Genomic DNA, 47,793 nt, shown 5'->3' with positions numbered 1-47,793 from the left:
ACTTCACATAGCACTAACGTGCTTGTAATGTTGTTATGATAATATGTTAATGGAATCGCTACTGACTCCCCTACAGCTTTAAATCCTGCAAAGTGAATAACTGCTTCAATTGCATTTTCTTCAAAAATTGCGTCAAGCGCTTCGCGATTTAAAACATCTTCTTTATAAAACTTAAATTGTTTTCCTGTTATTTCTTTCACTCGATTTATAGATTCTACCGAGCTATTCGAAAGATTATCCACTACTATAACTTCGTAACCGCTATTTAGTAATTCTACACATGTATGACTACCAATATATCCTGCTCCACCTGTTACAAGTATTGCCATAATTATAGTCCTCCATATTTCATTCATTATAAACTTCTCAAAGTATATCACATATTTCTTATCCTATGTTTAACATGCGAACACAGAAACTTACATTTTATCCCATAATAAATTTATAACATATACGATTCTAATCAGGTAATAAAAAAACGCCACATAATTTTTATTATGTGGCGTTTTTTTATTAAATTACATAACAATATACACTTAGAAAATGCGCAAGACTACCTAATAATACAAAAACATGAAAAATTTCATGATGCCCCATATATTTAAACTCTAACCATTTTGGCTTTGTTCCATAAATAAATCCACCAATTGTATAAAAAATGCCCCCAAGTACTAAGAAAATAATGCCTCCTGTACTTAAATTCTCAGCTAACGGTGCAAAGAATAACACAATTAACCAACCCATCGTAATATAAATTGCTGTCGATAACCATCTTGGACAATTAAACCAAAACATTTTAAATACAATGCCACAAATCGCAGTTGCATAGACTAAACAAAATAATAGTAAACCACTTGCTGAATTTAATGTAATTAAGCAAAAGGGTGCATATGTACCTGCAATTAATATAAAAATCATAGAATGATCTAGCTTCCTAAAGAAGTAAATAACACGTTCATTGGCCACAACACTATGATACACAGCTGACGCCGTATAAAGGACCATCATTCCAATACCAAACAAAATAACAGCTGTAATTGCAGCAAATGATGGCATCTTGATAGAAACTTTCACAAGCATAGCTAATAAGGCAATAAATGATAATATTGCTCCACCTAAGTGAGTAAATGCATTAACCGGTTCCCTTACATAAGCATTCATAATAACACTCCTCATATAATTACATGTAGTTTTGATAACTACATGTAATTATATACACATTTCTTTTTAAGGTCAACATTTACAATTCATTTGTTTCGTAATACCATATTTAAAGATATATTAAACATTAAGTTCCACTAAGTTATAAAAGTGAGGGATTCTACGTGGAAAATATAAATGAATTACTTGAGACATTGCATTTAGAAAAAAACATTAAACTTGAGGATATTCCAAATGTTGACTTATATGTAGATCAAGTTGTTCAACTATTTGAGAATACTTATGCAGATACAACGAGAACTGATGATGAAAAAGTATTAACCAAAACCATGATTAATAATTACGCAAAAGGAAAACTATTCATCCCCATCAAAAATAAAAAGTATTCAAAAGAGCATATGATTTTAATTAGCCTAATTTATCAATTAAAGGGAGCTCTCTCCATTAACGACATAAAAAGTTCATTAGAAACTATAAATGACTCCTTATTAAATGATGATTCATTCGAATTAAATACGTTATACAAAAATTATCTTGCTCTTACTGAAAGCAATGTCGAAAGCTTTAAACAAGACGTAAATAACCGTGTTACAGAAGTAAATGAGATTTCTTCCTTAGAAGATACAAAGCTAGAAAAATTTCTACTACTAACATCCTTCGTGACTATGAGTAATATGTATAGACGTTTAGCGGAGCAACTAGTGGATGATTTAAAAGAATCATAAATAAAAAACTATCCACCTATTAAAGTGGATAGTTTTTTATTTACTTAATTGCTTCATGAACTTTTAGTTGTTTCCCTTTAATCGTTGTAGTCTTCATGACTTTCAAGACGAGTGGTCCTTTTCCATTTAATATTTCAACATAAGAAACATTATCTTGTATCGTAATAATACCTATATCTTCTGCTGTAACACCTTTAATTTTAGCAATTGTACCGACGAAATCTACCGCCCTAATTTTCTTTTTCTTCCCGCCATTAAAGTACAGCTTCATAATGCCTTTGTTGATGTCTGCATTTTTATCTTTCTTTATAATTGGTTTAGCATGTATCTTTTCTTCAAATGCAGCTTTCTCTTTCATAACTTCTTCTTTTGAAGGTCCAATTGCCTTTGGAATTTCAAATCCAATATACTCCTCAATCTCTTCTAAAAATCTATTTTCATATGGTGTTATAAATGTAATAGCTTTTCCACTATTTCCAGCTCGTCCCGTTCTTCCAGTACGATGTACATAGCTTTCTTTTTCAAGTGGAATATCATAATTAATAACATGTGTAATATTATCAATATCAATTCCTCTCGCAGCTACATCTGTTGCTACTAAATAGCGGAATTTTCCTTTTCTAAAATCATCCATGACTTCAAAACGATCTTCTTGTACCATACCACCATGTATTTTGTCACAGGGATAGTTAGCTCGTTTTAATTGTCTATATACATGATCTACATTTTCTTGTGTACGGCAAAAAATAATACAGCTATCAGGATTCTCAATCGTTGTTACATCTTTAAGTAGTGAAAGCTTCTCGTCTTCTATCACCTCAAAAAGAGTATGTTCAATTTTATCCGTCGTAATCCCAGCCGCTTTAATTTCAATATGAGTTGGTGAATTCATATATGTACGAGACAATTTCTCAACATCTTCTGGAAGTGTTGCTGAAAATAACATCGTCATTCTTTTTGTAGGTAATTCATCAATAATTGCCTCTACTTGATCGATAAAGCCCATATTTAGCATCTCATCTGCTTCATCAATAACTAAATACTTCAAACACTCTAAAGAAAGGGTACCCTTCTCAATATGATCCAACACACGACCAGGAGTCCCAACTACAATATGTGTCTTTTGCTTTAATTCTAATTTTTGACGTGCAAATGGAGATTTCCCATAAACTGCCGCAGCCTTAATCCTTTTGAATCGACCTATATTTGTAATATCTTCTTTTACCTGTACCGCAAGCTCTCTCGTTGGTGTTAAAACTAATGCTTGTGGTTTATTCTCTTCCCACTCCACCATTTCACAAAGTGGAATACCAAATGAAGCTGTTTTTCCACTTCCAGTCTGGGACTTCACAACAAGATCCTTCTTTTGTAATGCAACTGGAATAACCTCACCTTGTACTTCTGTTGGATGATCATACCCTAACCCAGTAAGTGCCCTTACAATTTCCTTACTTAATTTATAATCAGAAAAACTTTTTTTGCTCATATATTAACCTCATTTTATTCTGTATTATTTTCTTTTTTATCTTTTGTATACGTTACTATCACCCTACTTATTATACTTGAAACCTCACATAAAAGGTGAATCATGCCAGATTCATCTTTTTATATAGAAATAAACCTTTTCATTTCATATATTGTTCAACTACTTGATAACATCTTTTGCTCGTATTGTTAGCATTAACCTTTTTATAGTATCCTACATCCAATCAAAAAAATAAAAAGAATACATACAACCTTCTATAATTATCTTAATTTTTCAACCCTTCCTATAAACGAACAATATAATTTAAAAAACGTTTTAAATTCGTTTTTAACGTTGTTTTTCAGGTATAAAATCTATTTTTTCAAAAAATGTTAAGAAATCCTTTGACTTCTTAATAAAAATAATGTAAATTATCCTATGGACGAACATTTTTGATTAATAAAAATAAAATATTCGTATTTTAGGGGTGTAAATGATGGAAAACGTATTCGACTATGAAGATATTCAATTAATTCCTGCAAAATGTATTGTAAATAGCCGCTCTGAATGTGATACAACTGTCACTTTAGGAAAACATAAATTTAAATTACCTGTCGTGCCTGCAAATATGCAAACGATTATTGATGAAAGAATTGCAACTTATTTAGCTGAGAACAACTACTTTTATATCATGCATCGTTTCCAACCAGAGAAACGAATCTCATTCATTAGAGATATGCAATCACGTGGATTAATCGCTTCTATCAGCGTTGGTGTAAAAGAGGACGAATATGAATTCGTACAACAATTAGCTGCTGAGCAACTTACACCTGAATATATCACGATTGATATCGCACACGGTCATTCTAATGCTGTGATTAACATGATTCAACATATTAAAAAACATTTACCAGAGAGCTTCGTTATTGCTGGAAACGTTGGAACTCCAGAAGCGGTAAGAGAATTAGAAAATGCTGGTGCCGATGCAACAAAAGTTGGTATTGGACCTGGTAAAGTTTGTATTACTAAAATTAAAACAGGCTTCGGAACTGGTGGTTGGCAGCTAGCTGCACTTCGCTGGTGTGCAAAAGCTGCAAGTAAGCCAATTATCGCTGATGGTGGTATTCGTACACACGGCGACGTAGCTAAATCTATTCGCTTTGGGGCAACTATGGTCATGATCGGTTCTCTATTCGCTGGTCACGAAGAGTCTCCAGGGGAAACAATTGAAAGAGATGGAAAACTTTATAAAGAATACTTCGGTTCTGCTTCTGAATTCCAAAAGGGTGAGAAGAAAAACGTTGAAGGTAAGAAAATGTTCGTTGAGCATAAAGGTTCTTTAGAAGATACGTTAATCGAAATGGAACAAGATCTTCAATCTTCTATCTCTTACGCTGGCGGAACAAAATTAGACGCTATTCGTACTGTAGATTATGTTGTCGTGAAAAACTCGATTTTCAATGGTGACAAAGTATATTAATTCTTAAATTAACTCGAAGGACAAGCATTTTCATGCTTGTCCTTCTTTTTTGTATATGAAAATGTAAAACATTTTAATTTAACTGAATTTTCTAGTATTATGTGTTTAGATAGTCTTAATAAGGGGGAGATACGACTTGAAAAATGTAATAGAAAATCGCCTTAATCGCGCAGAGGTACCCGCTGAACTAACATGGGATTTATCCGATTTGTATAATTCTGATGTCGAATGGCATACTGCATTAAACGCATTGGAAAATGATATACAGAAACTTGATTCATTTAAAGGGCATTTACATACTAGCTCCCACACTTTATTAAATTGCCTACTTTTAGAAGAAGAGCTTTTAATGACGTTAACAAAACTGTACTCATATGCAAATTTAAAAGAAGCTACTGATCGTACAAATCCAAGTATTCAAGCGAACTCTTCCAAAATTTCTGCTTTATGGACGAAAGTACATACTGCACTATCCTTTATTCATAATGAAATCCTCTCATTCGACGAAGGAACAATTGAAAGATGTTTAACTGAAGAAACAAAACTCGAACCTTTCCGTAAATCTTTACTAGAGATACTACAAAAAAGACAGCACACACTCTCTCCTGAAACAGAAGAAGCACTTGCTGCACTTGGCGAAGTTCATAGTTCTCCATACAAAATTTACGGCATGACTAAATTGGCCGATATGGATTTCACTTCTATACAAGACGAACAAGGAAACGAACTTCCTGTTTCATTCTCATTATTTGAAAGCAAATATGAATTTTCTCCAAGCACATATATACGTCGAAAAGCATATTCATCATTTGTTTCCACACTAAAACGATATAAAAATACAATTGCCACAACATATGCTACTGAAGTAAAAAAACAAGTAACACTTTCTCGTTTACGTAAATATGAATCCGTTACTCATATGCTATTAGAACCACAAAAGGTTCCACTTGAAATGTATAACAACCAACTTGATATTATTTATAAAGAACTAGCACCTCATATGCGCCGTTTTGCAGATTTAAAAAAGAGAGTATTAGGACTCGATCAAATGCTTTTCTGCGACTTACATGCACCTTTAGATCCCGAATTTAATCCGGCGATTACTTATGAAGAAGCAGGCACGCTCATTCAAGATTCTTTAAAAGTATTAGGCGATGAATATAGTTCCATAATCCAAAAAGGATTCAAAGAAAGATGGGTAGATCTTGCAGATAACGTAGGCAAATCAACAGGGGCATTTTGCTCAAGTCCATACGGCTCTCATCCCTATATTTTAATTACATGGCAAAATACGATGCGTGGATGCTTTACATTAGCACATGAATTTGGACATGCTGGTCATTTCTATTTAGCAAATAAAAACCAACGTATCATGAACGTACGCCCATCTATGTACTTTGTTGAAGCACCATCAACCATGAATGAATTACTATTAGCTCAGCATTTACTAGCGACTACTGACGATAAGAGAATGCGCAGATGGGTCATTCTACAACTACTTGGCACATATTATCACAACTTTGTTACTCATTTACTTGAGGGTGAATATCAACGTAGAGTATATGCTCTAGCAGAAAAAGGACAGGCCCTTACAGCTACAACTTTAACTGAAATTAAAACAAATGTCCTTTCGACATTCTGGGGAGATTCTGTAGAAATCGATGAAGGTGCGGGCTTAACTTGGATGCGTCAGCCTCATTATTATATGGGTCTATATGCTTATACATATTCCGCAGGCCTCACTGCATCCACTGCAGTAGCTCAAATGATTAAAGAGGAAGGACAACCTGCTATTGATCGCTGGTTAGATGTGCTTCGTGCTGGTGGTACAATGAAACCACTTGAACTAATGAAACATGCCGGAGTAGATATGTCAAAACCAGATGCAATCCGTAAAGCTGTTTCTTACGTTGGTTCATTAATTGATGAATTAGAGCATTCTTATCAAGAATAAAAAAATAAGCCCTCGCTTTAATGAGGGCTTATTTCATATTTACTTCCCAAAACGTTTGCGATATCCACATTTCCTGCAAAGTTCTTCAACCGCAACTCTTTTCGAAAATCCATCGACAATGTTTGTTGCCCTTTCACCTTCAATAATGTTAGAAAATGAATCATTATTAATATTCCCAAGGTTAATAATCCCTTCACCATCTAAACAACAAGGAATAACTGTTCCATCCGCTAAAATACCCGCTTGATTACGAAGTCCATGACAGAATCCTTTCCCATCATCCTCTTCCTCATGTAATGCTGGCCACTGGAATTCATAGTCTTGATTAATAAAGACACGTTCTGCAATTTTTATACCTTTTCCTGGTGTAAGCTTCTCTTCAATTTGATAAGCTAGATCAAATTCATTTTCAATTATAGATAATAACTCTCTATTTTTCTGGATTTCAGCATTTGTTTTATTATCCTGAGTTAAATTCCATAACCTTAACGATACAATTAAATCTGATTGACTTGTCGCTTCCCTAATGAAGGAAAGTATACTCCTTACATAGCCCTCTTTATCTTGCGAACCTGGATGTCCATCAAAACTATGCAGTGAAAAATTCATTTGTCTTAACGCAGGCTTATTTAACAGCCTATGTCTTCTCTTATTAATTAACGTTCCGTTCGTTGTAATATTAACTTTAAATCCTTTTTCATGACTTAAGTCTAATAGTTGATCTATTTTCGGATGGAGCAACGGCTCACCCTTCACGTGCAAATAAATGTAGTCTGTGTGAGGTTTAATTTGGTCTAATCTTTTAGCAAAATCCTCCACAGAAATGAATTGCTTCTGCCTTTCCGTCGGCGGACAAAAGCTACACGCAAGATTACATACACTCGTAATCTCCAAGTAAAACTTCTTAAACTTCTTCACCTTTAATTCCTCACTTCTCTAACTACTTATACTTTTTCCTCTTCATATTACAGCATATTTTTATGGAAATAGAAACATACTTATTTTAGGAAATCTACACACCATCTAATAATATTTAAAAGACCATCGGTAATTTTTGTCCAATGGTCTTTTTATCCTTTTATATACAAAGAATAAATTTATTTATGATACGGCTCATCGTAACTATTCTAAATAAGGTTATTTTTTATTATTTTCATAATTAAATTTAACAAAAAAGGTAGTGCCTTCCGATCCTGTTTGAATTTCTATTTTTGCATTATGGCGGGCAGCAATGGCATAACATACACCTAACCCCAATCCAGTTCCATTATCTTTGGTCGTGTAAAACGGCGTACCCAGTTTCTCTAATACTTCAGGCCTGATACCTTTTCCTTGATCCCGCACTGCAAGCACCACACAATTTTGACCTTCCTTGTAAGTGCTAATGGTTAGAACTTTCCCTGTATTCATCGCTTCTAAGCCATTACGATATAGATTCATTAATAATTGCCGTATCTCATTACGATTTAAAAGTAATTCTGGAATGTCATTTGTATCGACTTGAATATATTTATTTTGATTGTACGTATCAATCTTTATTAAAGGAATAATATCGCGGATAATTGAATTTAAATCTAACATCTGCAAATCCAATTTCCTTGTATTACCCATTGAGAGAAATTCAGTAATAATAGAATTGGCACGGTTAAGTTCTTCAATCATTAAATGAAAGTACTTATTATGTTTCTCATAGGTATTCTCTTCTTTTAATAACTGTAAAAATCCCAGTACTGTTGTCATTGGATTTCTAATTTCATGGCTGATACCTGCTGCCATTTGCCCTATTAAATCTATATTGGATAATCTTTTCAATTCCTGTTCATATTTCTTTTTTTCCGTTATGTTTTTAAAAATACAACAAATACCATCATCATATGGGTATGCAATAACTTCGTGCCAATATTCATCTGCAGTAGAAAGAAATTCGAAATGAACTGTAGTTCGCTCTGACATCGCACGATGAAATTCCTTATACATAACTGTTTCAATTTCACTCGGGAAAACATTCCATATATTCTTTCCTAATACATCTTTTGCTGTTTTTCTTTTCGGAAAATATTGGTGCTTATTTACGTACGTAAATTCCCATTTATTATTTAAAATAAAAAATCCATCCGTAATACATTCAATCACACTTGTAACTTTTTCATTAGCAGCAGCTAGCTCTCTCGTTCGCTCTTCCACTATGCTCTCTAGTTGATCCATATACAACAAATTCGAAAACGTAGGGGCTGTGGCATCAACGATAGATTTTGCTAGTTGAAGTTGGGAATCATCATAATTGTGAGCTTTTCCTTCTTTGCCAACGATGATTACCCCTAATACTTCTCCCATTGAAACCAATGGAATCATCAATAGACCCTTACTATCTATATTTTTTGTTTGAATAACCTCTTGGATCTTGGCTTCATAGCTTTTCTCTGTCCAATCCGCTTCTGTCCAATGACAGTCCTTACTTAATTTCGTTGTTTTAATTGTTGTTTTGTCTAGCGGATCTAGAAGATGAGCAGTCATATTTTTACTCTCTAAAATCTGTTCTAGGTAAAAAAAGCATTTATCAAAACTCTCCTGTATCGAGGAACACATCGATAAATCACGTGTAACATTTAGTAACAGTTGTTTCTCAGCAATAAGGTTTTCCTTTTGTTTTAAATTATTTGCGTTTTGAATTGCAACCGCAGCCATATTTACATAAGCTTCAACACTTTGAATTTCTGAATCTGTTAAGTTCATCGGAATTCCATAATCAAATAAAAAAACCAGACCAAATAACTCTTGCCCAAATGAGATAGGCAGAGCTAATAAGGACTTAATTTTGAATGCATTAACCGGTCTCGGATCTGGTCGATGATCCTTTGAGGTATCAGGAATATAGATGGTTCTTTTCGTTTCAATAACTTCTTTTGCCAGTAAGTCTATTTCAGGATCAATTACTTGAGTATCGAGCGTTACACCATTTATAGTCTCTGGTTTTCCTGCAAACCCTCTAAATGTTCCATCTTCCTGGGGTAAATAAATTCCAACAGCGTCGCACCTAACAATCTCCTCTGATATCGCCATTGTCACACGCTGCAATACGTCACGTAGTTCTAATTTCGTATTTATTATTTTTGTTATATTCGCGAGCCTAGAATATCTCGTCTGATCACTTACCATTCACATAGCCTCCAGTTATAGGCATAATAAAATAAATATGATAATATCAGTGTTTTATATAGAATACATTACTTATGATACGGTTCCCCACGATTAATCCGAAACGCTCTATACACTTGCTCAAGCAACACTAATCGCATTAATTGGTGTGGTAATGTCATCTTTGAAAAAGAAAGTGATTCATTTGAACGCTTCATCACTTCTGAGCTTAGTCCAAGTGATCCACCAATTACAAATGCGACTTTACTCTTTCCGTATGTAGCAAGGCGATCTAGACTTATCGCGAATTCTTCTGATGACTTTTGCTTTCCTTCTATAGCTAATGCAATCACATGTGTGTCATCAGAAATTTTATCCAGTATACGTATACCTTCTTTTTCCTTTACAATTAACATTTCTGCTTCACTTAAATTTTCTGGCGCCTTTTCATCAGGCAATTCAATTACTTCTACTTTTGCGTATGCAGATAATCGTTTTAAGTATTCTGCTATACCTTGTTTCAAATATTTTTCTTTTAATTTCCCAATTGAAATAATCGAGATATTCACACGTATCCTCCACCTTACAAACATGTTATCCACAAAACTTATCCACATATCCACAAATACTACCCACATATTGTGTGAGAATCTGTGTTCGATACAACATATGTCGCCTCATTTTGACAAAATTCACATGTTTTTTTCTCTTTTTCCGAGTTATCCACATTGTTGATAACTGGCGCAACTTCACACTCATCCACAATAATATCTAACGCTAATTCAACATGCTCTAAACAACAAGGTAAATTCATTTTCTTCACCTCACTTTTCTACAATAGAAAACAGGAGGTAGGCCCTCCTGTTTTTAATACTTTTGAATGCCTAATTTCACTGTTGTTGTTACTCTTTTTGTGCCACGATAAAACGTAAGAGTCATTTTATCATTAATTTCCTTATCATATAAGGCCGTACGGAATCCAATAATATCGCGAATCGGTTTTCCATCTACCGCCACAATAACATCATGTTCTCTTAAACCAGCATCCGCACCTGGCGAAGGACTTTTCACATCCAAAATACAAACTCCCTCTGTTACAGTACCTGGTAAATGTAATGTTTTTGACCAATAATAGTTTGGAATTTCATTTAATGACCTAAGTTCAATCCCAACATATGGTCTTCTTACTTTTCCATACTTCTCAAGTTCATTCATAATCGGAACAGCTCTAGTCACCGGAATAGCAAGGCCGATTCCTTCTACTTCTTTTGCAGCAATTTTCATTGAATTAATACCAATTAATTGTCCTGCTGCATTTACAAGCGCACCGCCACTATTCCCCGGATTAATCGCTGCATCTGTTTGTAACACTTCTACTTGCCAATCATAATGTCCATCTTGATCTAAATCTACAGGGACAATACGTTCATTAGCTGAAATAATACCTTGTGTAACTGTTCCAGAAAATTGCAGTCCAAGCGGGTTTCCAATCGCAATAACTGGCTCTCCTCTGCGAACAGTATTAGAATCGCCAATTTCAATTATTTTTTTCACATGCTTTGCATCTATTTCTAATACAGCTAAGTCTGTGACTACATCGGTTCCTAATACTTTTCCAGGAACCTTCTTACCGTCACTTAGACTTACTTCAATACGATTCGCTCCAGCTACAACATGATTATTCGTTACAATATAAGCTTGACCATCTGTCTTTTTATAAATTACTCCTGATCCTGTACCGGCCTCTGAATCTGCCTCTGAAAAGTTATCTCGTTGAATGTTAATAACACCCACAACAGCTTCAGATGCACGATCAACAGCATCTACAAAGCTAATCTGTTTAATCCCTTGAGTTTCGGCCATATTACTTCCGCTTGCTTCAGCTTGCGGAAGCGTATCAGCAGAATTTGAAAATAAAGGCGCTCCAAACGCGAATAAAGAAGCTCCTACAATTGTTCCCGCTATACTAGAAAGAACTATACCTTTGTGCTTCTTTTTTCCTGCACGTTTCATACGATAATTTTCTTCATCAATAAAGGACATATTTGTTCACCTATCTTCCTGAAAACAACTATATTCACCTTTATTGTTTACTAAAATGAAGAATTATACGTATTGAATTTTTGTAGGCATTTTTGGATCTGTATCGTGAATTTCAAAGGATTCACCCACTCCAAATCCTTTTTCCTCTAGTACTTGTGATACTGACATACGCGCTAGTTCTTTCATGTTATTATCTAAGCTTAAATGGGCTAAATAAATATGCTTTGTCTCATCTGTAATTACATCTGCCATCGCTAATGCAGCATCCTCATTACAAACATGCCCAACGTCACTTAAAATACGTCGTTTAATGCTCCATGGATAACGTCCCATACGAAGCATTTCTACATCATGATTACTTTCAAATACGAAAGCATTAGCTCCCTTAATAACGCCTTTCATACGGTCACTTACGTATCCCGTATCTGTAATAAGCGCTAACTTCCTATTATTGTTATGGAAAGCATAAAACATCGGTTCTGCCGCATCATGAGAAACTCCAAATGACTCGACTTCAATATCACCAAAGGTTTTCACATCACCAACTGAGAAAATAAACTTTTGTTCAGTTGGGATATTTCCTATTAAATGTTCCATTGCATTCCATGTTTTCTCATTCGCATAAACAGGTAAATCATATTTACGTGCCAGTACACCTAAACCTTTAATATGATCACTATGCTCATGCGTTACAAGAATACCTGATACATCATTTATATTCAGTTCTGCTTGTTTAAATAAAGCCTCTGTTGCTTTACCACTTAAACCTGCGTCGACTAGTAATTTTTTTTCATCGGTTCCTACGTATAGCATATTTCCTGTACTTCCACTTGCAAGTACGCTAAAATGCAACCCCATTCTTTCTCACTCCAGTATGTTCATCAACCACTTGATTTTCCTTTTCTCCTAATTCCATAACTTGTCCTTCAATTGCATTCACAAAGAAGTCCTGCTTCTGCTCCGTTTTCAAATTCCACGTTGGAGCCAGTACTTGGTTATTAGAAGTAGATGCGGTAAGAGTGGCATAACCAATTTGCGCTTCTTTAACATGCGTATTTCCATGAATTTTATTTTTTAAATACAAATTTTCTAAAGCTGTTTGAGCCGTAATAATTTCTTGCTCTTTCGTTTTTTCACCTTCGCCCATTTCTTTTAAATCAGTTAGCATTGTCTGCGTATATGAAACAAGTTCATTTTTTTCATTTAATTCCACAACAATCATCGCCTGATTATTATAGAAAATAGGCTTATCTTTATATTTTTGGAAGAAATAAATTTTAGAGTCTTTCACCGCTCCAAATTCATACTTTTGTCCATCCAATACATAGTTCTTCAAAAATTCATTATACTTATCTTTTGATAATGATTTCGTATTTAAAAAAGGCTCTTTTAGCTTACTTTCTATCTTGTACATATTTTGTATATGCACCGTTTGATTTTTCAAAGACTGTATATCTTCTTCTTTAAAAGCTTTATTTTCTGCTCTAATAAATGACTCTTTTTTCGGTTCTTTAGGGATATTTCCCATCGTAATTTTGTTTGCTTTTAATTCTTGATCTATCTTTGTTTCTGCAATAAGCTCCAATTGATTACTATCTTGCTTTTGAATGAATTGGAAAATGAGAAAGAGGTCCAAAACAAAAAAGGTCACAATAAATATGGTTTTAATCCGATCCCAATCCATTTAGTCCTCCCTCACTCCACTCATAGATTTTCTGTTTACCTGTTTCATCTTCAACAAGCTTTACATACCAAATTGGTTGTAATCGAACTACTTGTCCATCTAGTGATAACTTGTATCCAATACCAATATCCTTAATTACTTGTTTCTTTATCTCTGGATTATTTTCTAGGGATGCTATTACAACATGCCCTGACGGAAGAGTAACCTTCTGTTCTATACCTTTAGTATTTAAAGACAGCAACGGTCTTTCATATTCCATTACTTCTTCTGATCCCCATATTTGTCTCAATTCAGCTAATCCATCTTCATTGAATACTGAATATCCATCTTCATTTAAACGAAATACTGTCTCTCCTTTATTCATATAGTCCAAACGATATGAATCCAAACTTCCACTGTGACCACTTACGAATTCAAAGCTTTTTTGTAAAAGCATTAAATTATCTATCGTTTTCTCAGTTAAGACAGAAGAGTTTTTATACTTTAGCATGTGACGATCGTTTTCAATTTCCATGGATCTAATACCATCTGTAAATGTTTCTTTCGACATCTCGGTAATCGGACTTAAATAACGAGGATCACTAAACAGAGCATTCTTAAACGTATCAACTGCTAAATTAGATGAAATATATGTTATATTGTTTAACTCTGTCGTTCCATCTGGTAAAAATAACTTTTTCATATCATTAAGTTGATAATCAAAATAAGGCTTTGCTGATACTATAAATTGATTTTGGGCATTTACAATATCTTTTAAATACACGCCACTTAATTTTGCCTCGTATATTTTAAAGTTATCACCATCAGAAACAAAGTTAATTTTAATTTCTTGATCCTTACTTCGAGAAGGATCGAGGAGAATACGGTTAAAATGTTTAGGCTTATCTGTACTCTTCTCTTTCATGTTAAACATGGATTTTACTGCATCAAATGGGATATCGGTAGGGAAAACAAGTTCAACTTTCCCTTCACCATGCACATATGAAAGGAAATCACCCTTAGTGATTGATATCTCTTTAAAATCATGTAGTTCCCCTACTTCCAGAGGCTTATAGATTGATTCTATATCTGCCTCTCTTCTGCTCCCATAATGATTTTTATCTTTATGCACGATGATAGAAGTAGGACGGACAACATCGGAAATTTTAGTTTGGTTCATTCCTTCATTTCCCTGCACAAATTTCGCGTTTTGCATGGATGTAGAATCTGGCACATACGTCCATAGGTTAAAAGTAAGAAATAGGCTAATTACAACTAGGTTAATTAAAACTATTGTTTTAAAGTTTTCCATACTCATTCCCAATCGTCCTCTTCATCTGCTGCCATTGGTAACGTGAAATAAATAGTTGTCCCTTTTCCTTCTTCACTCTTCGCCCAAATAGAGCCACCATGTGCCTCAATCATTTCTTTTGCAATTGCTAATCCAAGCCCAGTACCACCCATTTGTCTTGAACGAGCTTTATCTACGCGATAAAAACGTTCAAAGATTTTATCAACGTTTTCTTTTGGAATACCCATTCCTTGGTCACTTACACTAATTTCTAATAAATCACCGCGATCACGTAAACGATATGTTACTGTTCCACCTTCTGGTGAATACTTTAATGCGTTAGAAATAATGTTATACAGCACTTGAGTAATTTTGTCAGTATCCATATCAATAAATCTAGATTTCTTAGAGAAAGATCGTTTGAAACTTACATTTTGCTCTTTAGACATTTCAAAGCGATCAATAATATTATTAAAGAAATCAGTAAAGTCGACCCATTCTTTCATTAAACGATGCTCTGTACTATCAAGTTTAGATAGCTGTAACAACGCATTTACAAGTCTAATCATTCTTTCTGTTTCTTCTTGTGTAACCGTTAAAAATTGTGGTGCAATATTTGGATCCTGCCATGCTCCATCTGTAAGTGCCTCTAAATAACTGCGCATCGTCGTTAATGGCGTCCTTAATTCATGAGAGACATTCGCCACAAACTCACGGCGTTCCCGTTCTATACGCTCCTGCTCTGTTACATCATATAGTACAGCAATTAAGCCGTTTGCCTTCCCTGTTTCTTTTTGAATAACAGAGAAACTAGCACGTAAAATATATGGTTCGTTTCTCGTACTAAAATCTAATAAAACAGAATCTGGCTCTTCATATAAATGATCGAGCGTAAATTCTTCCTGTATCCCTAATACCTCTAAAACAGATTGATCGAGCGCTGTTTCACGAGAAACATTTAACATCTTTTCCGCAGGATCATTTAGTAAAATAATATCCCCTTTTCGGTCAGTAGCAATTACTCCATCTGTCATATGTGATAAAACAGATGATAATTTACGCCTTTCACTTTCTGTAGAAGAACGAGCTTGTTGTAATTTTTTTGATAAATTATTGAAGGATAATGCCAGTTGTCCAATTTCATCATGGCTATGCACTTTTACTTTTCTCGAATAATTTCCTTTTGCCATTTCGATTGCTTGTCTCCGCATATCTGAAATTGGTCTTGTAATTGTTTGAGCCAATAAAATCCCAAGTACGGCCGTTACTAATAAAGCAATTACTGTTCCCGTAGCAAAAATTTGATTTATATCCTTCATTTGTTTATATACATCTTCCATAGATGCCACAATGTAAATAACACCAAGCGCATCCTTACCGTTATCATCTAGAATCGGAGTAAGCATAACTTGAACACGATGACCTGTACTACCATCCTTCTCAATTTTCACTTCCGGCTTTTTTTGTACTAACACTCGCTGAACAGCTATATCAGTTGATGTTCGATTCACCTTATTCTGCTTTGATTCATCTGAAATAGCCAGTAACTTTCTGTGCGAATCAAATACACTTACCTCTTGTATAACTTTCTTCTGATCAGAGGCAAATTTTCGAATTGAAGTTTTAATCGTTTCATCTGTTGACTCTGTTTCTGCTTTTGTATAACTTTTTTTAAACTCTTGCTTCAAATTATATGATAATAAGTTTGTTTGCTGCGTTAAAGAATCCCTAAAACCTTGTACTAAGCTCTTCTCTAATTCCCTTACGAAATATACTCCAATAACTTGCATCGCTATTAATATTAATAGCATATATATAAGCACAAATTTTAAATGAATAGATTGAAAAAAACCAACTTTCTTCATATACTATTCCTGCTCTGGGTCACGCAAGTAATACCCTACTCCACGTCTAGTTACAATTAAAGTAGGATGGCTTGGATTATCTTCAATTTTTTCACGCAAACGACGTACTGTAACGTCTACTGTGCGCACATCTCCAAAATAGTCATAACCCCAAACTGTTTGTAATAAATGTTCGCGTGTCATAACTTGTCCTAAATGTTTCGCTAAATAATGTAGCAACTCAAATTCACGATGTGTAAGCTCGATATTTTCCTCGCGCTTCGTTACACTATATGCATTTGGATTAATCACAATTGGTCCAATAACCATTTCTGTATTTTCTTCTTTTTCCGCAGCACCACCTTGTTGATGGCGGCGTAAATTCGCCTTCACACGAGCAAGTAATTCCCTCGTACTAAATGGCTTCGTTACATAATCATCTGCCCCAAGCTCGAGCCCTAATACTTTATCAATCTCAGAGTCCTTTGCTGTAAGCATAATAATCGGCATTTCTGAGCTTTTACGTATTTCACGGCAAACCTCTAAGCCATCTTTACCTGGTAGCATAATATCTAATAAAACCATATCTGGTTGCTCTTCATTAGCCTTTTCAATTGCTTCATCACCATCATGCGCCATTACTATTTCAAAACCTTCTTTTTCTAGGTTAAACTTCAAAATATCTGCAATCGGCTTTTCATCATCAACTACTAAAATTTTCTTTCCCATCATCGTCTATTTCCTCCTTATAAAAATATGGTCAATAATCCCTAAACATATTGATGTTTACATAGTATGTCCTATATGACCGCATCCTTTGTTTAAGTATTTTCTCCTCTATTCTCATAGACTCATGTATGATCCACTTTTACACGGCATCCTATACGATCTATAGAAAAACCTCTAGCTTCAACTGCTAGAGGCTCCTCGTTCTATTTTAAAATAACTACTCAGTTTTGTAAAATTACATAAATAAAAAGGATATTAAGTGGGCCCACTTAATATCCTGAGAGTGGCTCGGGACGGAATCGAACCGCCGACACGAGGATTTTCAGTCCTCTGCTCTACCGACTGAGCTACCGAGCCAAAACTATATATAAAACCACTAATGGTGGTATAAACAAAAGTGGCGGTCCCGACCGGGGTCGAACCGGCGATCTCCTGCGTGACAGGCAGGCATGTTAACCACTACACCACGGGACCAAAAATAAGCAAAAAAAAACATGACCCGTACGGGATTCGAACCCGTGTTACCGCCGTGAAAGGGCGGTGTCTTAACCACTTGACCAACGGGCCACGAAAAATAAAATGGTGAGCCATGAAGGACTCGAACCTTCGACCCTCTGATTAAAAGTCAGATGCTCTACCAACTGAGCTAATGGCTCATACTCACCAACGTCATATTTTCGTGACGACAAGATGTATCATAACATGTATTCTGTATTTATTGCAATACTTTTTTTGTTTTTTTATAAAAGAATAAGAAAAAAACTCATGCAGACATGAGTTTTTTTTCAAAAAATGTTAATTAAGCTTCGTATACGTTACGTACAATATTTGTTTGGTTACGATCTGGTCCAACTGAGAACATAGATATTTGAATTCCTGTTAACTCAGAAACACGTTCTACGTATTTTCGTGCATTTTCAGGAAGTTCATCTAATGATTTTACACCAGTAATATCTTCTTCCCAACCTGGAAGCTCTTCATATACAGGCTCACATTTCGCTAAAATGTTTAAGTTAGCTGGAACTTCATCAATAACTTCGCCATTGTATTTGTAAGCTACACAAATTTTAAGAGTTGGAATACCTGTTAAAACGTCGATAGAATTTAATGATAGATCCGTTAAACCACTAACACGACGTGCATGTCTTACAACAACGCTATCGAACCAACCTACGCGGCGTGGACGACCAGTTGTCGTTCCATACTCGCGACCAACTTCACGAATTTGATGACCAATTTCATCATGAAGCTCAGTAGGGAATGGACCATCACCAACGCGGCTTGTATATGCTTTACATACACCTACAACGCGAGTAACTTTCGCAGGACCAACTCCAGTTCCAACTGTTACACCACCAGCAATTGGGTTAGAAGATGTAACGAACGGGTACGTACCGTGGTCAATATCAAGCATAACACCTTGCGCACCTTCAAATAATACACGGTGATTATTATCTAATGCATCATTTAATACAACAGACGTATCACATACATATTGCGCGATTTGTTGCCCGTACTCGAAGTACTCTTCGAAAATTTCTTCTACAGTGAAACCTTCTGTATCGTACATTTTTTCAAATAAACGATTTTTTTCTACTAAATTGCGCTCAAGCTTCTCTTTAAATGCTTCACGGTCTAAAAGATCAGCCATACGAATACCAATACGAGCAGCTTTATCCATATATGCAGGACCGATACCTTTTTTCGTTGTACCGATTTTGTTATCACCTTTACTTGCTTCTTCTAACTCATCTTGTTTTAAGTGGTAAGGTAAAATAACATGTGCACGGTTACTTACACGTAAATTATCAGTACTTACACCACGATCGTGTAAGTATTTTAACTCTTCAAGTAATGCTTTTGGATCTACTACTAATCCGTTTCCGATTACACAAATTTTCTCTTTATAGAAAATACCAGATGGAATTAAGTGTAATTTATATTTAACTCCGCCGAAAACAATTGTATGTCCCGCGTTATTTCCACCTTGATATCTTGCAACTACTTCCGCATGCTCAGAAAGAAAATCAGTGATTTTACCTTTTCCTTCGTCGCCCCATTGTGTTCCTACAACTACTACTGAAGACATTATTAAAGCACCTCCGCAATTTTCAAACGATCTATTCAAACAATATAATTGTACCAAAACCGAAAGAGAAGTCAACCGAAAAGCGAACATTTTTTCACAAAAAAACATTTTCGTTCGTAAGAATTATATATTTAACTTATGAAAGCCTTATCTTTCTTATAAAAAAAAAAGAAACACATCTTATTATAAGAAATGTGTTTCTTTTTTATACTGCCTTTATGCCGGTGGAGCATGTCCATCCTCAAAACGACGTTCTAAGTTAACGAACTTATTGAACTCTTTGACGAATGCAAGTTCCACTGAACCTACTGGACCGTTACGTTGTTTTGCAATAATAATTTCAATTGTATTTTTGTTTTCCGTTTCTCGATCATAGTAGTCTTCACGATATAGGAAAGCTACAATATCAGCATCCTGCTCAATACTTCCAGATTCACGAATATCAGACATCATCGGGCGTTTATCTTGACGAGATTCTACACCACGAGATAACTGTGATAAAGCAATAACAGGCACTTGCAATTCACGCGCAATCCCTTTTAAGGTACGAGAAATCTCAGATACTTCCTGCTGACGGTTTTCTCCTGATTTCCCACTTCCTTGAATAAGCTGCAAATAGTCAATCAAAATCATACCAAGACCTTGTTCTTGCTTTAATCTACGGCATTTTGCTCGAATCTCATTTACTTTAATACCTGGCGTATCATCAATATATATACCAGCATTTGAGAGACTCCCCATTGCCATTGTTAATTTTGCCCAATCATCGGAAGTTAATGAACCAGTACGAAGTCTTTGTGCATCAATATTCCCTTCTGCACAAAGCATACGCATAACAAGCTGATCAGCACCCATCTCCAAACTAAAAATCGCTACATTTTCATCCGTTTTCGTCGCTACGTTTTGTGCAATATTTAATGAAAATGCCGTTTTCCCTACTGATGGACGTGCTGCCACGATAATTAAATCATTTCGTTGGAAACCTGCTGTCATCTTATCTAATTCAGTAAACCCAGTTGGTATCCCAGTAACTTCACCCTTTTGATTATGCAAAAGTTCAATTTTGTCATAAGCATCTACAAGAACATCTTTAATGTTTTGGAATGCTTTTGCATTCGTTTGATGGGATACTTCTAATATTTTTTTCTCAGCCTCGTTTAAAAGACCATCCACATCATCTTCTCTCTCGTATCCATCCGATACAATATGAGTCGCCGTGCGAATTAAACGACGTAAAAGCGCCTTTTCAGCGATGATGCGTGCGTAATATTCTACGTTAGCTGCAGTTGGCACAACTTCTGCTAACTCTGCTAAGTAAGAAACCCCACCAACCTCTTCTAGTAATCCTTGATCAGCCATTGCTGATGTCATCATTACTAAGTCGATCGGCTCTCCCTTATCAGATAGCCCAAGCATGACTTCAAAAATCTTTTGATGTTTCGTTCGATAGAACGAATCAGGTACCAATAACTCTGATGCTGAAGTTAACGCATCTTGATCAATCAATATGGCCCCTAAAACCGCCTGCTCAGCCTCTATATTATGCGGAGGGGTACGATCAGCAAGTACATCACTCATACGCAATCCTCCTTGCTTAATTTATTTTTATTGTTCACTAACATGAACTTTTACTGTTGCTGTTACTTGTGGATGCAATTTCACAGTAACGTTTGTATAACCTAACGCGCGGATTGCATCGTCCATTTCAAATTTACGTTTATCAAGTTTAATCTTGTGTGATTTTTGCATTGCATCTACGATTTGTTTGCTTGTGATAGAACCAAATAAACGGCCACCTTCTCCAGATTTCGCCTTTAATTCTACAGTTAATTTCTCTAAAGTCTCTTTTAACTCTTTTGCATTTTCAAGCTCTGCTGCTGCATCTTTTTCTTCTTTACGCTTTTGAGCTTCTAAAGTTTTCATACTGCTATTTGTTGCTTCAGCAGCTAATCCTTGTTTTAGTAAGAAGTTGTTTGCATAGCCATCTGGTACGTTTTTTACTTCTCCTTTTTTACCTTTACCTTTTACGTCTTTTAGAAAAATTACTTTCATGATTGTGTGCCTCCCTGTAAATAGTCATCAATAACAAATCGAAGCTTCTCCTCAGCTTCATCTACTGTAACATTTTTCATCTGTGTGGCTGCATTCGTCAAATGCCCGCCACCGCCTAAGTTTTCCATAATTAGCTGCACATTCACTTCACCTAAAGACCTGCTGCTAATTCCAATGAGATTCTCGTCACGTTTCGCAACAACAAATGATGCAATAATCCCTGTCATCGTTAATAACGTGTCTGCCGATTGCGCAATAAGCACTTGATCGTAGTAATCATCACTATCAACTTTAGCAATCGCAATTCCATTTTTATAAATGTACGCATTTTTTATAGCTTTTGCAACCCGTAAATACTGATCCATATCTTCCTTTAAAAGTTCTTGTACAAGTACAGTATCTGCACCATGTGAGCGTAAATAAGAAGCAGCATCAAATGTACGAGCCCCTGTCCGGAATGTGAAACTTTTCGTGTCGACAATAATACCCGCTAACAATGCCGTCGCTTCTAACATTGTCATCTTTAAATTTTTAGGTTGATACTCAAGTAATTCTGTAACCAATTCCGCCGTTGAAGAAGCATATGGTTCCATATAAACTAGCAATGGGTCTTCAATAAAATCTTCTCCACGGCGATGATGATCAATAACTACTACATTTTCAATTTTATGTAACAGTTTTTGCTCCATCACCATAGAAGGTTTATGCGTATCGACAACAACAAGTAACGACTCATCATTTGCAAATTCCATCGCTTGCTCTGGAGTAATAAAATGAGACCATAACTCCTCATTTTGTTTCACTTTGTCCATCAAACGCTTAATTCCTTTATCGGAATCATTTTCATCTAACACAATATATCCTTTACGCTCATTTAATTGAGCCACTTTTAAAATACCAATCGCAGCACCAATTGCGTCCATATCGGGAGCCCTATGCCCCATAATAATGACATTACTACTTTCTAATACTAAATCCTTTAACGCATGCGAAATGACCCTGGCGCGTACACGGGTACGTTTTTCAACCGGATTTGTCTTACCTCCATAGAACTTAACTTTACCTGTCGCTTGTTTAATAGCTACTTGGTCTCCCCCACGCCCAAGCGCAAGATCTAAACCAGATTGAGCCATTGCTCCAAGCTCTGATAAAGGTAAATCACCTGATCCGACACCCACACTTAATGTAAGTGGTATATTCCTTTTAGATGTTTCTTCACGCACCTGATCTAAAATGCTAAATTTCCCTTTCTCCATCTGCGTCAAAATACTTTCATTTAGCACAACGAAGAATCTTTCTGAAGATGCACGTTTTAAATAAGCACCATACTTAAGTGCCCATTCATTTAGTCGCGATGTCACAAGACTTGTTATATTCGTACGTAATTGATCATCTAATCCTTGTGTAACTTCATCATAATTATCCAAATAGATGACAGCTAAAACAGTCCTTTGATCCTCGTACATCTTTTCGATTTCTGTTTGTTCCGTTACATCAAAGAAATAAATTAACTTTTCTTCTTTCCTTACAAAAACGCGAAACTTTCGATTATTTAAAGAGACTATATCATCAGAAGTTTCTCCTTTAATGAAAAGAAGTAATGTTTCTGATACATCGTAAAGGTGCCATCCAGCTAATGCGTGCTGTCCCAGACATGAAGATAAATAAGGATTTGCCCAATCAATCCCATAATCCTTATTGTATAACAAAATACCAATCGGCATTTGGTTAAATGCTTCATTACTTACTTTCTTTACTCTTGTAATCATATCTGTCGTATGCTTTTCGAAATTCCTTTGAAAATTAAGTTCAAATCGTATAACGATAAAGAATACGATACAAAAAATGACAAAAGCAGCTATACCCATAATTAAATGAAAATAACAGAGAATTGAAATGAGCACAAACACAAAAAATGCCAATACATAAACAGGATATAAAAACCACTGTTTCTTATCAAATTCAGGCATGTATACAACTCCTATAAAGTAAAACTAACTTACCTTCCAGTTAGTTAAACAGATTAAAATAGTATAAGGAATATTATTTTATCCCCCTATTTTAGAACGCAATGAAATCCCTAAGTCAATTATACCTAAGATTGTCACAAGAGGAAACAGCATCGGAATAAACATGCATGCAATAAAACTAATAATAGGAACCCCTTTAGTAAAACCTTTTCTATACGCTAAAAAGGCGATAAATGTCAGACCTTGCAGTACAAGCAATAGTGCAAATATGACATTTAGGTTAGAAAATACCATATGTAAATATGATGTTGGTTCTACTTTTATAAAAGTTGCTAACAAAATAAATATAACGTAATACCAAATGATACTCTTTGGTAATTGTATATCTTTAAATTTAGGCCAAGATATAACTTCATGTTTTAACTTTTTCAAAACACTACCTGATATTATCACTGTAATCCAAGAAAAACATACTGAAACTAGCACAAGTATACTTGGAAGTAACGATTGTAATATATCATTCATTTGTGCAAGTAGCTCTTTTTGTTCCTTACTAATCGGCATACCTGTAGCACTTACTATCTTTTCGCTTTTCGCCATACTTTCACTAAACATACTTTGCATTTGCTTCATTATATCTATGTTGAAAAACTTTATACTCGCAACATAAATAAGTACAAAACCAATTAAGTATGCAAGCGTCCCCGCTATTAAGATTTCAACTGGCTTTTTTCTTGTTTTATACATATATCCTAAAACAATCCCTATCAATCCAAACATAATTGTCTTCACTAAATTCAGCGGTTGACTCACAATAATAGTAACAAAAAGTGCTGCTACAAAAACCACGAGCACATTAGATAGTTTATGTCTTATCATTAATAGTATAAATGGTAACGGCAACGCAAAAGTTACAACTGTACCCAAAATCGGAACATACATAGATATAAGCAATAAAATTGCATATATAGCTAATAATGCTGCACCTTCTGTAATAAACTTTGTTTGTTTCACATTTTAACCTCTCTTTCAAAAAGAAAAGCATAGCAAAATGCACAGTAGAGTCCGACTCTACTGTGCATTTCATACGCTATTATTCACCAACATATGGTAAAAGTGCCATTTGACGAGCACGTTTAATTGCAACTGTAAGTTTGCGTTGGTATTTTGCGCTTGTTCCTGTTACACGACGAGGTAAAATTTTACCACGCTCAGAAACGAAACGTTTTAATAAATCAACATCTTTATAGTCAATGCGAGTGATGCCGTTAGCTGTGAAGAAACACACCTTACGACGTTTCGCACGTCCACCTTTGCGTCCTGCCATGTCTATTTCCCTCCATTCTTTGTTAAAACTAACAAATTTACTGTATTAGAACGGTAAATCGTCGTCGGAAATGTCGATCGGTTGACCTACATTTGAAAATGGATCGTCATTCTTCGTAAATCCAGAGTTACCTTGGTTACCTGAATTACTAGATTGACCAAATGGGTTAGAGCCTTGGTTACCGAAACCAGCTCCTGATGGTTGCTGATTAAATGAACCACGTTGCTCCCCACCGCCATTACGCGGCTCTAAAAATTGCACGCTTTCCGCAAGAACTTCTGTTACGTATACACGTTTACCATCTTGTCCCTCGTAATTACGAGTTTGAAGACGCCCATCTACGCCTGCTAAGCTACCTTTTTTCAAATAATTTGCTACGTTTTCTGCTTGTTTACGCCATATTACACAATTAATAAAGTCAGCTTCACGCTCACCTTGCTGATTGGCAAATGCGCGATTCACAGCTAACGTAAAAGTAGCTACTGCGACACCATTGGGCGTGTAACGTAAGTCAGGGTCCTTAGTTAAACGACCAACGAGGATAACACGATTCATCAATCGAACCACTCTCCCTTATATATCAATTATTTTTCTTCTTCTTTAACAACGATATGACGAAGGATGTCTTCGTTGATCTTAGCTAAACGGTCGAATTCGTTAATCGCTTCTGCGTTAGATTTCACGTTTAAGATCATGTAGAAACCTTCACGTAAGTCGTTGATTTCGTAAGCTAAACGACGCTTACCCCACTCTTTCGTGTTAATGATTTCTGCACCATTGTTTGTTAAAACACCTGCAAAACGTTCAACTAAAGCTTTTTGAGCTTCTTCTTCAACGCCAGGACGAATGATGTACATAATTTCGTACTTTCTCATTACACTTTCACCTCCTTTTGGTCTAAACGGCCCGTAATGGGCAAGGAGCAATTAATTTATAGTAATTACTCACGAGTTTAGATTATATCATAGTAAGTTATATGAATCAACTCACCAATACATAAAAAACTTGGCAAACATATAATATATTTGCCAAGTTCATATCTTTATTTTTCCTAGGAAATATTAAATTAAACGTTAAAACGGAAGTGCATAACATCTCCGTCTTTTACGATATATTCTTTTCCTTCTAAACGTACTTTTCCAGCTTCTTTTGCAGCTGTCATAGAACCGTTTGTCATTAAATCATCGTAAGAAACTGTTTCTGCACGAATAAATCCACGCTCAAAGTCTGTATGAATAACACCAGCACATTGTGGTGCCTTCATTCCTTGTTTAAATGTCCAAGCACGTACTTCTTGAACGCCAGCTGTAAAGTACGTAGCAAGTCCTAATAGGTCATATGCTGCACGAATTAATTGATCTAAACCAGACTCTTCAATTCCTAATTCTTCAAGGAATACTTTTTTCTCTTCTTCGTCTAATTCAGCGATTTCTGATTCAATTTTTGCACATACAACGATTACTTGAGAATTTTCATTTGCTGCAAATTCTTTTACCATTTGTACGTATTTATTTTCCGAAGGATCAATAATATCGTCTTCACTTACATTCGCTACGTATAACATTTCTTTTGTTGTAAGTAAATGAAGGCCTTTAACAATCTTCATCTGCTCTTCTGTAAATTCAACAGTACGAGCTGGTTTTCCCTCTTCAAAAGCTTCTTTTAAACGAACTAAAATTTCATGCTCATATACCGCTTCTTTATCTTTTTGTCTTGCTAATTTCGCAACACGCTCGATACGCTTATCAACAGACTCTAAATCCGCTAAAATTAGCTCTAAATTGATTGTTTCAATATCATCAATTGGATCTACTTTCCCTGAAACGTGCGTAATATTTTCGTCTTCAAAACAACGAACAACTTGGCAAATTGCATCTACTTGACGAATGTGAGATAAGAATTTATTTCCTAAACCTTCACCTTTACTAGCACCTTTTACGATACCTGCAATATCAGTAAACTCGAATACAGTCGGAACAGTCTTTTTCGGTTCTACTAATTCCGTTAATTTATTTAAACGCTCATCTGGTACTTCTACAATCCCTACGTTTGGATCAATTGTACAGAATGGATAGTTCGCAGATTCTGCTCCTGCTTGTGTAATTGCATTAAATAAAGTGGACTTCCCTACGTTAGGTAATCCAACAATCCCAGCCGTTAATCCCATATTTTTCACTCCTATGTCTCAATCTTTCATCATTATAGATAGTAACGAAAAAAATGACAAGTTTCCGCCAAACGAAAAAAAGTAACAGTTACCTACTGTAACTGTTACTCTCCCTCTATTCTTCGTGCTTCACAAGTATTTTTTTCACCTTACGATCAAACTCTCTTCGAGGAATCATTACTGAATGGTCACACCCCTCGCACTTAATGCGGATATCCATTCCCATACGAATAATTTTCCAACGATTCTCGCCACATGGATGGGCTTTCTTCATTTCCACAACATCATACAAGTTATATTCCTTTTGCTCCATTCTCCAAACTCCTCTCCATACTAAATTGCTTTTCCACTAACTAATTCTTCACGATTATATAAAACCATACGTGGATATGGAATTTCAATTCCATGTAAATCAAGACGATTTTTAATCTCTTTACGAAGTGCCCTTGCAATAACTGCATGTTGCATCGGTTCTACTTCAGCAATAACACGTAATATAACTTCTGATGCAGCTAATGTTTGCACACCTAATAATTGAGGCGTTGTTACCATTTTTTCGTACTTTGAAGGTAATTCTACTAATAAATCTTCAATAACTTGCTCTGCTTTCGCAATATCAGCCTCATATGAAATAGATACATCAACAAACGCTACACTATTACTAACTGAGTAGTTAGTAACTTGAATAATACTTCCATTTGGTAAAGTATGAATTTCACCTGTCCAACTCTTTACTTTCGTTGTACGAAGTCCAATTTCTAAAACGACTCCTTCAAATTGACCGATTTTAACATAATCGCCAACTGAAAACTGATCTTCTAACAAAATAAATAAACCTGTAATAACGTCTTTCACTAAACTTTGAGCACCAAATCCGACTGCTAAACCAATTACCCCAGCACCCGCTAATAAACCTGATGCATTAATATCAAATACACCTAAAATCGCAATTAGCATAATGAACATAACAACGTACGCTACAATATTTTCAAGTAATTTCGCTACTGTAACTGTACGACGTTCTGAAATTTGAATTGGAGAACGACTCCCCATACGAAACGCATTTCGTACAACCGCCCTTGCAATTCGCACAACAACTGCACCAATTGTTAAAATAATACATATTTTTAATGTCGCAACTCCAATATGAGCCCAACGATCAGCATCTAATAAATACTGTTTCATAGAATTAAACCACTTCGCTAATAAATCCATGTACCTCTACCTCTCTAGCTAAAATTTCTTTTTAGTTACCCTTATTATTGTATCAGAAGTCCCCTAATTGCTGAAAAAATTTTATGATTTTAATCCTATTTTATCCCCGACATCCAGGTATAAAATGGAACGAATATATATATACTAGTACTATTATTTCCGTTTTCATTCACATTTTGCAAAAATTACGCACTTATAACTTTCCATTTTCCTCACCATATAACATATATTGAAAATTTATTAAAAGGATGGGTGCTTCATGAATATTGGAAGTTTTCGCTTACCATTTTTTGAGAAAGAAACTCAAAACGTTATGCACCAAGATCTAGAAGCCTCTGAAATAATCAGTAATTTCTTACTTACCCATATTCCTATTAAAACTAATATACCACTCATTCTCGTTTGTATCGGCACAGATCGCTCTACAGGTGACGCACTCGGCCCATTAGTTGGTACAAAACTTGAACAAATAGACATCCAAAACCTCCAAGTATTCGGTACACTAGATGAGCCAGTACATGCGCTAAATTTAGAAGAGAAAATTCAGAATATACAGAAAGAATATCCTACTGCATTTATAATTGCTGTTGATGCATGTTTAGGAAAGTCCCAAAATATCGGATCAATCACTACTGGAAAGGGACCTAGTAAACCTGGAGCTGCTATGAATAAGAAATTACCTGCAGTTGGTGATTTGCACATACACGGTATCGTCAATCTAAATGGGTTTATGGAGTTTTTCGTTCTTCAAAATACAAGATTAAGTTTAGTCATGAAAATGGCTGATGTAATCGCAAAAAGTATAAAAGAGACGGATCAAAAATTATCCGCATTAAAAAAAGCAAACCATCTATAAATAATAAGATGGTTTGCTTTTTAATTTTTCTGTGCTAATAGTTCTAAAATACGATTTAAATCTTCTTTATTAAAAAATTCAATTTCGATTTTACCTTTTTCTTTTTTCGTCTCTTTAATTTTCACATCTGTGCCAAACTTTTCTCTTAAGAACGTTTCACGTTCTACGAAAAATATATTTCGCTCTTTTTTCACTTTTTTTGTTTCACGTGAAACGTGTTGATTAATCTCTTGGACGATTTTCTCTAATTGACGAACATTTAATCCTTCTTTTTCAATGCGTTTCAATAAGGACTTCAATTGTTCTTCATCTTTTATCGTAAGTAAAGTTCTCCCATGAGCCATTGAAAGTTGACCATTTGCAATCATATCTTGTACGAAAGAAGGTAGGCTTAATAACCGAGTATAATTTGCAATGTAAGGTCTGCTTTTACCAAGACGTTTCGCTAATTGTTCTTGCGTTACATTTAGCTCATTCATTAACATCTGGTATGCCATTGCCTCTTCCATAGGATTTAAATCTTCTCGTTGTAAGTTTTCTAACAAAGCAAATTCCATCATTTGCTGTTCAGTTAATTGTCTTACAACCGCAGGTACTTTTTCTAAACCAGCCTCTTTTGCAGCACGAAATCGTCTTTCACCTGCAACAATTTCATATCCTTTAATACTCTTCCTAGCAATTAATGGTTGTAGAATACCGTGTTCCTTAATCGAAATTGCTAATTCCTGAATCGCCTCTTTATTAAAGTGTTTACGCGGTTGATATGGATTCGGCCTTAATTCAGTTACAAGAATCTCCTGAATTGTTTCCTCTTCTTTCACATCTAAATCAGGAAAAAACACATTAATTCCTCTTCCTAATCCTTTAGCCACCTGCAATCACTTCCTCTGCTAAATCTATATACACTTCTGCTCCTCTTGATTTAGCGTCATACTGCATAATAGGTTTCCCATGACTTGGAGCCTCGCTCAAGCGTACATTACGCGGAATAATCGAGCGATATACTTTATCCCTAAAATACTTTTTCACTTCATCTATAACTTGAATCCCTAAATTTGTACGGGCATCCAACATTGTTAACAATACACCTTGAATTGCTAAATTTTTATTTAAATGTTTTTGTACAAGTCGAACTGTATTTAATAGCTGACTTAACCCTTCTAGTGCGTAATATTCACACTGTACAGGAATAATAACAGAATCTGCTGCTGTTAATGCATTAATCGTTAATAACCCTAAAGATGGGGGACAGTCGATAATAATATAGTCATATTCATCACGAACTGGCTGTAATGCTCTTTGCAAACGTACTTCCCGGGAAATAGTCGGTACCAATTCAATTTCAGCACCAGCCAATTGAATTGTAGCGGGTAGAACATCTAAGTTTTCAGTTGCGGTTTTCTGTATAACCCCTTGAACATCTGCATCTTCCACAAGAACGTTGTAAATACATTGATCTAATTCAGATTTTTCAATTCCCACACCAGTCGTTGCATTTCCTTGAGCATCAATATCTACAAGAAGGACTTTTTTACCTACTTGCGCCAATCCAGCCCCTAAATTAACAGATGTTGTTGTTTTTCCAACACCGCCTTTTTGATTAGCAATAGCAATGATTTTTCCCATGATGTCACCTACTTTCAACCTTTCTATCTTATTCTAGTAACAATTACGTTTATTGTAACATGAAATAAAACTTTTTCTTTTACGTCCTTTATTAAACTTCAAAATTTATTTCTAAACTCCTTCTTCATTTAACAAGAAAATATAGTAAAAGAGACCTCTCCAATAGGATAAGGTCTCTAGCACGTCATTATTATTTTTTCTTTGGAATTTTAATTGTAATTTGATAGTACTCATCAAATTCTTCTTCCTCAGAATTAACATTCAAACCACTTTCAGTAACCATTTGTAAAGATTGTCTAATTGTATTCATAGCAATCCTCGTATCTCGACTTACTGCTTTTTGCTTTGCCTTACGCTTCGGTTTCGCTTCCTCTAGTAACTTCGCAATTCGTTCTTCTGTTTGCTTTACATTTAGTTGTTTCTCAACAATTTCCTGTAAAACCTTCAGTTGTAATTCCTCATTTTTTAAAGGAATGAGAGCGCGGGCATGACGTTCTGTAATGCTTTTTTCTAATAATGCACTTTTTATTTCTTCAGGCAACTTTAACAAGCGCAACTTATTTGCGATTGTAGATTGTCCTTTTCCAAGTCGTTGTGCCAATGCTTCTTGTGTTAAATTATGTAACTCAATCAGCTTTTGATATGCCACAGCTTCCTCGATTGCCGTTAGTTCCTCACGTTGCAAGTTTTCAATTAAAGCTACAGAAGCTGTCTCTGTATCATTTAAATTCTTTATAATTGCAGGAACCTTTTCCCAACCTAACTTTGTTGCCGCGCGAAAACGTCTTTCTCCAGCAATAATCTCGTACTTATCATCCTCATATTGCCTTACAACAATCGGTTGAATAAGTCCATGTGTACGAATTGTTAATGCTAGCTCATCAATACGCGCATCATCAAAAACTGTTCTTGGTTGATAACGGTTAGGGGTAATATTTACTATCGGAATTTCTTGTATTTCTTCATATACCTTTTTATCTATCTCTTCATGGCTTTCGTCTTGTAATTCGAATTCGCTCTCTTTATCTCCAAAGCCAAATAAACGAGAAAACGTATTTTTCATACATATTCCACCACCTTTTAGGCCTATTGACTATTCTCCATAAAATGTTTCCTATGAAACATTTACGTTTTCATTTATATAATTTAATCTTACGTCTAATAAGATTTATTTTTCAATAGGTAATTTATTGGGTGTTCCCGGTTTGCGTGGATATTTCTTTGGTGTCTTGCGCTTTTTCTCGATTAATAAAATATTACGTTCACTCTCTTCAAACGGCAATTGGAACGTAGACATCTCTTTTAACTCTCCGCCTAGCACCTCTAAAGCATACTTGCCATTTTCAATTTCTTCGTTTGCTGCTGCACCTTTCATTGCAATGAATGTTCCTCCAACTTTTACAAGTGGTAAACATAGCTCACTTAATACAGAAAGACGCGCAACTGCACGTGCCATTACAATATCGTATGATTCACGTACACCTTCTTTTTTCCCAAATGTTTCAGCACGATCGTGACAAAATGCAACATCACTTAATTCTAACTTTTGGGCTAAGTGATTTAAGAAATTAATACGTTTTTGCAATGAATCTACAATTGTTACTTTTAAGTGCGGGAAACAGATTTTTAAAGGAATACTTGGGAATCCAGCCCCTGCACCAACATCACAAATTGAGAATGGTTTTGAAAAATCATAATAAAAAGCAGCTGTAATGGAATCAAAAAAGTGTTTTAAATATACTTCTTCTTTTTCTGTAATAGCCGTTAAGTTCATTTTTTCATTCCACTCTACTAATGTTTCAAAGTAGATTTTGAACTGCTCTAACTGTCTAGAAGAGAGGGTGATTCCCTTCTCTTCTAGCATAGATTGAAATTGTTCTATGTTCATCTAGCAATATCTCCTTACTATTTATTGGTTCGATACGCGTGCAATTTTTCCTTGTTCTATATACACAAGTAAAATGGAAATATCCGCTGGATTTACGCCAGAAATACGTGAAGCCTGCCCCATTGAAAGTGGACGAACATCTTTCAATTTCTGTCTAGCTTCTGAAGCAAGGCTAGAAATCGCATCATAATCAATATCTACAGGGATTTTTTTACTCTCCATTTTCTTCATACGCTCTACTTGCTGTAAAGATTTTTCAATATACCCTTCATACTTAATCTGAATTTCAACTTGTTCTTTAACTTCATCACTTAATTCTACTTCACTTGGTACTAAAAGATGAATATGCTCATATGTCATCTCTGGACGACGTAATAAGTCACTTGCACGTATTCCATCTTTCAATTCACTTCCGCCAATATTGCGAATTAATTCTTGAACTTCAGGACGTGGTTTAATAATAATGCTGCTTAAACGTTCCTTTTCCTGTTCAATTTGTAATTTTTTATTTGTAAATCGCTCATAGCGCTCTTCTTTAATTAATCCAATTTCACGACCAACTTCAGTTAAACGAAGATCAGCATTATCGTGGCGTAATAATAGACGGTATTCTGCACGAGACGTTAATAAACGATATGGTTCATTTGTACCTTTCGTTACAAGATCATCAATTAAGACGCCAATATAAGCATCCTCGCGACCTAAAACAACTTCTTTTTTACCTAAAGAACGGCATGCTGCATTAATTCCAGCCATAAGCCCTTGTCCGGCCGCCTCTTCGTAACCAGAAGTTCCATTAATTTGTCCTGCTGTATATAAATTTTTAATCTTTTTCGTTTCAAGTGTTGGCCATAGTTGTGTTGGCACAATTGCATCATATTCAATTGCATAACCTGTACGCATCATTTCAACATTTTCTAGGCCTGGAATTGTTCTAAGCATGTCACGTTGTACATCTTCTGGTAAGCTTGTGGATAAACCTTGTACATATACTTCTTGTGTATTACGCCCTTCTGGCTCTAAGAAAATTTGATGGCGTGGTTTATCATTAAATCTTACTACTTTGTCTTCAATAGAAGGACAGTATCTAGGGCCTGTTCCTTTAATCATACCAGAATACATAGCTGAACGATGTAAATTTTCATCTATTAAACGGTGTGTTTCTGTACTTGTATATGTCAACCAACATGGAATTTGATCCATAATAAATTTCGTTGTTTCAAAAGAGAACGCACGTGGCTTATCATCACCTGGTTGAATTTCTGTTTTACTGTAGTCAATTGTATTACTGTTTACACGCGGAGGTGTCCCTGTTTTAAATCTAACAAGATCAAATCCAAGTTCCTCTAAATGCTCAGATAATGTAATAGACGGTTGCTGATTATTTGGACCGCTTGAATATTTTAAGTCGCCCATGATAATCTCGCCGCGTAAAAATGTTCCAGTTGTAATTACAACAGTTTTTGCTGTATATTCTGCACCAGCTTGTGTAACTACCCCTTTACATACACCTTCTTCAACGATTAAACGCTCTACCATTCCTTGGAACAACGTTAAGTTTGGTGTTTCTTCAATTGTTTTCTTTAATTCATGTTGGTAAGCGAATTTATCAGCTTGCGCTCGAAGTGCACGTACGGCTGGTCCCTTACCTGTATTTAGCATACGCATTTGAATATGAGTTTTATCAATATTACGTCCCATTTCTCCGCCTAATGCATCAATTTCACGAACAACAATCCCTTTTGCTGGTCCACCAACAGAAGGGTTACATGGCATGAATGCTACCATATCCAAATTAATTGTTAACATTAATGTTTTTGAGCCCATTCGTGCTGCCGCAAGACCAGCTTCACATCCTGCATGACCTGCACCGATTACTATGACATCGTATGAACCGGCATTGTATCCCATTGTTTATTCCTCCTAATAATCTCTATCTTTCTACAACTTCACTATATTATTTTCCTAAACAAAATTGAGAGAACAACTGGTCAATTAAGCTTTCATGCACTGTGTCCCCAGTAATTTCACCAAGTATTTCCCACGTTCTTGTTAAATCAATTTGTACCATATCAATTGGTACACCATTTTCAATCGCCTCAACTGCATCACCGATTGTTTTTCCTGCTTGTGTTAATAATCCAATATGTCTCGCATTAGAAACATATGTCATATCTGCAGAATCGATTGTTCCTTCAAAGAATAAATCAGCTATTGCCTTTTCTAGTTCAGCTATTCCTTGTTCCTCAATTAAGGATGTTGTAATAACACGATTTCCCGCGGCTAACTCTGTAACACGTTCCATATCAATCGCTTGCGGTAAATCAGTCTTATTCACAATAACAATAAAGTCTTTTCCTTGTACCGCACGGAATAGATCTTCATCCTCATTTGTTAAAGCCTCGCTATAGTTGACAACAACTAATACTAAATCCGCTTGGCTCATCATTTCTTTTGAACGTTCCACACCAATTCGTTCAACAACATCTTCTGTCTCCCGAATACCGGCTGTATCTATAAGTTTAAGAGGTACACCACGCACGTTAACGTACTCTTCAATAACATCACGAGTTGTTCCTGCAATATCAGTTACAATTGCCTTTTTCTCCTGAACAAGACTATTTAATAACGATGATTTCCCAACGTTAGGTCTACCGATAATTGCTGTAGCAATACCTTCACGTAAAATTTTCCCCTGTTTTGATGTTTCTAATATTTTTTCGATTTCCGAACGAACATGCGTCGCTTTCTCAATTAAAATATTATGTGTCATCTCTTCTACATCATCGTATTCTGGATAATCTATATTTACCTCAACATGAGCTAATGTTTCTAATATTTCTTGACGCAAAAGACCAATTAATTTAGATAATCGCCCTTCCATTTGATTAATTGCTACATTCATCGCACGATCTGTTTTTGCTCGAATCAAATCCATAACAGCTTCTGCTTGTGATAAGTCGATACGTCCATTTAAAAAAGCACGTTTTGTAAATTCGCCCGGTTCTGCCAATCGTACTCCTTGTGCTAGAATAAGTTGCAATACTTTATTTACTGAAACAAGTCCACCGTGACAGTTAATTTCCACTATATTTTCACGTGTAAAAGTCCTTGGTGCGCGCATAATAGACACCATAACTTCTTCAATAACTTGATTTGTATCTAAATCAACAATATGACCATAATGAATAGTGTGAGAAGGAACCTCTGTTAAATCCTTCCCCTTAAAAATACGATCAACTTTCTCAACCGCATCATCCCCACTTACTCGAACAATGGCAATTGCACCCTCTCCAAGCGCTGTGGAAATCGCAGCAATTGTATCAAATTCCATGTCCTTTCACCTCACTTGCTTATTTATCTCTATTTCAACATGATTATTTCTTTCACTAAATTATTAGGATACCATAACGAACCTATCTACAAAAGAAGAATAACTCATTTTATTATATCCCCATGTAAAAAACACTAAACTTATTCACAGTGGATAAGTTTAGTGTTTTTTAGTTATCCACATCTATTTTCCGCTCAAAAAAACCGGCACTCATTTGAGCAACCGGTCATTTAGGAGATATTACAACATGCCGATGTGGTTCATTTCCTTCAGAAGTTGTATTGATACCTTGATGATTTGATAATGCCTGATGAATAATTTTTCGTTCAAAAGATGGCATCGGTTCTAAAATAACTCTTTTTTTCGTATTAAATACTTGTTTCGCTAATCGATAAGAAAGTGATTCTAACGTACTTTTTCTTTTACTACGATAATTTTCAGCATCTAGTGTAATACCGATATACTGCTTCGTGTTACGATTCGCGACAAGTTTTGTTAAATACTGTAAAGAGTTCAATGTATTACCTCTTTTCCCAATTAAAACACCTACATTATCACCAGAAATTGTGAATTCGATTTCGCGTCCTTTTACAATTTTACTAATCTCGACTTCCACACCCATATCGTGAATAACATTTCTTAAATATTCTTCACATTCTTGAATTGGATCTTTCTTCAATACAACTTCTACTACTGCAGGGCGATTCCCAAATAAACCTAAGAATCCCCTTTTACCCTCATCGACAATATTTATATCTACTCGATCTTTTGATGTATTTAATTGCCTTAAAGCATCCTCTACTGCCAGCTCGACTGTTTGTCCTTTAGCAGTAATTATACTCACTTGCTTGAGCCTCCAGCTTTGTTAGCCTTAATCTCTGGCCCTTTGATAAAGTACATTTGAGCAATACCAAAGATATTACCAACAACCCAGTAAAGTGATAATGCAGCTGGGAAGTTAATTGCAAAGATTAAAATCATAATCGGCATAAGCCAAAGCATCATTGCCATTTGTGGATTTTGACCAGCTGTTCCTGCCATTGCAAGCTTTTGCTGAATAAATGTCGTAATTGCTGCAACGACTGGTAAGATATAGAACGGGTCTGCATGTCCTAAATCGAACCATAAGAAACTATGTTGTTTAATTTCAGCTGTTCTCATAATTGCATGATAAAAAGCGAACAGAATTGGCATTTGAATAAAGATTGGTAAACAACCAGCTAATGGATTTACACCATTTTTTTGGTATAACTGCATCATTTCTTGCTGCAGTTTTTGCTGTGTCGCTTGATCTTTAGAGCTATATTTCTCTTTTAACTTCACCATTTCCGGTTGTAACGCTTGCATCGCTTTCGTACTCTTCGTTTGTTTAATCATTAATGGTAATAACGCAAAACGAATGATAAGAGTCGTAACAACAATTGCTAAACCATAATTACTGTTAAATAAGTTTGCAAAATACGTGATTAACTGAGAAAGCGGGTATACGAAGTATTCATTCCAAATTCCAGTGCTTTTTGGTGTAATTGGCTGATTTACTTCACTACAGCCAGCAGTAATCGCCATTAATGCAATAAGCATGGCTAGTAAACCTAATTTCTTTTTCAAAGCCTACTCCTCCTTGTATCGGTATGTATATAGTGTAATTCATTTCCTTACGCTACTTTTTTATTCTTTTCATACCAGAGCGTTTAAAGACATGAATTAAGCTTTTCTTTACTTCTTCATATGTCATCTCTGCACAAGGCTTCCTTGCTATTATAACAAAATCTTTTCCAGAAGCTATCTCATCTTTTAACTCTGTAATAGCCTGACGGACCATGCGCTTAATTCGATTACGAACTACTGCATTTCCTATTTTCTTGCTAACAGAAAGGCCGATGCGAAAGTTTGGCTGTTCTTCTTTATCTAATTGGTATACAACAAACTGACGATTTGCATTTGATTTTCCTTTTTGAAAAACCGCCTGGAATTCATCATTCTTCTTTATACGATGTTTTTTCTTCATATCAATTGACACTCCTGTATTTCATCAGCGGAAATTCACTATTATTAGAAAAAAAGACCACTGAACGATCAGTGGTCTACGCAGATAATACTTTTCTTCCTTTACGACGACGAGCTGCTAGCACTTTACGTCCGTTCGCTGTGCTCATACGGCTGCGGAAACCATGTACTTTGCTGCGCTTACGTTTATTTGGTTGGTAAGTTCTTTTCATTATATGACACCTCCCTGAGGAATATCTGTTAAAGACAGTCCTATAAATTATAGTTAATTAACTAGGAAAATGTCAATGGTTCTAGAAATTTTCATCAAATATTCATTTTGAACCTATTCACATACTTTTTCACAGCACCTATATTTCCTTGTGGATAAATATTTTTTCGCGCTTTTTATATCCACAAACTTTTTTCGCACTTTTACACAGTATATCGTGTTGTGGACAAGTTTATTCCACAAGGTATTGATTTTGTGGATAACTTTCTTAAATTCATTGCTATAGCCACTTTTTTTTGATATTATAGTTGTGTTTTCACTTTGAATAAGTTTTCCACATCTTTATCTTATCCACAATTTGTGTATAACATGTGGACAGTTTTAATCACATGTGGGTAAATAGTTGTCCACATTTGCTTTTTTTGTCGAAAACCCTATCTCATATACAAACGACGTTTTTAGGTTTTAAAATACGTTTCGTATAAATATACATTTTATATTTATTAGGTTGTACATTTGTTGCGCAACCTTATTCTTTTACCAACTTAGTAAAGGAGGGACACCTTTGGAAAATATCTCTGATTTATGGAATAGTGCCTTAAAAGAATTAGAAAAAAAGGTAAGCAAGCCTAGTTATGAGACATGGTTAAAATCCACAACGGCTCATAACTTGAAGAAAGACGTATTAACGATTACAGCTCCGAATGAATTTGCTCGTGACTGGCTAGAATCTCATTACTCCGAACTAATTTCAGAAACACTATACGATTTAACAGGGGCAAAATTAGCAATTCGCTTTATTATTCCCCAAAGTCAAGCTGAAGAGGACATTGATCTGCCTCCAGTTAAGCCGAATCCAGCACAAGATGATTCAGCTCATTTACCACAGAGCATGTTAAATCCAAAATATACATTCGATACATTTGTTATTGGCTCTGGTAACCGTTTTGCCCATGCAGCTTCATTAGCTGTAGCTGAGGCGCCAGCTAAAGCGTATAATCCACTCTTTATTTACGGGGGAGTTGGACTTGGAAAGACACATTTAATGCACGCAATTGGTCATTATGTAATTGAACATAATCCAAATGCAAAAGTTGTATATTTATCATCAGAAAAATTTACAAATGAATTTATTAACTCTATTCGTGATAATAAAGCTGTTGATTTTCGTAATAAATATCGTAACGTAGATGTTTTATTGATAGATGATATTCAATTTCTTGCTGGAAAAGAACAGACTCAAGAAGAGTTTTTCCATACATTTAATGCATTACACGAAGAAAGTAAACAAATTGTAATTTCTAGTGACCGACCACCAAAAGAAATTCCAACTTTAGAAGATCGTCTTCGTTCCCGCTTTGAATGGGGACTTATTACAGACATTACGCCGCCAGATTTAGAGACACGAATTGCGATTTTACGCAAAAAAGCAAAAGCTGAAGGGCTTGATATACCAAATGAAGTTATGCTTTATATCGCAAATCAAATTGATTCAAATATTCGTGAATTAGAAGGTGCACTTATCCGAGTTGTAGCTTATTCATCTTTAATTAATAAAGATATTAATGCTGATTTAGCAGCTGAAGCACTTAAAGATATTATTCCAAATTCTAAGCCGAAAATTATCTCTATTTATGATATTCAAAAAGCTGTCGGGGACGTTTATCAAGTGAAATTAGAAGATTTTAAAGCGAAAAAACGTACAAAATCAGTTGCGTTTCCTCGCCAAATTGCAATGTATTTATCGCGCGAGCTTACAGATTCCTCTTTACCAAAAATAGGTGAAGAATTTGGTGGACGTGATCATACAACAGTTATCCATGCCCATGAAAAAATCTCTAAACTACTAAAAACCGATACGCAATTACAAAAGCAAGTTGAAGAAATTAATGGTATTTTAAAGTAGTAGCTGAATAGTGTGAATAACTTACCTTGTTTTACGCACAGTCTATCCACATGTAGATAGACTGTTTTTACATCCTTTAGCAGGGTTATCCACATATCCACAAGCCCTATTACTATTACTACTATTTTTTATCTTTATTAATTAAATAAAATCTTATACTTACCGGAGGTTTTTCTTTATGCGTTTTACAATACAAAAAGACTATCTTGTAAGAGGTGTACAAGATGTAATGAAGGCAGTTTCTTCTCGTACAACAATCCCAATTCTTACGGGAATTAAAGTTGTAGCAACTGAAGAAGGAGTTACATTAACAGGAAGCGATGCTGATATTTCGATTGAATCGTTTATTCCAGTCGAAGAAGATGGAAAAGAAATCGTAGAAATAGCTCAATCAGGAAGCATTGTTTTACAGGCAAAATATTTTAGTGAGATTGTAAAAAAACTACCTAAAGACACTGTCGAAATTTCTGTAGAAAATCATTTTATGACAAAAATAAAATCTGGAAAATCAGAGTTTAACTTAAATGGTTTAGATTCTGCAGAATATCCGTTATTGCCACAGATTGAAGAACATCATGTATTTAAGATACCAACAGATTTACTTAAACATATGATCAGACAAACTGTATTTGCAGTTTCTACTTCTGAAACAAGACCAATCTTGACAGGTGTAAACTGGAAGGTATATAACAGCGAGTTAACTTGTATTGCAACAGATAGTCATAGGCTGGCACTTCGAAAAGCAAAAATTGAAGGACATAATATTGCAGATGAATTCCAAGCTAATGTTGTTATCCCAGGTAAGAGCTTAAATGAATTAAGTAAAATTTTAGATGAGTCTGAAGAAATGGTAGATATCGTTATTACGGAGTATCAAGTATTATTCCGTACAAAACATTTATTATTCTTCTCAAGATTGTTAGAAGGGAATTATCCTGATACGACACGTTTAATTCCGGCAGAGAGTAAAACGGATATTTTTGTGAATACAAAAGAATTCCTACAAGCAATTGATCGGGCTTCACTATTAGCAAGAGATGGCCGCAATAACGTTGTTAAATTATCAACTTTAGAGCAAGAAATGCTAGAGATTTCTTCGAATTCACCAGAAATCGGAAAAGTTGTCGAAGAAGTACAATGCGAAAAAGTAGATGGAGAAGAGTTAAAAATATCTTTTAGTGCAAAATATATGATGGATGCATTGAAAGCTTTGGATAGTACAGAGATTAAAGTTAGCTTTACTGGGGCGATGAGACCGTTCTTAATTCGTACAGTAAATGATGATTCAATTATTCAATTAATTTTACCGGTTCGTACTTACTAGGTAAGGAATAAGGGTTGCTAGTTTAAAGATGCTAGTGGCCCTTATTTGATTTTTGGGTATTACTTTCCTAATGCTAGTTTATTTAGTACAATGAAAGAATGAACACTTTCAGAAAGTGAGCGATTTTATGAAACGTATTAAAATTTCAACAGAGTATATTACACTAGGACAATTTTTAAAGTTAGCTGATGTAATTGATACAGGTGGCGCTGTAAAATGGTTTTTACAAGAATATGAAGTGTACGTGAACAACGAACTTGAAAATAGAAGAGGTCGCAAACTATATGCGAATGATGTTATTGAAATTCCAGGAAGCGGAACTTTCCAAGTTCAGGCATAAAGGGGGAGCCCTTTGTTTATTTCAGAAATACAATTAAAAAACTATCGCAATTATGAAAAATTAGAGCTTTCCTTTGAAGATAAGGTAAATGTAATTATCGGCGAAAATGCGCAAGGGAAAACAAATTTGATGGAAGCTATTTATGTTTTAGCGATGGCGAAATCTCATAGAACCTCTAATGATCGCGAACTTATCCGCTGGGATGAAGATTTTGGTCAAATAAAAGGGAAATTACAAAAAAGAAACAGTTCTTTGTCTTTGGAATTAAATATTTCGAAAAAAGGTAAAAAGGCAAAATTAAATCAACTTGAACAACAAAAGTTAAGTCAATATATTGGCGTGATGAACGTTGTCATGTTTGCCCCAGAAGATTTAAATCTTGTAAAAGGAAGCCCTCAAGTAAGAAGACGCTTTTTAGATATGGAATTAGGACAAATAGCTCCTGTATATTTGTATGAATTAAGTCAATATCAAAAGGTGCTCACGCAACGAAATCACTTGTTGAAAAAAATGCAAGGGAATAGTAAGAATGAGGAAACGATGTTGGATGTATTTACACTTCAACTAATTGAGCATGGTGCGAAAATACTGCAAAAACGTTTTGAATTTTTGCATTTGCTACAGGAATGGGCAGCTCCAATTCATCGAGGTATAAGCCGTGGATTAGAAGAGTTAGAAATTGTCTATAAACCAAGTGTAGATGTATCAGAATCAATGGATTTGTCGAAAATAAAAGAAGTATACTATGAAAGTTTTCAATCTGTGAAACAACGTGAAATTTTCCGTGGTACGACTTTAATTGGTCCTCATCGTGACGATTTACAATTCTTCGTTAATAGTAAAAATGTTCAAGTCTTTGGTTCGCAAGGACAACAACGAACGACCGCACTATCCCTAAAATTAGCTGAAATTGAATTGATTTATTCAGAGGTTAAAGAATATCCAATCCTTTTGTTGGATGATGTTTTATCAGAATTAGATGATTATCGTCAATCACATCTTTTAAATACAATTCAAGGAAAAGTGCAAACATTTGTTACAACGACGAGTGTCGACGGAATTGAACACGAAACATTAAAAGAAGCGAAAACAATTCATGTAACGAACGGCACTGTAGATTGTGAAATAGATAGGGAATAACCCCTGTTTAAATGGAAAAGTAGGTGATCTTTGTGTCAATGGAACAAAAGCAAATGCAAGAAAATGCATATGATGAAAGTCAGATACAGGTGCTTGAAGGACTAGAGGCAGTTCGGAAACGCCCTGGTATGTATATTGGATCTACAAGTGGAAAAGGGCTTCACCATCTTGTTTGGGAAATCGTAGATAATAGTATTGATGAAGCACTTGCAGGTTATTGTGATGAAATTAATGTTAGTATCGAAGAAGATAATAGTATTCGTGTAACGGATAATGGGCGTGGTATTCCGGTTGGTATACAAGAAAAAATGGGACGTCCAGCTGTAGAAGTTATTATGACTGTTCTCCACGCCGGTGGTAAATTTGGCGGTGGCGGTTATAAAGTTTCTGGTGGTTTACATGGTGTTGGGGCATCGGTTGTAAATGCTCTATCAACAGAATTAGAAGTATTTGTACATCGTGAAGGTAAAATCCATTATCAAAAATACGAAAGAGGTATTCCGGTTGCGGATTTAAAAGTCATTGGTGACACCGATCAAACAGGAACAATAACTCGATTTAAACCAGATCCGGAAATTTTCCAAGAAACAACAGTATACGATTTTGATACGCTAGCAACTCGTATGCGTGAATTAGCGTTTTTAAATCGTAATATTAAATTAACAATTGAAGATAAACGTGAACATAAGCAAAAGAAAGAATTCCATTACGAAGGTGGAATTAAATCATACGTTGAGCATTTAAATCGCTCAAAACAACCGATTCATGAAGAGCCTGTGTACGTAGAAGGTTCAAAAGATGGTATTCAGGTTGAGGTTTCTCTTCAATATAACGAAGGATACACAAATAATATTTACTCATTTACGAATAACATCCATACGTATGAAGGTGGTACACATGAGGTAGGTTTTAAAACAGCTTTAACTCGTGTAATCAACGACTATGGTCGTAAAAATAGCATTTTAAAAGATGCGGACAGTAATTTAACTGGTGAGGATGTTCGTGAAGGTTTAACAGCAATTGTATCAATCAAGCATCCAAATCCACAATTTGAAGGACAAACGAAGACAAAACTTGGGAATAGTGAAGCGAGAACAATTACAGAGTCTGTATTCTCAGAGGCATTTGAAAAGTTCTTACTAGAAAATCCTAATGTAGCGCGAAAAATTGTAGAAAAAGGTACGATGGCTGCACGTGCACGTGTAGCTGCGAAAAAAGCGCGTGAATTGACACGTCGAAAGAGTGCGTTAGAAGTTTCAAGTTTACCTGGTAAATTAGCTGATTGCTCTTCGAAAGATCCAGCAATTAGTGAAATTTACATCGTAGAGGGTGACTCTGCGGGTGGATCTGCAAAACAAGGACGCGATCGTCATTTCCAAGCAATTTTACCGCTGAAGGGTAAAATTATTAATGTGGAAAAGGCGCGCTTAGATAAGATTTTATCAAATGATGAAGTTCGTACAATTATTACGGCAATCGGTACAAATATTGGTGGAGACTTCGATATTGAAAAAGCACGCTATCATAAAGTTATTATTATGACCGATGCCGATGTTGATGGTGCACATATTCGTACCCTATTATTAACGTTCTTCTATCGTTATATGCGTCAAATAATTGAGTGTGGTTATATCTATATTGCACAGCCGCCATTGTTTAAAATACAACAAGGTAAAAAAATTCAATATGCTTACAACGATAAGGAACTTGAAAAAATCTTAGCTGAGCTACCAGCCCAGCCGAAACCAGGAATTCAACGTTATAAAGGTCTTGGGGAGATGAATCCAACTCAGCTATGGGAGACGACAATGGATCCAGAAGTACGTTCGTTACTTCAAGTTTCTCTTCAAGATGCAATAGAAGCAGACGAAACGTTTGAAATTTTAATGGGTGATAAAGTAGAACCGCGTCGTAACTTTATCCAAGAGAATGCAAAATACGTGAAGAACCTTGATATTTAAATGAGTAATGACAGGAATCTAAGTATTCCTGTCTTCTACATATAAATCAATGTATGTGTAACGGAAATGTAAGAGGAGGTGCTCGTTGATGTCAGACAATCAACAACAAGCACGAATTCGAGAAATTAATATTAGTCATGAAATGCGTACCTCATTTTTAGATTACGCAATGAGTGTTATCGTATCTCGTGCATTACCAGATGTTCGTGATGGATTAAAACCTGTGCATCGTAGGGTTTTATATGCGATGAATGATTTAGGAATTACAGCTGATAAAGCGTATAAGAAATCAGCACGTATTGTCGGTGAAGTAATTGGTAAGTATCACCCTCATGGTGATTCAGCCGTTTATGAAACAATGGTACGTATGGCGCAAGATTTTAGTCAACGTTATATGCTTGTAGATGGGCATGGTAACTTCGGTTCTGTAGATGGAGATTCAGCAGCAGCAATGCGTTATACAGAGGCAAGAATGTCTAAGATTTCTATGGAATTAATACGTGATATTTCAAAAAATACAATTGATTATCAAGATAACTATGATGGTTCCGAAAGAGAACCGATAGTACTACCAGCGCGTTTCCCTAATTTATTAGTAAACGGTACAACAGGTATTGCTGTTGGTATGGCAACAAATATACCGCCACATCAGCTTGGCGAAGTAATTGATGGTGTGCTGGCATTAAGTCATAATCCTGATATTACTATCGCAGAATTGATGGAATATATTCCTGGTCCAGACTTTCCGACGGCAGGTTTAATTTTAGGAAGAAGTGGAATTCGAAGAGCTTATGAAACAGGTCGCGGTTCCATTATGCTTCGTGCTAAGGTTGAAATTGAAGAGAAGTCAAACGGTAAACAATCTATTATCGTAACTGAACTACCTTATCAAGTTAATAAGGCGCGATTAATTGAAAAAATCGCAGAATTAGTTCGCGATAAGAAAATTGAAGGTATTACAGATTTACGTGATGAATCAGATCGTAATGGTATGCGTATTGTCATGGAAGTACGTCGTGATGCTAATGCAAACGTACTATTAAACAATCTATATAAACATACAGCGCTTCAAACAAGTTTCGGTATTAATATGTTGTCTCTTGTAAATGGGGAGCCACAAGTACTAAATTTAAAACAAAATCTATATCATTATTTAGAGCATCAGAAGGTAGTAATTCGTAGACGTACTGCTTATGAATTAGAAAAAGCAGAAGCACGTGCTCATATTTTAGAAGGATTACGAATTGCTTTAGATCATCTTGATGAAGTTATTACGTTAATTCGTAGTTCAAAAACGGCAGATATTGCAAAGCAAGGCTTAATGGAACGTTTTGGTTTAAGTGAGAAACAAGCGCAAGCGATTTTAGATATGCGTCTGCAACGCTTAACTGGATTAGAACGTGAAAAAATTGAGCAAGAATATCAAGACTTAATGAAGTTAATTGCTGAATTAAAAGCGATTTTAGCAGATGAAGAAAAAGTTCTTGAGATTATTCGTGAAGAATTAACAGAAGTAAAAGAGCGTTTCAATGATAAGAGACGAACAGAAATTACAATTGGCGGTATGGAATTTATTGAAGATGAAGATTTAATTCCTGAACAAAACATTGCGATTACGTTAACTCATAACGGTTATATTAAGAGGTTACCAGCTTCTACGTACAAAACACAGAACCGTGGGGGACGTGGTGTGCAAGGAATGGGTACGAATGATGATGACTTTGTTGAACATTTATTAACAACGTCTACTCATGATCATATTTTATTCTTTACAAACAAGGGTAAAGTATACCGTACGAAAGGATATGAAATTCCAGAGTATAGTCGTACTGCAAAAGGACTACCAATTATTAACCTATTAGGGGTAGATAAGGGTGAGTGGATTAACGCTATTATTCCGATTCGTGAATTTGGTGACGATCAGTTCTTATTCTTTACGACAAAACAAGGGGTTTCTAAGAGAACACCACTTTCATCATTTGCAAATATACGTACAAATGGTTTAATTGCAATTTCTCTTCGTGAAGAGGATGAAGTAATATCTGTACGTTTAACATCGGGTGATAAGGATATTATTGTCGGGACAAGTAACGGTATGCTAATTCGTTTCAATGAACAAGATGTTCGTTCTATGGGACGTAATGCTGCAGGTGTTAAAGCTATTACGTTGGGCGATGAAGACCAAGTTGTAGGTATGGAAATTGTCGAAGAGGATGTAAATGTTCTAATTGTAACGAAAAATGGTTACGGAAAGCGTACACCGATTGATGAATACCGTCTGCAAAGTCGCGGTGGTAAAGGTCTGAAAACTTGTAACATTACAGATAAGAACGGTAAATTAGTAGCTGTTAAGTCTGTTACAGGTGAAGAAGATATTATGTTAATTACAGCGGCAGGCGTTATTATTCGTATGCCAGTTGATCAAATCTCTCAAATGGGACGTAATACACAAGGTGTTCGTCTAATTCGATTAGAGGAAGACCAAGAGGTAGCGACGGTAGCAAAAGCACAAAAAGATGAAGAGGAAGAAACGAGTGAAGAGGTTTCTTCAGAAGAATAAGAGAGGGGATTTTCCCTCTCTTTATTTTTTTATAATAATACTTGCATAGGGAAGAGAAAGCCTATATAATAGGCAGAGTCAGCAAATGAGAGATACAACTTATCGAAAAAACTTGTTGACGAAAGTAATATAGTATGATATATTATAAAAGTCGCTGAAACGCGATATTGAACTTTGAAAACTAAACGAAACAAACAACGTGAAACGTCAATTTTTATGTTAGATGCTAGACAAACTAACTTTATTGGAGAGTTTGATCCTGGCTCAGGATGAACGCTGGCGGCGTGCCTAATACATGCAAGTCGAGCGAATGGATTAAGAGCTTGCTCT

44 protein-coding genes, 4 tRNA genes and 1 rRNA gene are annotated in these 47,793 nt (G+C 35.4%); 11 read left to right on the top strand and 38 right to left on the bottom strand.

Going from position 1 to position 47,793, the window contains the following annotated elements; genetic code table 11:
* Both ACTFR3_RS28370 and trhA read right to left on the bottom strand, forming a co-directional pair.
* A partial coding sequence (locus tag ACTFR3_RS28370; RefSeq protein ID WP_440045078.1) for an SDR family NAD(P)-dependent oxidoreductase occupies positions 1-329 on the bottom strand: 329 nt, incomplete at its 3' end.
* A 184-nt stretch (positions 330-513) separates the two neighbouring features.
* Complete coding sequence (gene trhA / locus ACTFR3_RS28365; RefSeq protein WP_000995363.1) at positions 514-1,161, bottom strand: PAQR family membrane homeostasis protein TrhA; 648 nt, start codon at positions 1,159-1,161, stop codon at positions 514-516.
* Between the two features lie 164 nt (positions 1,162-1,325).
* On the opposite strand from trhA, the gene ACTFR3_RS28360 reads away from it, so the two are divergent.
* On the top strand, positions 1,326-1,886 hold the full coding sequence (locus ACTFR3_RS28360; RefSeq protein WP_000427879.1) for a DUF1836 domain-containing protein: 561 nt from the start codon (positions 1,326-1,328) through the stop codon (positions 1,884-1,886).
* A gap of 40 nt (positions 1,887-1,926) precedes the next feature.
* On the opposite strand, the gene dbpA is transcribed toward ACTFR3_RS28360, so the two are convergent.
* Positions 1,927-3,372, bottom strand: a complete 1,446-nt coding sequence (gene dbpA / locus ACTFR3_RS28355) for an ATP-dependent RNA helicase DbpA (protein WP_000039350.1) — start codon at positions 3,370-3,372, stop codon at positions 1,927-1,929.
* A 475-nt stretch (positions 3,373-3,847) separates the two neighbouring features.
* On the opposite strand from dbpA, the gene guaC reads away from it, so the two are divergent.
* Positions 3,848-4,831, top strand: a complete 984-nt coding sequence (gene guaC / locus ACTFR3_RS28350) for a GMP reductase (RefSeq protein WP_000432447.1) — start codon at positions 3,848-3,850, stop codon at positions 4,829-4,831.
* Positions 4,832-4,967: 136 nt separating this feature from the next.
* Positions 4,968-6,785, top strand: a complete 1,818-nt coding sequence (pepF, locus tag ACTFR3_RS28345; RefSeq protein ID WP_000800006.1) for an oligoendopeptidase F — start codon at positions 4,968-4,970, stop codon at positions 6,783-6,785.
* Between the two features lie 39 nt (positions 6,786-6,824).
* On the opposite strand, the gene ACTFR3_RS28340 is transcribed toward pepF, so the two are convergent.
* The 25 genes from ACTFR3_RS28340 to ACTFR3_RS28220 all read right to left on the bottom strand — a co-directional run bounded on the left by ACTFR3_RS28340 (position 6,825) and on the right by ACTFR3_RS28220 (position 28,310).
* Positions 6,825-7,703: a radical SAM/SPASM domain-containing protein gene (locus ACTFR3_RS28340; protein WP_440045077.1), complete on the bottom strand. Its 879-nt coding sequence runs from the start codon at positions 7,701-7,703 to the stop codon at positions 6,825-6,827.
* A gap of 219 nt (positions 7,704-7,922) precedes the next feature.
* Positions 7,923-9,941 (bottom strand): GAF domain-containing sensor histidine kinase, encoded by a 2,019-nt coding sequence (locus ACTFR3_RS28335; RefSeq protein ID WP_047792071.1) that lies wholly within the window; start codon positions 9,939-9,941, stop codon positions 7,923-7,925.
* Between the two features lie 68 nt (positions 9,942-10,009).
* Positions 10,010-10,489, bottom strand: a complete 480-nt coding sequence (gene rlmH / locus ACTFR3_RS28330; RefSeq protein WP_001027000.1) for a 23S rRNA (pseudouridine(1915)-N(3))-methyltransferase RlmH — start codon at positions 10,487-10,489, stop codon at positions 10,010-10,012.
* Between the two features lie 59 nt (positions 10,490-10,548).
* Positions 10,549-10,734 (bottom strand): CxxH/CxxC protein, encoded by a 186-nt coding sequence (locus ACTFR3_RS28325; protein ID WP_001052827.1) that lies wholly within the window; start codon positions 10,732-10,734, stop codon positions 10,549-10,551.
* Between the two features lie 53 nt (positions 10,735-10,787).
* A complete protein-coding gene (locus tag ACTFR3_RS28320) occupies positions 10,788-11,963 on the bottom strand; it encodes a S1C family serine protease (protein WP_000008033.1) in 1,176 nt (391 codons plus the stop codon).
* 63 nt (positions 11,964-12,026) lie between these two features.
* Positions 12,027-12,821 (bottom strand): MBL fold metallo-hydrolase, encoded by a 795-nt coding sequence (locus tag ACTFR3_RS28315; protein WP_000522837.1) that lies wholly within the window; start codon positions 12,819-12,821, stop codon positions 12,027-12,029.
* Positions 12,805-13,647, bottom strand: a complete 843-nt coding sequence (locus tag ACTFR3_RS28310; protein WP_000383740.1) for a two-component system regulatory protein YycI — start codon at positions 13,645-13,647, stop codon at positions 12,805-12,807. The genes ACTFR3_RS28315 and ACTFR3_RS28310 overlap by 17 nt, the downstream gene beginning before the upstream one ends.
* The gene (locus ACTFR3_RS28305; protein ID WP_000061560.1) at positions 13,628-14,944 is read right to left on the bottom strand and encodes a YycH family regulatory protein; all 1,317 of its coding nucleotides are present in this window, start codon (positions 14,942-14,944) and stop codon (positions 13,628-13,630) included. The genes ACTFR3_RS28310 and ACTFR3_RS28305 overlap by 20 nt, the downstream gene beginning before the upstream one ends.
* Positions 14,941-16,782, bottom strand: a complete 1,842-nt coding sequence (walK, locus tag ACTFR3_RS28300) for a cell wall metabolism sensor histidine kinase WalK (protein WP_000755367.1) — start codon at positions 16,780-16,782, stop codon at positions 14,941-14,943. The genes ACTFR3_RS28305 and walK overlap by 4 nt, the downstream gene beginning before the upstream one ends.
* 3 nt (positions 16,783-16,785) lie before the next feature.
* Positions 16,786-17,493, bottom strand: a complete 708-nt coding sequence (gene walR / locus ACTFR3_RS28295; protein ID WP_000971865.1) for a cell wall metabolism DNA-binding response regulator WalR — start codon at positions 17,491-17,493, stop codon at positions 16,786-16,788.
* A gap of 281 nt (positions 17,494-17,774) precedes the next feature.
* A tRNA-Phe gene (locus ACTFR3_RS28290) sits at positions 17,775-17,847 on the bottom strand.
* A 41-nt stretch (positions 17,848-17,888) separates the two neighbouring features.
* Positions 17,889-17,964 (bottom strand) — tRNA-Asp (locus ACTFR3_RS28285).
* A 21-nt stretch (positions 17,965-17,985) separates the two neighbouring features.
* Positions 17,986-18,057 (bottom strand) — tRNA-Glu (locus ACTFR3_RS28280).
* 13 nt (positions 18,058-18,070) lie between these two features.
* A tRNA-Lys gene (locus tag ACTFR3_RS28275) sits at positions 18,071-18,146 on the bottom strand.
* Between the two features lie 143 nt (positions 18,147-18,289).
* Entirely contained in the window at positions 18,290-19,579 is a 1,290-nt protein-coding gene (locus ACTFR3_RS28270; RefSeq protein WP_000100238.1) for an adenylosuccinate synthase, read from the bottom strand.
* A 216-nt stretch (positions 19,580-19,795) separates the two neighbouring features.
* Positions 19,796-21,157 (bottom strand): replicative DNA helicase, encoded by a 1,362-nt coding sequence (gene dnaB, locus ACTFR3_RS28265; RefSeq protein ID WP_001286148.1) that lies wholly within the window; start codon positions 21,155-21,157, stop codon positions 19,796-19,798.
* Between the two features lie 27 nt (positions 21,158-21,184).
* Entirely contained in the window at positions 21,185-21,631 is a 447-nt protein-coding gene (rplI, locus tag ACTFR3_RS28260; RefSeq protein WP_000864228.1) for a 50S ribosomal protein L9, read from the bottom strand.
* Positions 21,628-23,601, bottom strand: a complete 1,974-nt coding sequence (locus tag ACTFR3_RS28255) for a DHH family phosphoesterase (protein WP_440045076.1) — start codon at positions 23,599-23,601, stop codon at positions 21,628-21,630. Before ACTFR3_RS28255 ends, rplI begins: the two co-directional genes overlap by 4 nt.
* A 78-nt stretch (positions 23,602-23,679) precedes the next feature.
* On the bottom strand, positions 23,680-24,615 hold the full coding sequence (locus ACTFR3_RS28250; protein WP_000814840.1) for a YybS family protein: 936 nt from the start codon (positions 24,613-24,615) through the stop codon (positions 23,680-23,682).
* Between the two features lie 79 nt (positions 24,616-24,694).
* Positions 24,695-24,928: a 30S ribosomal protein S18 gene (gene rpsR / locus ACTFR3_RS28245; protein WP_000918873.1), complete on the bottom strand. Its 234-nt coding sequence runs from the start codon at positions 24,926-24,928 to the stop codon at positions 24,695-24,697.
* A gap of 45 nt (positions 24,929-24,973) precedes the next feature.
* A complete protein-coding gene (gene ssb / locus ACTFR3_RS28240; RefSeq protein WP_000981966.1) occupies positions 24,974-25,486 on the bottom strand; it encodes a single-stranded DNA-binding protein in 513 nt (170 codons plus the stop codon).
* 26 nt (positions 25,487-25,512) lie between these two features.
* A complete protein-coding gene (rpsF, locus tag ACTFR3_RS28235; protein WP_001233778.1) occupies positions 25,513-25,803 on the bottom strand; it encodes a 30S ribosomal protein S6 in 291 nt (96 codons plus the stop codon).
* Positions 25,804-25,994: 191 nt separating this feature from the next.
* A complete protein-coding gene (gene ychF / locus ACTFR3_RS28230; protein ID WP_000524657.1) occupies positions 25,995-27,095 on the bottom strand; it encodes a redox-regulated ATPase YchF in 1,101 nt (366 codons plus the stop codon).
* A 115-nt stretch (positions 27,096-27,210) separates the two neighbouring features.
* Entirely contained in the window at positions 27,211-27,408 is a 198-nt protein-coding gene (locus ACTFR3_RS28225; protein ID WP_000435485.1) for a DUF951 domain-containing protein, read from the bottom strand.
* Positions 27,409-27,428: 20 nt separating this feature from the next.
* Complete coding sequence (locus ACTFR3_RS28220) at positions 27,429-28,310, bottom strand: mechanosensitive ion channel family protein (protein ID WP_000364814.1); 882 nt, start codon at positions 28,308-28,310, stop codon at positions 27,429-27,431.
* A gap of 259 nt (positions 28,311-28,569) precedes the next feature.
* Here ACTFR3_RS28220 and yyaC point away from each other — a divergent pair, with 259 nt between their 5' ends.
* Positions 28,570-29,166 (top strand): spore protease YyaC, encoded by a 597-nt coding sequence (yyaC, locus tag ACTFR3_RS28215; protein WP_001020714.1) that lies wholly within the window; start codon positions 28,570-28,572, stop codon positions 29,164-29,166.
* A 20-nt stretch (positions 29,167-29,186) separates the two neighbouring features.
* Here the strand turns inward: yyaC and spo0J are convergent, their stop codons facing one another.
* The 10 genes from spo0J to rpmH form a co-directional block, all read right to left on the bottom strand.
* Positions 29,187-30,038, bottom strand: a complete 852-nt coding sequence (spo0J, locus tag ACTFR3_RS28210) for a stage 0 sporulation protein Spo0J (RefSeq protein ID WP_001051832.1) — start codon at positions 30,036-30,038, stop codon at positions 29,187-29,189.
* A complete protein-coding gene (soj, locus tag ACTFR3_RS28205) occupies positions 30,031-30,792 on the bottom strand; it encodes a sporulation initiation inhibitor protein Soj (RefSeq protein ID WP_000516114.1) in 762 nt (253 codons plus the stop codon). Before soj ends, spo0J begins: the two co-directional genes overlap by 8 nt.
* 190 nt (positions 30,793-30,982) lie before the next feature.
* Complete coding sequence (noc, locus tag ACTFR3_RS28200) at positions 30,983-31,855, bottom strand: nucleoid occlusion protein (RefSeq protein WP_000799016.1); 873 nt, start codon at positions 31,853-31,855, stop codon at positions 30,983-30,985.
* A 105-nt stretch (positions 31,856-31,960) separates the two neighbouring features.
* Entirely contained in the window at positions 31,961-32,680 is a 720-nt protein-coding gene (gene rsmG / locus ACTFR3_RS28195) for a 16S rRNA (guanine(527)-N(7))-methyltransferase RsmG (RefSeq protein WP_001019628.1), read from the bottom strand.
* Positions 32,681-32,701: 21 nt separating this feature from the next.
* Positions 32,702-34,591: a tRNA uridine-5-carboxymethylaminomethyl(34) synthesis enzyme MnmG gene (gene mnmG / locus ACTFR3_RS28190; protein WP_000541031.1), complete on the bottom strand. Its 1,890-nt coding sequence runs from the start codon at positions 34,589-34,591 to the stop codon at positions 32,702-32,704.
* A 46-nt stretch (positions 34,592-34,637) separates the two neighbouring features.
* Positions 34,638-36,014 (bottom strand): tRNA uridine-5-carboxymethylaminomethyl(34) synthesis GTPase MnmE, encoded by a 1,377-nt coding sequence (gene mnmE, locus ACTFR3_RS28185; RefSeq protein WP_074555682.1) that lies wholly within the window; start codon positions 36,012-36,014, stop codon positions 34,638-34,640.
* Between the two features lie 226 nt (positions 36,015-36,240).
* Positions 36,241-36,858 (bottom strand): RNA-binding cell elongation regulator Jag/EloR, encoded by a 618-nt coding sequence (gene jag / locus ACTFR3_RS28180; RefSeq protein ID WP_000022792.1) that lies wholly within the window; start codon positions 36,856-36,858, stop codon positions 36,241-36,243.
* On the bottom strand, positions 36,855-37,622 hold the full coding sequence (spoIIIJ, locus tag ACTFR3_RS28175) for a YidC family membrane integrase SpoIIIJ (RefSeq protein WP_440045075.1): 768 nt from the start codon (positions 37,620-37,622) through the stop codon (positions 36,855-36,857). The genes jag and spoIIIJ overlap by 4 nt, the downstream gene beginning before the upstream one ends.
* Positions 37,623-37,674: 52 nt before the next feature.
* On the bottom strand, positions 37,675-38,022 hold the full coding sequence (gene rnpA / locus ACTFR3_RS28170; protein ID WP_000726619.1) for a ribonuclease P protein component: 348 nt from the start codon (positions 38,020-38,022) through the stop codon (positions 37,675-37,677).
* Between the two features lie 76 nt (positions 38,023-38,098).
* Positions 38,099-38,233, bottom strand: coding sequence for a 50S ribosomal protein L34 (gene rpmH / locus ACTFR3_RS28165; protein WP_000831901.1), 135 nt, complete (start codon positions 38,231-38,233; stop codon positions 38,099-38,101).
* A gap of 564 nt (positions 38,234-38,797) precedes the next feature.
* On the opposite strand from rpmH, the gene dnaA reads away from it, so the two are divergent.
* From dnaA to ACTFR3_RS28130, 7 genes are all read left to right on the top strand, one after another.
* On the top strand, positions 38,798-40,138 hold the full coding sequence (gene dnaA, locus ACTFR3_RS28160; RefSeq protein ID WP_000428017.1) for a chromosomal replication initiator protein DnaA: 1,341 nt from the start codon (positions 38,798-38,800) through the stop codon (positions 40,136-40,138).
* 178 nt (positions 40,139-40,316) lie between these two features.
* Positions 40,317-41,462: a DNA polymerase III subunit beta gene (gene dnaN / locus ACTFR3_RS28155; protein ID WP_001212884.1), complete on the top strand. Its 1,146-nt coding sequence runs from the start codon at positions 40,317-40,319 to the stop codon at positions 41,460-41,462.
* A 127-nt stretch (positions 41,463-41,589) separates the two neighbouring features.
* The gene (gene yaaA / locus ACTFR3_RS28150; protein ID WP_000821364.1) at positions 41,590-41,802 is read left to right on the top strand and encodes a S4 domain-containing protein YaaA; all 213 of its coding nucleotides are present in this window, start codon (positions 41,590-41,592) and stop codon (positions 41,800-41,802) included.
* A gap of 12 nt (positions 41,803-41,814) precedes the next feature.
* Positions 41,815-42,942, top strand: coding sequence for a DNA replication/repair protein RecF (gene recF, locus ACTFR3_RS28145; protein ID WP_000470745.1), 1,128 nt, complete (start codon positions 41,815-41,817; stop codon positions 42,940-42,942).
* Between the two features lie 38 nt (positions 42,943-42,980).
* Complete coding sequence (gyrB, locus tag ACTFR3_RS28140) at positions 42,981-44,903, top strand: DNA topoisomerase (ATP-hydrolyzing) subunit B (protein WP_000435982.1); 1,923 nt, start codon at positions 42,981-42,983, stop codon at positions 44,901-44,903.
* Positions 44,904-44,991: 88 nt separating this feature from the next.
* The gene (gene gyrA, locus ACTFR3_RS28135) at positions 44,992-47,463 is read left to right on the top strand and encodes a DNA gyrase subunit A (protein ID WP_001282864.1); all 2,472 of its coding nucleotides are present in this window, start codon (positions 44,992-44,994) and stop codon (positions 47,461-47,463) included.
* A 241-nt stretch (positions 47,464-47,704) separates the two neighbouring features.
* A 16S ribosomal RNA gene (locus tag ACTFR3_RS28130) occupies positions 47,705-47,793 on the top strand; the annotation flags it as partial.

The organism is Bacillus cereus group sp. MYBK14-1, assembly GCF_051916885.1.
Classification (GTDB): Bacteria; Bacillota; Bacilli; order Bacillales; family Bacillaceae_G; genus Bacillus_A; species Bacillus_A cereus.
Note: the sequence above shows the minus strand (reverse complement) of the source record. Positions and strands in the feature narration are given on the sequence as shown.

Coding starts and splice junctions, on each gene's coding strand:
- rnpA (WP_000726619.1), bottom strand. CDS start 38,022: ATGAAGAAAAAACATCGTATAAAGAAGAATGATGAATTCCAGGCGGTT.
- yaaA (WP_000821364.1), top strand. CDS start 41,590: ATGAAACGTATTAAAATTTCAACAGAGTATATTACACTAGGACAATTT.
- walK (WP_000755367.1), bottom strand. CDS start 16,782: ATGAAGAAAGTTGGTTTTTTTCAATCTATTCATTTAAAATTTGTGCTT.
- ACTFR3_RS28335 (WP_047792071.1), bottom strand. CDS start 9,941: ATGGTAAGTGATCAGACGAGATATTCTAGGCTCGCGAATATAACAAAA.
- ychF (WP_000524657.1), bottom strand. CDS start 27,095: ATGGGATTAACGGCTGGGATTGTTGGATTACCTAACGTAGGGAAGTCC.
- noc (WP_000799016.1), bottom strand. CDS start 31,855: ATGAAAAATACGTTTTCTCGTTTATTTGGCTTTGGAGATAAAGAGAGC.
- ACTFR3_RS28255 (WP_440045076.1), bottom strand. CDS start 23,601: ATGCCTGAATTTGATAAGAAACAGTGGTTTTTATATCCTGTTTATGTA.
- dnaB (WP_001286148.1), bottom strand. CDS start 21,157: ATGAGTGATGTACTTGCTGATCGTACCCCTCCGCATAATATAGAGGCT.
- rpmH (WP_000831901.1), bottom strand. CDS start 38,233: ATGAAAAGAACTTACCAACCAAATAAACGTAAGCGCAGCAAAGTACAT.
- guaC (WP_000432447.1), top strand. CDS start 3,848: ATGGAAAACGTATTCGACTATGAAGATATTCAATTAATTCCTGCAAAA.
- mnmE (WP_074555682.1), bottom strand. CDS start 36,014: ATGGAATTTGATACAATTGCTGCGATTTCCACAGCGCTTGGAGAGGGT.
- ACTFR3_RS28220 (WP_000364814.1), bottom strand. CDS start 28,310: ATGGATTTATTAGCGAAGTGGTTTAATTCTATGAAACAGTATTTATTA.
- ACTFR3_RS28320 (WP_000008033.1), bottom strand. CDS start 11,963: ATGTCCTTTATTGATGAAGAAAATTATCGTATGAAACGTGCAGGAAAA.
- mnmG (WP_000541031.1), bottom strand. CDS start 34,591: ATGGGATACAATGCCGGTTCATACGATGTCATAGTAATCGGTGCAGGT.
- soj (WP_000516114.1), bottom strand. CDS start 30,792: ATGGGAAAAATCATTGCTATTGCTAATCAAAAAGGCGGTGTTGGAAAA.
- trhA (WP_000995363.1), bottom strand. CDS start 1,161: ATGAATGCTTATGTAAGGGAACCGGTTAATGCATTTACTCACTTAGGT.
- rpsF (WP_001233778.1), bottom strand. CDS start 25,803: ATGAGAAAGTACGAAATTATGTACATCATTCGTCCTGGCGTTGAAGAA.
- gyrB (WP_000435982.1), top strand. CDS start 42,981: ATGGAACAAAAGCAAATGCAAGAAAATGCATATGATGAAAGTCAGATA.
- dnaN (WP_001212884.1), top strand. CDS start 40,317: ATGCGTTTTACAATACAAAAAGACTATCTTGTAAGAGGTGTACAAGAT.
- rplI (WP_000864228.1), bottom strand. CDS start 21,631: ATGAAAGTAATTTTTCTAAAAGACGTAAAAGGTAAAGGTAAAAAAGGA.
- dbpA (WP_000039350.1), bottom strand. CDS start 3,372: ATGAGCAAAAAAAGTTTTTCTGATTATAAATTAAGTAAGGAAATTGTA.
- walR (WP_000971865.1), bottom strand. CDS start 17,493: ATGATGGGAAAGAAAATTTTAGTAGTTGATGATGAAAAGCCGATTGCA.
- rpsR (WP_000918873.1), bottom strand. CDS start 24,928: ATGGCAGGACGCAAAGGTGGACGTGCGAAACGTCGTAAGGTGTGTTTC.
- ACTFR3_RS28225 (WP_000435485.1), bottom strand. CDS start 27,408: ATGGAGCAAAAGGAATATAACTTGTATGATGTTGTGGAAATGAAGAAA.
- ACTFR3_RS28270 (WP_000100238.1), bottom strand. CDS start 19,579: ATGTCTTCAGTAGTAGTTGTAGGAACACAATGGGGCGACGAAGGAAAA.
- ACTFR3_RS28310 (WP_000383740.1), bottom strand. CDS start 13,647: ATGGATTGGGATCGGATTAAAACCATATTTATTGTGACCTTTTTTGTT.
- rsmG (WP_001019628.1), bottom strand. CDS start 32,680: ATGAACATAGAACAATTTCAATCTATGCTAGAAGAGAAGGGAATCACC.
- ACTFR3_RS28315 (WP_000522837.1), bottom strand. CDS start 12,821: ATGGGGTTGCATTTTAGCGTACTTGCAAGTGGAAGTACAGGAAATATG.
- ACTFR3_RS28325 (WP_001052827.1), bottom strand. CDS start 10,734: ATGAATTTACCTTGTTGTTTAGAGCATGTTGAATTAGCGTTAGATATT.
- yyaC (WP_001020714.1), top strand. CDS start 28,570: ATGAATATTGGAAGTTTTCGCTTACCATTTTTTGAGAAAGAAACTCAA.
- ACTFR3_RS28305 (WP_000061560.1), bottom strand. CDS start 14,944: ATGAGTATGGAAAACTTTAAAACAATAGTTTTAATTAACCTAGTTGTA.
- gyrA (WP_001282864.1), top strand. CDS start 44,992: ATGTCAGACAATCAACAACAAGCACGAATTCGAGAAATTAATATTAGT.